The sequence below is a fragment of the Streptomyces flavidovirens DSM 40150 genome, assembly GCF_000429085.1.
GTDB classification, from domain to species: domain Bacteria; phylum Actinomycetota; class Actinomycetes; order Streptomycetales; family Streptomycetaceae; genus Streptomyces; species Streptomyces flavidovirens.
Genome location: NZ_AUBE01000022.1, coordinates 1 through 55280, shown reverse-complemented (window position 1 = coordinate 55280; position 55280 = coordinate 1). Strand labels below are relative to the sequence as shown.

Sequence of the window (55280 nt, the reverse complement as noted above, 5' to 3'; positions counted from 1 at the left end):
AGCCTCTTCGTCGTCGGCATCGGGTGGCTCTACCTGCTGCCGCAGCTCCAGGGCGCCGGCCTGACCCTGGAGATCCTCACCGGCGCGCCCGACTGGGTCGGCGGCCTCGTCGTGGCGCTCGTCGTGACCGGAGCGGTGGCGGCGGGCGGCATGCGCAGCATCACGTTCGTGCAGGCCTTCCAGTACTGGCTCAAGCTCACCGCACTGCTGGTCCCCGCCCTCTTCCTCGTCGTCGCCTGGCTGGGGGACGACGCGCCGCGCGCCCGGTTCGCCGAGCCCGCCACCTTCCGCGAGCACACGAGCGTACGGGTCGACGACACCGTACGCATCGATCTCGACCGCCCGCTGCGCGTCACCGTGACCGGGACCGTCGACGACCGCCGCCACGACCGGGAGCCGGTCGCCCTCGACGCGGGCGTCCACCGCATCGGGGCGGGTACGGAGCTGGGCTTTCCCGCGCACGCCCGGGTCCCGCAGAAGGCGGGCAGCGAGCGGACGGGGGCTTCGAGCTGGTCCCAGCCGCTGGCCAGCAGCCGCGAGGAGCACCCGCTGTACGCGACGTACGGGCTGATCCTCGCCACCTTCCTCGGCACCATGGGCCTGCCGCACGTCGCCGTGCGCTTCTACACCAGCCCCAACGGCACCGCCGCCCGCCGCACGACCCTCGTCGTGCTCGGCCTGGTCGGCGCGTTCTACCTGCTGCCCCCGGTGTACGGCGCGCTCGGCCGGATCTACGCCCCCGAGCTGTCCCTCACCGGGGAGGCGGACGCGGCCGTACTCGTCCTCCCGGACCGGATGATCGGCGGCGTCGGCGGCGACCTGCTCGGGGCGCTGCTCGCGGGCGGCGCGTTCGCGGCGTTCCTGTCCACCGCGTCGGGGCTGACCATGTCGGTCGCGGGCGTCCTCACCCAGGACGTCCTGCCGTCCCGAGGAGTACGGCACTTCAGGCTCGCCACCGTCATCGCCATGGCCGTGCCGCTCGGCTTGAGCATCGTGACGGTCGACGTGCCCGTCGCCGACGCCGTGGGTCTCGCCTTCGCCGTGTCCGCCTCCTCGTTCTGCCCGCTGCTGGTGCTCGGCATCTGGTGGCGCGGGCTCACCCCGCCGGGCGCGGTGGCGGGGCTCGTCGTGGGCGGCGGGGCCGCGCTGACCGCCGTCATGGCGACCAGGGCCGGGCTGCCCGCGGACGGCTGGTCGCACTCGCTGCTGGCCTGGCCCGCCGTCTGGTCGGTGCCGCTCGGGTTCCTGACGATGGTGCTGGTGTCACTGGCGACCCGAGACCGCATACCTGCCGGGACGGCCGCCACCCTGGCCCGGCTCCACCTCCCGGAGGACCTGATGGCGAACGACAGCACCGGCGTGAGCGGCGGAGCGCGGCAGCGATGACCGGGATCGAGATAGCGGCGCTGGCCGCCGCGGGCGCCGTACTCCTCGCCGCGGGCATCGTCCTGGGACGCGTCACCGCCCGGCACGGGCTCGGCGAGGATCTCGACCTCGGTACGCCCGTCGAGCGCGCCACCTTCCACACCCTGCACACCGCCTCGCTCGCCGCGCCCCCGCTGCGCGCCGGTCTCACCGAGGACACGGCCCGCAAGGCAGCCCGCCGGCTGCGTTCCCTGCTCGGCACGGAGGCGCTGTGCCTCACCGACCGCGAGCGGGTGCTCGCCTGGGACGGGCCGGGCGGCGCCCACCACGGGGAACTGGTGATGCGACGCGTACGGGAGATGCTCGACACCGGGCGCAGCCAGAGCGTACGCAGCGACTGCGACGACCTTCAGTGTCCGCTGCGGTGGGTGGTCATCGCGCCGCTGACCGGCGAGGAAGGGGTGCTGGGCGCACTCGTCGCGTACGGGTCACGGGAGTCGGCGGTGCTGGTCCGGGCGGCGGCCGAGGTGGCCCGCTGGGTGTCCGTACAACTGGAGCTGGCCGAGCTGGACCGCTCACGCACCCGGATCGTCGAGGCGGAGATCCGCGCCCTGCGCGCCCAGATATCCCCGCATTTCATCTTCAACTCGCTGGCCGCGATCGCCTCGTTCGTACGGACCGATCCCGAGCGTGCCCGCGAACTGCTCCTCGAATTCGCCGACTTCACCCGCTATTCCTTCCGCAGGCACGGCGACTTCACGAATCTCGCCGACGAACTGCGCTCCATCGAGCAGTACCTGGCGCTGGCCGGGGCCCGCTTCGGTGACCGCCTGAAGGTGACTCTCCAGGTCGCTCCCGAGGTGCTGCCCGTCGCGCTGCCGTTCCTCTGTCTTCAGCCGCTCGTGGAGAACGCCGTCAAGCACGGTCTTGAGGATTCCAGGGACGAGTTCAAGGTCACCATCGCGGCTCGGGACACCGGCTCCGAGGCCGTGGTCGTCATTGAGGACAACGGCGTGGGCATGGACCCACAGCGGCTGCGGCAGATCCTCGCCGGCGAGCACACCACGTCCTCCGGCATCGGCCTGTCGAACGTCGACGACCGGCTGCGGCAGGTGTACGGGGACGACTACGGCCTGGTGATCGAGACGGGCGTGGGCGCGGGCATGAAGATCACGCTGCGGTTCCCCAAGTACCGCGCCGGCGTGCATTCGGCGGCGCCCGCCGGGCCCGGCCGTGATCCAGGTCGCGATCCGGGTCAGAAGAGGTGGATGGCGAGATGACCGAGGGGCAGCCCGAGCTGCCAGGCCGGCGTCCACACCTTCTCGCTCTCGTCCACGCCGAGATCCGCCGCCCGGTGCGAGGGGATCGCGCCGCCGAGGTCGGCCGCGAGGAGTTCCGTGCGGCTGAGCCACCGCCATGATGCCAGGGCCAGTTCTAGATCGGGGCTGATCCCTTCCCGGCGGCGGTCGGCGGCGGTGCGCTCGGCGAGTCTTTCCCGTACCCAGGTCTCCCAGGGATGGCCGTACGTGGTGAGCGAGAGCCATTCGTCGAGGCGGGTGACGACCCGGATGCCGGACAGCTCGTCGGAGCTGTCGGACAGATAGATGGTGAGCGCCAGGGTCTCGCGGCCCGCCCGGAACTCGATCGTGCCGGGCGGGATCAGGTTGCCCGTACGGAGCAGCTCGTCGGCGATGTACTCGGCGTACAGCCAAGCCATCGGTACCGCGAGCCTGCCTCCGCTGGTGCCATTCGTACTCTCGGGCAGCACAGCACTCCACCTTCTCCCGGACTGGTCTGTTCTGTTTCTTCGGGGCACCGCCGAGCCTTCACTCTCAGAGACGCACAGCGTGCCGTCTTTACTCAACTTGACGCTGCGGTTTCGAAATCGGCCCGCTCTGCACGGGTACGGAGGGTGAAGACCTGCCCTGCGGGGCGGGTGGGACGAGAGTGCCTCAGGCGGCGTCGCGACCGTACCCGGGAAGCACCTTCCGCAGCGCGCGCAGAGCATAGTACGTACGGGACTTGACCGTGCCCGCCGGTATGCCGAGCGCTTCGGACGCCTCCGCCACGGACCGGCCGCGGAAGTAGACCTGGGTCAGCACCTCGCGGTGTTCGCCCCGCAGCGCCTTGACCGCTCGGCGCACGTCGAGCGCGGTCACTGAGCGTTCCTCGTGGTCGTCGGGGAGCGCGGACTGCTCCAGTACGCCGTCGCCGACCTCGTGCGGCCGGGCCCGGCGGGCACGCCCGGCGTCGATGGCGAGCCTGCGGCCCACCGTGAAGAGCCAGGGGCGCATCGAGTCGTGGTCGCTCGCCAGCGCCTCGGGATGCTGCCAGGCCCGTACCAGGGTCTCCTGGAGGAGATCCTCGGCGCGCTGCCTGTCCCCGTACGTCAGGCCCAGGAGGAAGCCGAAAAGCGCCTTGCCGTGCTCGCGCTGGAGGTCGGCGATGGCTCGTTCGTCGGTGTGCTGCTCGATGGAGGAAGTGGAGGAAGTCACCGTTGACGCCCCTTCGGGAGACCGGGTGGCCGATGGCCTGACGGCGGCGAAGATAACCGCCGCCCGCCCGGTGCGCGGCGGTGCGGGACGCGGCGGCCGAACGGGCGGCAGGGGCCGTGCGGTGAGCGGTCGAACGGTGCGACGAGTGGCACGACGAACGGTCGTCACCGCGCGTCTGTTCCAGTGACGGCAACGGCCGTGGTCCTTGACTTACCGACAACGCCCCTATGGATTCATTTCAGCAAAAGTCATACAAGCTGAAAGTCGGTTTGATGGTGAAGCGAAAACTGCACGGGGCGGCGGCCATGGCCGCGGTGCTGATCGGGAGCGTCACCGCATGCACCGGACCACCGACGCAGTCCCTGCCGCCGGGCTCAGAACGCCAGGCTCCGCTGGCTGCCGGCAGCGGTCACGACGAGCAGCGCGGCTTCACCCTCGTCGCATCGGGCGACGTACTGCCGCACGCGTCGATCATCCGGCAGGCCGCCGCCGACGCGGGCGGCAACGGCTACGACTTCGCGCCGATGCTGGCGGGCGTGAAGTCGGTCGTCTCCGAGGCCGACGTGGCGATCTGCCACATGGAGACGGTGTACGGCCCGGACGGCGGCCCGTACACCGGATACCCCAACTTCAAGTCGCCTCCCGAGGTGGCCAAAGGCCTGAGCTCCACCGGCTACGACTCGTGCTCCACCGCGTCCAACCACAGCCTGGACGACGGAGCCCAAGGGATCGACAGGACGCTCAACGCCCTCGACAAGGCCGGTGTCCGGCACGTGGGCTCGGCCCGTACGGAGGCCGAGTCGCGCGAGCCGGCCTGGCTGAAGGGCGGCAGCGCCAGGGTGGCCCAACTCGCTTACACCTACGGCACGAACGGCTACCCAATGCCGGAAGGCCGCCCGTGGGCGGTGAACCTGATCGACCAGGAGAAGATCGTCGCCGACGCCAGGGCGGCCAGAAAGGCGGGCGCCGACGTGGTCGTCGTCTCGATGCACTGGGGCACGGAGTGGCAGGACGACCCCGACGCGCAGCAACTGCGGCTGGGCAAGGCGCTCACCGCATCCAAGACGGGCGAGCGCCCCGACATCGACCTGATCATCGGCACCCACGCGCATGTCCCGCAGGCGTATGAGAAGGTCAACGGCACCTGGGTCATCTACGGCATGGGCGACCAGATCGCCGGTGAGATGGTCAACCACTCGGGCGCGTACGACCCTCGCGGCAACCAGGGCACGATCGGCCGCTTCACCTTCGCGCCGCCGGAGCAGGAGGGGCAGCGCTGGGAGGTCAGCAAGGCGGAGTTCATCCCGCAGTGGTTCGACACCAAGGCCGGGCGCGTGGTGAACCTCAACGCGGCGATCGCGGGGGGCGCGGACCATGTGGCTGTGCGGGACCGGATCCGGGACGTCGTGCTGAGCCGGGGGGCGGGGGAGCAAGGACTGGCGATGGGCCAGTAGCCCCGGCGACGGACCCCGGACGCCCTGCGGGCGTGGGGACCGGGGTCCGGGGCGGAGCCCCACGCTCGTCCGCTACTCCTCGCCCCGCTCCTCCGCCGACGGCCGTGGTGTCTTCGCCAGCGCCGACTTCCGGTACGAGTAGGCGAAGTAGATGATCAGGCCGAGCGCGAACCACGCCGCGAAGCGGAGCCACGTCTGCCACGCCAAGAACGTGATCAGCCAGATCGAGAACACCACCCCGATCGCCGGCACCAACGGCATGCCGGGGGTGCGGAAGCTGCGCGGCAGCTCCGGCCGCCGGTAGCGCAGCACGATCACCGCCGTGCACACCACGGCGAACGCCAGCAGGATCCCGATGTTGGTCAGTTCGGCCGCTTCCCCGATCGGCAGGAAGCCGGCGATCAGCGCCGAAGCGATCCCCACGATCCACGTCACCCGCACCGGCACGTGCCGCGTCGGATGCGTCTTGGCGAACCAGTGGGGCAGCAGCCCGTCGCGGCTCATCGAGAACCACACCCGCGTCACACCCAGCATGAACGTGAACATCACGGTGAGGATGCCGATGATGGCGCCCACCGCGATCACATCCGCGAGCGCGCCGAGGCCCACCGACTGGAAGGCCGTGGAGAAGCCGCTCTCCGGGTCGACCTCCTTGTAGTTCTGCATGCCGGTGAGCACCAGGGTGGCCAGCACGTACAGCACCATCGAGATCGCGAGCGAGTACATGATCGCCTTCGGCATGTGGCGCTGCGCGTCCTTGGACTCCTCGGCCGCCGTCGACATGGCGTCGTACCCGAAGACCGCGAAGAACACCGTCGCCGCGCCGGTGAACGCACCACCGACCCCGAAGGGGAAGAAGGGGCTGTAGTTGCTGGTGTTGATGTGGAAGACACCGACGCCGATCACGAGCAGCACGACCAGGACCTTCAGCACCACCACGACCGTCTCGAAACGCGCCGCGCTCTTGATGCCCAGAGTCAGCAGATAGGCGATGAACAGGCACAGCACCGCCGCGAACAGGTCCACCCGGTGGCCGTCGCCGGTTCCGGGCGCGCCGAGCATCCAGGTGGGCAGCTCGGCGCCCAGGTCCTTGATCAGGAAGTTGAAGTAGCCGGAGATCCCGATCGCGACCACCGCCACGATCGCCGTGTACTCCAGCAGCAGGTCCCAGCCGATGAACCAGCCCGCGAGCTCACCGAGGACCACATATCCGTAGGTGTACGCCGAACCGGCCTTCGGGATCATGCCCGCGAACTCGGCGTACGAGAAGGCCGCGGCCGCGCTCGCCACACCCGCGATCAGGAAGGAGATGAGGACGGCGGGGCCGGCCGTACCGTTGGCGACCGCACCGGCGAGGGTGAAGATGCCCGCGCCGATGATGCCGCCGACGCCGATCGCGGTGAGCTGCCAGAGCCCGAGTGTCCTGGTCAGCCGTTCGCTCGCGTCGCCTTCTTCGATCTGTTCGATGGGCTTGCGGCGCAGTACGCCCTGTCCCGTCCGCAGTCCGGCCATGAGTCACACCTCCGCAGAGACCAACGGCTGATGGCGGCTCATGATGGCCCAGGTGCGGGCGTGACGAAAGGTGACGTACGCCAAGTGGACTCCTCGGCGTACGGGCCCCGCAGCGGCGTCCGGGCCCCGCGGCCGCTACGGCACGACCGTGACCGGCCAGCGCCCCGCCTTCACCAGACGCACCGCCACCGAGCCGATGAACCGGTGGCCCGCCGACTCCGACGCCCCGACGACCACCGCGTCCGCCTTGAGCTCGTCCGCCGCCGTCACCAGGCCGTTGTACGGGTCGCCGCGGAACGTGTGGAACTCCCAGCGCACCTCGAAGGTGCCCTTCGTCCGCTCCGCCGCCGCACGGACCTCCGCCATCAGGTCCTCGGCGATCTCCGCGGTCGTACCCGCGACCGGCACGCCGAGCGAGGCTCCCGCCGGCATCAGCGGCTGTACGTACACGAGAGCCAGCAGCGCGTTCTGCCGCCGGGCCAGGCCCGCCGCGTACGCGGCCGCGCGCAGCGAGGAATCCGATCCGTCCAGGCCGGCGACGATCACCTTGGGGCCGTCGGTGCCGCGTTCGAATTGATGGCGTTGCTGCTCCGTCACGGGAACGAGGCTATCCGGCACCGACCGGCTCGTCCCATCGGGTACTTCGGCTCCCGCCGCCGGTGTGGGTGGGGCTCCGGCGGCTGCGGCCGTGCGAGCTATTAGTCATGAAAAAGGATCAGATGCTTCGGGAGCGCAGGGCGATACTGCGCCTCGCCGCCTGCCTCGGAGCGGCCACCGCCGCAGGGTTCCTCGGCCCGGACACCACCCAGACGCCGGGACGCCACGCCTCGGGCCCGCCGCCGCCGGCGGAGGGGCCGCAGGCCGGTGCGCCGGTCAGGGCCTCGGCGTACCGGCTGCGGCCCATGACGGCGTACACACCACCCCGGTTCAGCCCCGCCCGGCCGCCGGTGCGCCGCAAGCCCTTCCTGCGCATGGCCGGGATCGGCCGCGGCATGGTGCTGACCTTCGACGACGGGCCCGACCCGCGCTACACCCCCGACATCCTGCGCACGCTGCGGCGTTACGACGTGCGCGCGATGTTCTTCGTGTGCGGGGAGATGGCGGCCGAGAACCGTGACCTGTTGCGTGAGATGGCCGAGGAGGGCCATGTCGTCGGCAATCACACCTGGTCGCATCCGCTCGTCCCACGGCTGTCACCGGCGGGCATCCGCGCCGAGCTGGGGCGTACGAGCGACGTGGTCGAGCACACCATCGGGCACGCACCCGCCTGGTACCGCGCGCCGTACGGGGCCTGGAACCGCCGCTCGTTCGAGATCGGAGCGGAACTCGGCATGGAACCGCTCGGCTGGACCCTCGACACGCTCGACTGGCGCGAGCCGGGCACCGAGGCCATCGTCCGTAGGGTGCGCGGCGGCGCGGGCCCCGGTGTCGTGGTGCTCTCGCATGACGCGGGAGGAAACCGGCGGCAGAGCGTGGAGGCGCTGCGGACCTATCTGCCGGAGCTGCTCGACGCGGGGTACCGGATCACGGTGCCGAGCGCGACTCCTCGGGAGTGAGTTGAACACCTGGCGCGGTCGCCACTCGCTCAGCGGGTGGCGACCAGGTGGGCGAAGACGACGACATTGCCGGTGTAGCCGTCCGCCTTCGAATAGCCGCCGCCACAGGTGATCACGCGCAGCTCCGGCCTGCCCATGTCGCCGTACACCCGGACACCCGGAAACTCCTCCTTGGGGAAGACCTCGACGCCGTAGACCTCGAAGACGGCGGCGCGGCCGTCGTAGCGTGCCACCTCGATGCGCTGGCCCTTCTTGAGCGAACCCAGGTTGTAGAACACGGCGGGCCCGACGGCGTTGTCGACATGGCCGACGATCACCGAGGTGCCCCGCTGGCCGGGGGCGACGCCGTTCTGGTACCAGCCGGCGAGGTTGGGGTCCTGCGGTGACGGTGCGTCGATCCAGCCCTGGTCGTCGAGCCCCACGTCCACGATGGGCGCGTCGACGCGGATGTCGGGGAGCCGGATGCGGGAAGCCGGGGCGTACGGCAGGGGCTGGACCGGGGAGGTGTGCGAGGTCCGGGCGCCGTCGACCTCGGAGCGGCTGTTCAGGGCGGCGGCCGAAGCGGGCTGCGGGGGGCCGAGCGACGCGTCGGTGCCGTTGCGCATCAGCGCCAGGCCGGTGAGCATGACGAGGGCCAGGAGCCCCCACGGCGAGCGCTTTCTCGGCTCGGAGCCGGTGTACTCCTGGCCCATGGTGCTCCCTTCGACGCGTCTGTACGGACGCTAAGCGCGCGGGGTGGGGGCGGCGAGACGTGAAGGGCGAACGGGTGGCGCGGCGCCACCGCGGTGACCCATCCGGGGTAACTCGTCGTACAAGATATCTGACGGTCTGTGACCTGCGACTCCGTCAGGTCCGGGCCCGCCACCCCGGCGTGTCGCCTCACCGGGGTGGACCAGCCCGAAATGCGGTAATAGCGCGCGCCGGTGAGTGTTCGTCATGGGAGGCGTTCTCGTCGATCTTCCCGGAGCACCGCTCCGGGGCGCCGTCCCATGGAGGTTCTACGATGCGTGCTTCACGCGCCTGCCTGGTGACGGCGGCGGCCTGCGCCGCGGTCGGACTCGCCGCCCCGATCGCCACCGCCACCAATGGCCCGAGCAACGTCAACGTCAACCCGTACCGGGTGCACCAGGGTGCCGTGCTGACGATCAGCGCCTCCGGGTGCGGTCACGGCGGCACCGTCACGTCCCACGTCTTCCACCGGCCCGCCCATCTGCCGGCGAGCGACACCACGTCGTACGCCACCGCCAAGATCAGGCACAACGCCACTCCCGGCAACTACCACCTGGCCGTCAAGTGCAATGACAACCCGAGGATGAAGACCCACCAGTTCACCGTCGTCGCGGGTCGCGGCACGATGGGCGGTATCGGTGGATCGCTCGGTGCCTCGGACACGGAGATGAAGGTCGGGGCCGGTCTCGTCGCCGTGGCGGCGATCGGCGGCGGCCTCTTCATCGCGCGCAGGCGCCGCCTGAACCGCGCCGAGGTCTGAGCGCCCGGCCGCCCGGAGGCCCGTGCCCACGTGAACGCCCGTCGCCCCGCGTCCTTACGAGGACGCGGGGCAACGGGCGTACGGGGCGGTTCGGTCAGTGCTGGCGACTGCTGCTGCGCCGGCGCAGTACGAAGACGACACCACCGGTGGCCGCGACGACCAGCGCCGCACCGGCGGCGATCTCTCCGGCGTTCATTCCGCCCTGGCTGCCGCCCACACCACCCCTGGCGGGACCGGCGGGGGAGCGGGTGACGGTGGCGGTCGGGCGGGGGGTGAAGGTGCGGGTGGGCGGGGCGCCGGTGATGGTGAGCTGCGAGGTGGTCTGCCGGCCGTCGTTACAGGTGTACGTCACCCTGTACATGGCCCCACGTTTCGCGTCCCAGTCGACCGTGGCGGTCGCCATGCCGCCCGGAGGGATCTTGACGAGGCCGAACACGGCCGAAAACGCATCCGCTTCGCCGTCGCACCCCGAGAGGGACAGGGTGACCTGTCCGCCCGGGGCGATGGTGGATGGCGTGGCGGTGCCGACGAGCGCGGGCACTTTGTCGTCGACCGCCGAGGCGGCCGGGGCGGTGAGCGAAAGAGCGGCGAGGCCGAGCGCGGCGGCCGATGTCACACGTATCGCGCGCATGGACAATCCTCCGGGTCCTCGAGGAGCAGCGGCGGAATTTTTATCCACACATGGCAGGAAATGCGCCTCGATACCCCGAACGCTAGGAGCAGTGGCGGCGACGCGCGATCACAGTCGCGCAAATGGGGTAGGCGCGTGGCGCCACCCGGTGGACCACCGGAGAGCCCGGCTACCCGGTCGCGTTCGGGAACAGGTCCAGGAACGGGCCGGCGGTGGCTGAGAGGCCGCGGCCGAAGGGGGCGTCGAAGTCCCAGATGAGGAACAGCAGGAAGGCGATCAGGGCGCTGTAGAGACCGGCCAGCAACAGCTCGCGTCCCGTGCGGCGGATCTGGAGGGCGAAGATCAGGCCGACCGCGACCAGGGCTCCGATGATCAGGCCGAACCACACGACGCCGGGCATGGTGGCCTCCGCGCCCTGGCCCCGCGCGCCCCGGGCGTCGTCCGCGGCGGCCACCTGGTCGACCAGGGGCTGGTACGCCTGGCCCTCGTGGTCGGTCTTCGGCACGTAGTCGGTGACGTCGCGGCGTACCCGGTCGAGGAGTTCGGTACCGCGTTCGGTGAGACTGCCGTGGTCGGCCATGTGCCGCCATTCGGTGGTGACGACGTACGTGACGTACGCGTCGACATCGCCGCGGATACGGGCCCGGACCTCGGCGGGGTACACCGACGAGCGGGCGCTGACCTCGTGCAGCGCCTGGGCCTCCTGGCGTACGGATTCCTGGGCGGCGCTGCGGCCCTCCCAGACGCCGGCGATGGCGAGGCCGAGGACGATCGCGTAGACCACGCCGATCATCATCGTCATGTACTCGATGACGTCCGGGGTCTCGGACGGGTCGTCGTCATCGCCGACGCGGCGGTGGTTGATCACGGTGATGGTGAGGACGACCGCGCAGGCGGACGCCATCGCGATGCTCAGAACGAGCCATTCCGACATGGGATTCTCCGTCGGTTAGCGGGAGCGTGGGCGCAGTACGGCGGCGGCGAACACCGCGGGGGCCGTGACCAGGAGGGTGAGCGAAACCAGGGACGGGCCGCCGCGCGGCTCCTGACGGGTGGCCTTGCGGTACACGGGGACGGCGACCGGCTTGGGGGAGGGCGGCTTCGGCTTGGCGGACGGCGTGGGCTTGGGCTTGGGCTTGAGGGAGGGAGCGGGCGTGGGCTTGGGCGCGGGCTTGGGCGCGGGCGGCGGCGCCGGGGCGGGTGGTGGTGGCGGAGGGGGCGCCGGAAGCGCCGGTTCGGGTTCGACGGGCGGTGGCGGTGGCGGTGGCGGGGGAGGAGGCGGAGGAGGTGGCGGGGGAGGAGGCGGAGGAGGCGGTAGCGGGGGCGGTGGCGGTGGCACTGGGGTGGGGGTCGGCGGGGGCTTCGGTTTCGGGCCCGCCGTGCAGGTCGCGCTTCCGCCCACGGCGACCGCCGAGCCCGACGACAGCTCACCGCCGCGTGAGATGGAGGCGTACGAACAGTTGTCGGCCGCGGCCGGTACGGGACTCACCAGCAGCCAGATCAGGGTCACGACGCCCAACAGGCGCCCCAGGAGCGGAAGGTGCACGTCCGGGAGCATGGTCCGGGCGGGCCTCCGCTACGCGCCGTCCGGCCCAATTCCCCTGATGGCAGGACTTTCGCGGCTTTGCGTTTGAGATCGCCTTCCCCGTCGCGAAGGTCATTACGAAATTTCTGCGAAGGCTTTGAACACCCGGGCACATCCCGCCCGTACCTAGGGCCATGAGCGACGCACTGGAGCGTCGCAACACACCCTCGGTGCACAGGAGTCCACATGAAGACCTGGCGGAACGTCTCGCTCGCGGTGACGGCGGCGGCTGTGATGGCGCTGACGACGGCGTGCGGTCAGGACAAGGTGACCGAATCCCCCAATGGCCAGGCCGTGGGCAACGCCAACCCCGCGCAGCAGCCCGCCGACAGCGGTTACGGTTCCGACAAGGGCGGCTACGGTGACGACGCCGCCGGCGGCGCGGCCGCCGCGCCCAAGGCCGCGGGACAACTGTCCGTCTGGGACAGCAAGAAGCTCGGCAAGGTGCTCACCGACAGCGAGGGCTTCACGCTCTACCGGTTCGACAAGGACACCGCCGGCCCGCCGAAGTCGAATTGCGAGGGCGACTGTGCGAAGGCCTGGCCGGTCGTGCCGGCGAGTGACGCCACGGCCGCCCCCGGTACCGACGCCTCGATGCTCGGCGAGGTGGAGCGGGCCGACGGCACCAAGCAGCTCACCGTCGGCGGCTGGCCCATGTACCGCTTCGCCAAGGACACCAAGCCCGGCGACGCCAAGGGCCAGGGCGTCGGCGGAACCTGGTTCGCCTCCGCCCCCGACGGCAAGAAGGCCGCACCGGGCGCGGCGGGCGGCGACACCGGCGCCGGTGACGCGGGCGAGGCGGGGGCCGCGAACCCCGCCGACCTCGCGGGCATGTCCGTACGCAAGGACGCCAAGCTCGGTGACGTCGTGGTGGACTCCAAGGGCATGACGGTCTACCGGTTCAAGAAGGACTCGGCCTGGCCGATGAAGACCGCCTGCACCGGCGCCTGCCTCGACAAGTGGCCGGTCGTCCCGCCGGTCGACAAGAACGACACCGAAGGCATCCTCAAGAAGGGCTTCGTCACCTTCGACCGCCCCGACGGCATCAAGCAGCAGACAATCGACTGCTGGCCCCTCTACACCTTCTCGGGTGACGCGAAGCCGGGTGACACCAACGGTCAGGGTGTCGGCGGCACTTGGTACGCGGTCTCGCCCGAGGGCAAGCTGGTCGGCGCGCCCAAGTAGTTCCGGCAGCGTCCCCGCGCTGTGGCGCCCGGCCACCCCGGCCCGTCCCTCCGCCCCGTGCGGCAGGGGCGGGCCGGTCGTTTGTGCCGCACATGCCTGCGGCGTGTGACCGAGAACGGACCGCCAATTTCCGTTTTTGCTCGCTCTGATGCCTGCCGATCAGTAGCCTCGGCTCGAACACCGGTCTAGGTCATGACCGGATGTCCCCTGGCGATGAGTTGGAGAGATTGATGGAGCGACCCGCCTGGGCACCACAGGGCATCGACCTCACGGTGCCGAGCGTGTCCCGGATTTACGACTTCTACCTGGGCGGTTCGCACAACTTCGAGGTCGACAGGGAAGCGGCCCGCAAGGCAATGGAGTTCATGCCGGGCCTGCCCAAGATCATGCAGGCGAACAGGGCGTTCATGCGCCGCGCGGTGCGCTTCGCGGCTGACGAGGGCATCACCCAGTTCCTCGACATCGGATCCGGCATCCCGACCTTCGGCAACGTCCACGAGGTCGCCCAGGCGGCCAACCCCGAGGCCCGCGTGGCGTACGTCGACCACGATCCGGTCGCCGTCGCGCACAGCCGGGCCGTGCTCGCGGGCAACGACCGGGCCGGCATAGCCGCGGCCGACCTGCGCAAGCCACAGGACATCCTGAGCAGCCCCGTCGTCGGCGGACTCATCGATTTCGACCGCCCGGTGGCGCTGCTGCTGGTGGCCGTACTCCACTTCGTCGAGGACGCCGACGACCCGCAGTGCGCGGTGGACACCCTGCGCGACGCCCTCGCGCCCGGCAGCCTCGTCATCCTCACCCACGCCTCCTACGAGGGAGTCCCGCTCCCCGAGGAACAGGTGGGCGGCACGGTCGGGGTCTACAAGAGCATCAAGAACCCGCTGGTCATGCGCCCGCGCGAGGAGGTCGCGCGGTTCTTCGAGGGGTACGAGATGGTCGAGCCGGGACTGGTCCCGATGGCCGAGTGGCGGCCGGAGACCCCCCTCTCGCAGGAGGATCCGTTCGCCTTCTCGGGCTTCGCAGGAGTGGGACGCAAGGCGTGAGCGTGCCATCGCAGGCACCGGGGCCCGGCTCCGGACGGGAGGCGGGGCGAGCGGCCGCGCGCGGCCTCGACGACCGTGGTGACCGCGACGACCGGGACGACAGACTCGGGCGGTTCGCCACGATCTGGAGCCGGGCGATCTTCCCCGTCACCGCCACCTCCCTGACCCGCCCCGAGGTCGAAGAGCACCTGCTGCCGCTGGCACGGCAGTTGAGCGAGGCCCTGCACCGCCGGCCCTTCGACACCGCGCCCGCGCACGAGGTGGGCGCCGCCCTGGTCGCCGCCCACTGCACCGACCCGGACGCCCTCGTCCGTACGCTCGGAGTCGTCGACTCCTACCTGGTGCTGTATTGCGCCGGGGAGAACGACTCGCCCGCGGAGTCGGAGGAGCACCGGGCCCGCTGCGCCCGGCTCCAGCACGCCATCGCCGCCGGCTTCGCGCAGGCGCTGCGTGAGCGCACCCTCGCCGAGCAGGAGGCCCTCGCCAGGTCGTCCCTCCTGGCGAGCAGCGAGGCGCAGAAGGTACTGCACGCCACGGAGACCCGGTTGCGCGCGGTTTTCGAAGGCGCGGCGATCGGCATAGGCATCGCGGACCTCGAAGGCAACATCCTGGAGGTCAACGAGGCGCTCATGCGGATGTTCGGCGGGCTCGACCATTACATGCGCGGCCGGAAGGTGAGCGAGTGGGTCCACCCTGAGGACACGCCCCATGTCTGGAGGCTGTACGGCGAGCTGGTGCGCGGCGAGCGCGAGAACTACCGCGTGGAGAAGCCGTACTACCGCACCGACGGCACCGTCCTGTGGACGAACCTGACGGTCTCGCTGCTGCGTGACGCCGACGGCCGTCCGCAGTACCAGCTGGCGCTCATGGAGGACACCACCGAGCGGCGGCTGCTGAACCTGCGGCTGCGCTACGAGGCCACCCACGACGCCCTGACCGGACTGCCGAACCGTACGCTCTTCTTCGAGCGCCTGGAGAAGGCCCTGTCCGCGGGCGACGGCATGCGCTTCGGCCTGTGCTACCTGGACCTCGACGGTTTCAAGGCGGTCAACGACAGCCTGGGCCACTCGGCCGGCGACCGGCTGCTCGTGGAGGTCGCCGACCGCTTGCAGAGCTGCGCGACAGCGCCCGGCGAGATGGTGGCCAGGCTCGGCGGCGACGAGTTCGTGGCGCTGACCACGGGGCCCGACACCCGCCAGGAGGTAGACGAGCTCGCCGCCCGCATACTGAACGCGCTCGCCGCTCCGATCCGTATCGAGGGCCGGGACCTGACCGTGCGGGGCAGCATCGGCATCGTCGAAGGCCCGGCGGGCGAGCGTGGTCCTGCGGAGGTGCTGCGCAGCGCCGACATCACCATGTACCGCGCCAAGTCGGCGGGCGGCAACCGCTTCGAGACCGCCGACGCGGAGGCGGACGCCCGCGCCATCACCCGGCACGGCCTCACCAACGCGCTGCCCGCCGCGCTGGAGCGGAACGAGTTCTTCATCGAGTACCAGCCGCTCGTGCATCTCGGTGACGGCAGCGTGCACGGCGCGGAGGCGCTGGTGCGCTGGTGCCACCCGCAGCACGGTGTCCTCGGCCCGGACCGGTTCATTCCGCTCGCCGAGCACACCGGTCTCATCGTGCCGCTCGGCCGCTGGGTGCTCGAAGAGTCCGTACGCCAGGCCAGGTTCTGGCAGAAGCGGCACTCCGACGGCGGGCCGCTGCGGATCAACGTCAACCTCTCACCGATGCAGCTGCACCACCCCGGCCTGGTCTCCGACACCGTGGACGTGCTGGAACGGGCGGGCCTCGAACCGGGCGCCCTGTGCCTGGAGGTCACCGAGTCGGCGCTGATCGGCGCCGACGACGACCTGCTCAAGCCGCTGCGCCAGCTCGCCGAGATGGGCGTCGACATCGCGCTCGACGACTTCGGCACCGGCTACTCCAACCTCGCCAATCTGCGCAGGCTGCCGGTGAGCGTGCTCAAGCTGGACCGGTCCTTCACCCAGTCCATGCAGCAGCACCCGGCCGACGCCGTCGACCTGAAGATCGTCGAGGGGATCGTGTCACTGGCGCACAGCCTGAAGCTGGCCGTGACGGTGGAGGGCGTCGAGACGGGCGCGCAGGCCGCGCAGCTGCGCGAGCTGGGCTGCGACACCGCGCAGGGCTGGTACTACGCGCGGCCCGGCGCTCCCGACCGCATTCACACCTTGCTGCTGGCCGACGCCGTCTGACGGACGCGAGAAGCGAGGAGTACGTTCTGCAGCTCGCGCGCCGCGCGCGGCGGAGCCACGTCGCTGCGGTGCGCGAGCGCGATCGTACGGTGCAGGCCCGGCCGGGCCAGGGGCGTGACCCGCAGGTCGCGCCCCGCCCGCGCGGCCACCATGCGCGGCACGACCGCGAGGCCGAGCCCGGCCCGTACGAAGCCGAGCACGGCGTCCATCTCGCCGCCCTCGACCGTGAAGGACGGCTCAAATCCTTCGGCGCGGCAGGCGGCGACGGTCAGCTCCCGCAGGTCGTACCCGTGCCGGAACATCACCAGCGGCTCGCACTCCAGATCCGCGACGCGTACGGACCTGCCGCCCCTTCCGGGACGGGGCAGTGCGGCGGCGGACACCACGACCAGGTCCTCGTGCAGCAGCTCGACCGTGGTCAGGGCCGGTGACGGCGACGGCAGCGGCAGCACGACCAGGGCCAGGTCGAGCGCGCCGCGCGCCAGTTCCCGTACGAGATCGTGCGAGCCGCCCTCCTCGATCAGCAGCTGGATGCCGGGATGCAGATCGTGGAAGGTGCGCAGTACGTCCGGGAGCAGCCCCGTGCACAGGCTCGGCGTCGCACCGAGCCGCACCCGGCCGCGCCGCAGCTGGGCCAGCTCCTGGACCTCGTGGCGGGCGGTGTCGGCGTCGGCGAGGATGCGGCGGGCGAGCGGCAGCAGGGCCTCGCCGGCGTCGGTGAGGGAGATGTTGCCGCGGGCGCGGGTGAAGAGGTCGGCGCCCAGCTCCTTCTCCAGGGCGCGGATCTGCTGGGAGAGGGACGGCTGGGAGACGTGCACCTGCTCGGCGGCGTGCGTGAAGTGCAGGGTCTCCGCGACGGTCACGAAGTAGAGGAGCTGCTGGAACTGCATGAGCCCACGATATCGCCGATAGGACCAGCCTATGGACATGAGCCGGACCATGTCTTGGACCTCTGGGCCCGTCGGCCCTAGCGTCGGTGCCATGGCACTGGCTACGCGGACGGATCGACAACCGTCCCTCACGCGCTCGCTCTGGGGATCGACCGTCGGCAAGAAGACGGTGATGGCCGTGAGCGGCCTGATCATGCTCATGTACCTGGTCGCCCACATGCTCGGCAACCTCAAGATCTTCTTCGGTTCCGGCGAGTTCAACGCGTACGCGCACTGGCTGCGCACCATGGGGGAGCCCCTGCTCCACTACGAGTGGGCGCTGTGGATCGTACGCGTGGTGCTGCTCGCGGCGGTGGTGCTGCACGGCGTCGCGGCGTACCAGCTCAGCAGGCGGGACATCAGGGCGCGGCCGAGCAAGTACGTGCACAAGCGGCGGCGGGCCAGCTACGCGACGCGCACGATGCGGTGGGGCGGGATCATCCTCGCGCTGTTCATCGTGTGGCACCTGCTGGACCTGACGACGCTCACGGTGAACGAGAACGCCCAGCCGGGGCGCCCGTACGAGAACGTCGTCGCGACCTTCAGCACCTGGTACGGGAACGTCATCTACCTCGTGGCGATGACAGCCGTGGGGCTGCACATCCGGCACGGCTTCTGGAGCGCCGCGCAGACGCTGGGCGTGGGGAACGCGCGGCGCGACCGGATCCTCAAGACCGTGGCCAACGGTCTCGCGCTGGTGCTGACCGCCGGATTCGTCTCCGTACCGGTGGCCGTCATGACTGGAGTGGTGAGCTGACATGAGCGATTACACGGCCTACTCGACCGGCGCGCCGGTCATCGACACCAAAGCCCCCTCCGGTCCCATCGCCGAGCGCTGGGACACCCGCCGCTTCGAGGCCAAGCTGGTCAACCCGGCCAACCGCCGCAAGCACACCGTCATCGTCGTCGGCACGGGCCTCGCGGGCGGCGCGGCGGGCGCCACGCTCGCCGAACAGGGCTACCACGTCGTCCAGTTCTGCTACCAGGACTCGCCCCGCCGCGCCCACTCCATCGCCGCGCAGGGCGGCATCAACGCCGCCAAGAACTACCGCAACGACGGCGACTCCATCCACCGCCTCTTCTACGACACCGTCAAGGGCGGCGACTTCCGCGCCCGCGAGTCGAACGTCCACCGGCTCGCGCAGATCTCCGTCGAGATCATCGACCAGTGCGTGGCGCAGGGCGTGCCCTTCGCGCGCGAGTACGGCGGCCTGCTCGACACCCGCTCCTTCGGCGGCGTACAGGTCTCGAGGACCTTCTACGCCCGAGGCCAGACGGGGCAGCAGCTCCTGCTCGGCGCCTACCAGGCGCTGTCCCGGCAGATCGCCGCCGGCAACGTCGAGATGCACGCGCGCACCGAGATGCTGGACCTCATCGTCGTCGACGGGCGGGCGCGCGGCATCGTCGCCCGCGACCTGATCACCGGCCGCATCGACACGTACTTCGCGGACGCCGTGGTGCTCGCGAGCGGCGGCTACGGCAACGTCTTCTACCTCTCTACCAACGCCAAGAACTCCAACGCGACGGCGATCTGGCGCGCCCACCGGCGCGGCGCGTACTTCGCCAACCCGTGCTTCACCCAGATCCACCCCACCTGCATCCCGCGCTCCGGCGACCACCAGTCCAAGCTCACCCTGATGAGCGAGTCGCTGCGCAACGACGGCCGCATCTGGGTCCCCAAGGCGCAGGGCGACACGCGCCCGCCGGCCGACATCCCGGAGGACGAGCGCGACTACTACCTGGAGCGCATCTACCCGTCCTTCGGCAACCTGGTGCCGCGCGACATCGCCTCGCGCGCCGCGAAGAACGTCTGCGACGAGGGGCGCGGCGTCGGCCCCGGCGGGCAGGGCGTCTACCTCGACTTCGCCGACGCGATCCGGCGCCTCGGCCGCAAGGCGGTCGAGGACAAGTACGGCAACCTCTTCGAGATGTACGAGCGGATCACCGCCGAGAATCCGTACGAGGTGCCCATGCGCATCTACCCGGCGATCCACTACACGATGGGCGGCCTGTGGGTCGACTACGACCTCCAGACCACCGTCCCCGGTCTCTTCGCGATCGGCGAGGCGAACTTCTCCGACCACGGCGCCAACCGCCTCGGCGCCTCCGCGCTGATGCAGGGCCTGGCCGACGGTTACTTCGTCCTGCCGTCCACCATCAACGACTACCTCGCCCGCAACCCCCACCACGACGACGTCGACGCGAGCCACCCGGAGGCGGTCCGCGCGGTCGCGGAGACCAACGACCGCCTGGAACGGCTGCTGGCCGTCGACGGCGACCGGACCCCCGACTCCTTCCACAAGGAGATCGGGGAACTCCTGTGGGAGTACTGCGGGATGGCCCGCACCGAGGAGGGCCTGCGGAAGGCACTCGGCCGCATCCCGGAGATCCGCGAGGAGGTCTGGCGAAGGATCAAGGTGCCGGGTACGGGCGAGGAGCTCAACCAGTCGCTGGAGAAGGCGAACCGCATCGTCGACTACCTGGAGCTCGCCGAACTGCTGTGCCTCGACGCCCTGCACCGCACCGAGTCCTGCGGCGGCCACTTCCGCGAGGAGAGCCAGAGCGAGGGCGGTGAGGCGGAGCGGAGGGACGAGGAGTTCTCGTATGCCGCCGCCTGGGAGTTCGTGGGTACGGGCCGGGCTCCCGTACTGCACAAGGAAGCCCTCGAATTCGCCTACGTCCACCCCACCCAGCGGAGTTACGCATGAGGCTCACCCTGCGCGTCTGGCGCCAGCGCAATGCCGAGGAACCCGGCGCCATGGTCACGTACGACATCGACGACATCTCCGAGGACATGTCGTTCCTGGAGATGCTCGACACGCTCAACGAGACCCTCATCCTGCGCGGCGACGAGCCGGTCGCCTTCGACCACGACTGCCGCGAGGGCATCTGCGGCGCGTGCGGTGTCGTCATCAACGGCGACGCGCACGGCCCGGAGCGCACCACCACCTGCCAGCTGCACATGCGGCACTTCAAGGACGGCGACACGGTGGACGTCGAGCCGTGGCGGGCGGGCGCCTTCCCGGTGGTGAAGGACCTGGTGGTGGACCGGTCGGCGTTCGACCGGATCATCGGCGCGGGCGGCTACATCAGCGTCCCGACCGGCGCCGCCCCCGAGGCGCACGCCACGCCCGTGCCGAAGGCCGACGCCGACTTCGCGTTCGAGCACGCCGAGTGCATCGGCTGCGGCGCGTGCGTCGCCGCCTGCCCGAACGGCTCGGCGATGCTCTTCACCTCCGCGAAGGTCAACCACCTCAACGTGCTCCCGCAGGGCGCGCCCGAGCGCGAGACCCGCGTCCTCGACATGGTCTCGGCCATGGACGAGGAGGGCTTCGGCGGCTGCACCCTGACCGGCGAGTGCGCCACCGCGTGCCCGAAGGGCATTCCGCTGCCGTCCATCGCCGCGATGAACAAGGAGTGGCTGCGGGCGACGCGCAAGACGTCACGCCGCTGACCCGCATTCTTCGCTGTGGGCATGTCACCCCTGGCTGGTAATCTTCCCCCGCAAGATCAGAATCGGCTGGCAAGCGGGGGAAGATGGCCGGGCAGACGCAACAGGGTGGCTACCGCGTCCAGCAGGGCGGGATGGCCGCCGAGGCGGACAAGCTCGACCGGGCGGGCGACGACGCCGGTGACATCGGCGCCGCTCTCCAGGAGCAGCTCTGCTACCCGCCGGACGCCCTGGGCGGCTCGGACTCCGGACCGGCGTTCAACAACTTCTCCGAGGCGTGGCAGGCCGAGGCCAAGGTGCTGGAGAGCGCGCTGCACGAGCTGGCCGACAAGGTCCGTATTTCGAAGGCGAATTACCAGGGCGCCGACGTTCAGGCGATGAACGATCTCCAGGCGGGCGGTGGCGGCCTGACGACCATGCCGGCGCCCGCGCCGGCCGGGTCCGCACCCGGCATCGGCATGCGCACCATGCCGGCTCCCGGCCCGCCTCCCCCCGGTTCACCTCCCGTCGGCCTCGCCGACTTCGGCTGAGCGCTGCCTTCCCCCTCCCCCTGCTGACCTCTCCGCACCTCCCTTCCAACCTCTCTCCGAACCGATTGCCGGAGGCCCCAAAGCCATGCCCGACGCAGGCGAATCCACCACCGACCGCCGGGAGAAGCTGGCCGGTTACCACCGGTCCATCGCCGGTGCCGGCGACAAGAACACCCTCATCGAGGCCATCCAGAACGCCCTGAACGTCTCGGCGCCCGTCGGCTCGCCCAGCACCCTCGACGACATCGCGAAGCGGTACGAGAAGCAGGCCGAAGCGGCGCAGGACGTGTTCTACCGGGTCCAGGAGATCGCCGTCACCGGCCTGCCCGACGCCTGGGTGGGCAGCACGGGCGCCAAGGCCCAGGAGGTGGTCTCGGCGGCGGCGCGGTCGGCCGGGCAGATGGACGAGGCGATCCGCGGCGCGCGCAGAGCCCTGATCCTCCTCTCCGACGCGCTGACCATCGCGCAGTCGGAGGACAAGGGCGGCCGGGAGCAGCTACGCGAGGCGCTGGGCATGCTCGGGAGCGAGGACGGCTTCTTCGACGACATGGTCGAGAAGGACGCCGAGGAGGCGGAGCGGCTGCGGGCCCGCAACATCGCCTCCGCCGGGGCGAAGACCATGCACGCGGCGGCGGAGAAGGCCGACGACGCGGCCCGCGAGGCCGCCCGCGACCTGAACAAGCTCGCGGCCGAAGCGCGCGCGGGCAAGATGAAGACCGACAACATCTCCGCCGCCGACCGTCTCGTCCTCGCGGACATCGCGGGCCCCAACGGACCGGCCGAGATGAACGAGCTGCTCACCGCCAACGACCTGGAGCGCTCGGGCAAGGCGATGGAGCGCATGAACGCCGCCGATCAGGCGGAGTTCGAGCGGATGCTCGCCGAATCCAAGAGTCCCCAGGAGCGCGCGTACCTGGTGAAGGCCCTCGCCGCCGGACATGACCTGAACGAGGTCTCCGAGTTCCGGGACAAGATCCACGGCAAGGACCCTCAGTGGCTGCAGCGGCATCTGACGCCGGTGACCACGGCGGGCGACAGCATGAACAACGAGGGTCTCAACCCCGACGGTTCGAGCGTCAACAAGGACGACCAGGCCTTCAAGGGAGAGCGCTGGTCCCAGGACGGCAACACCTGCGTACCGTCCACCGTCGTCACCGGCCGTGCCATGGTCGACCCGGTGTACGCGCTCGAACTCACCGGCGGCCCGTCGGGCCAGGAGGACGACCCCGCCGCCTTCCGGGAGCGCCTGGGGAACGAACAGCTCCGGGTGCACGAGGAGGGCGACGGCGACAACGAGTACGACTTCCCGTTCGGCAGCACTCCCGACGGCATGGACAACGACGGCAAGACCACCATCGCCAACAAGGAGATCAGCCCGCACACCGGCAGCGAGTACGAGTTCCAGGAAACCAGGAGCGCCGATGCCCGCCGCGATGTGCTGCCCGACATCGAGAAGGCCGTCGCTGAGGGCAAGCCGGTCCCGATCGGCGTCGAGGGCACGGACGCCAAGGGCGATCGCGCCGGCCACTCGATGATGATCGTCGGCCAGGAGGGCGACATGCTCCAGATCTACAACCCCTGGGGCACGACCACCTGGGTCAGCGAGGACGACTTCGTCAACGGACGGATGGGCAAGGCCTCCGACAAGGACCTGCCCGACGCCTACGCCGTCCACCTTCCCGCCGAGTGAACAGGTTCCCGATGCGCAATCGACTCGCCACAGCGCTTGGCGTTCCGCTGTCCGCCCTGGCCCTGGCCGGATGCGGGCTCTTCGGCCCCGCGACCTACGAGGTCGACGAGAGGTCCGTCGAGGTGGACGCGGGCGACGAGTTCACGCTGTCCCTGCCGGCCAGTCCCTCCATGGGCGAGAACTGGTACATGGCCGACCCACGTCCCGACCGTGACGTCGTCCGGCTCCAGGGCCAGGACGAGGACCGGGAGGACGACGGCGGGAATGCCGGCGCAGGCAGCGGAACGCAGTCCTTCACCTTCCGGGCGATCGAGCCGGGCACCACGAAGATCAAGCTGCTGTACTGCCGGCTCGGCACGTGTGCGGCGGAGTTCGGCGACCCGGCGCCGTCGCCCTCGCCCTCCGAGTCACCGTTCCCCACCGCGAGCGCAACCCCCGGCGAGCACGACCGCGAGTACTTCATCTACACCGTCACCGTCCGATGACCGGATCCGAGGCACCCATGGACTCCACCCCGCCCCGCCCCACCAAGACCGACGACGACTGCGCCCGCCTCGACACGACCATGATGCTGCGCTACGGAATCCCCGCCGAAGGCCCGCACCGCACCGCCCTGTTCGGTGACGGTGCCATCGGAGCCGCGGTGGTCCTGGACCGGCTCGGCGTGCTGCCGCGGTCCGTCGCGTTCCTCGCCGAGGTCGTGCGCAGTGGCGGCGTGCGGTACGCGGCCCAGCTCCCCGAACTGCTCCCGGACCCGGCCGCCACGGACACCGTCCGCCCCTGGCTGGAGGCGGCCGGGACCGTCGCCCGTCCGGTCGTCGGCGACGAGACCACCGCCCGCTGGCTGGAGTCCGTGGCCGAGCTGATCGGGCTTCGCCGCAACAGCCGCGCCAGGGGCCGCTGACCGGCGCTCAGCCCGAAGGGCGGAACTCCCGCGCCAAGTAGGGCGCCGTACGACTCCCCGCCGCCCCTGCCACCTCGGCGGGCGGCCCCGCCGCGACGATCCTGCCGCCCTCGTCGCCGCCGCCGGGGCCGAGGTCGATCACCCAGTCGGCGCCCGCCACCACGGCCATGTCGTGCTCGACCACCACCACCGAATGCCCTTGGTCGACCAGGCCGTGCAACTGCGGCATCAGCACCTCGACATCGGCCGGATGCAGCCCGGTCGTCGGCTCGTCCAGTACGTACACGGTGTGGCCGCGGCGCGTGCGCTGAAGCTCGCTCGCGAGCTTGATGCGCTGCGCCTCGCCACCCGACAGCTCCGTCGCCGGCTGCCCGAGCCGCAGATAGCCGAGCCCGACATCGAGCAGCGCCTGGAGGCTGCGTACGGCGGCGGGAGTGCCCGCGAAGAACTCCGCCGCCGCCTCGACCGTCAGATCGAGCACCTCGGCGATGCTGAGGCCCTGGAACGTGACCTCCAGCGTCTGCGGGTTGTAGCGCGCGCCGCGACAGTCGGGGCACGGGGCGTACGTACTCGGCAGGAAGAGCAGCTCCACTGAGACGAACCCCTCGCCCTGGCAGGTCTCACACCGCCCACCGGCCACGTTGAACGAGAACCGCCCCGCCTTGTACCCGCGCGCCCGCGCCTCCTCCGTACCGGTGAAGAGCTTGCGTACGACGTCGAAGAGCCCGGTGTACGTCGCCAGATTCGAGCGGGGCGTGCGCCCGATGGGGCGCTGGTCCACCTGAACCAGCCGGTCAACGGCGTCCACCCCGTCGGCAGAGGCGCAACCCACCGCCGCGCCTGTCCCGCCCGCCAGAACGCCCGCGAGCACCTGCCCGACCAGAGTGGACTTCCCCGAACCCGACACACCCGTCACCGCTGTGAACACGCCGAGGGGGAATTCGGCGTCCACGCCGCGCACATTGTGCCGCTCGACACCGTTCAGCCTCAGCAGGCCGGACGGTTTGCGGACCTCGCGCGCGGGAGCGGGCCCGCGGTCGAAGAGGAAGTGTCGGGTCGCCGAATCGGCGACCTCGGCCAGCCCGGTCGGCGGCCCGCTGTGCAGCACCCTGCCGCCGTGCTCGCCCGCGTGCGGTCCGACATCGACGAGCCAGTCCGCGCTGCGCACCACATCCAGATGGTGCTCCACGACGAAGACCGAATTGCCCGCCGCCTTCAGCCGTCCGAGGACGACGAGCAGGGCCTCGGTGTCGGCCGGGTGCAGCCCCGCCGACGGCTCATCCAGTACGTACACGACACCGAAGAGCCCCGAGCGGAGCTGCGTCGCCAGCCGCAGCCGTTGCAGCTCACCGGAGGAGAGGGACGGCGTCGTACGGTCGAGACTCAGATAGCCGAGTCCCAGCTCGGTGACCACCGCGATCCGCGCCAGCAGGTCACCCGTCAGGACGCGCGCGGTCTCGCTCCCGTCCGCCGAGCCCGTGCCCGTGCCCGACCCCGAGCTCAGCACTCGCGCGAGCGCCGACAGGGGCAGCCCGGCCAGCTCGGCGATCGTACGGCCGCCGAACGTGACGGCCAGCGCCTCGGGGCGCAGCCTGCTGCCGCCGCACACCGGGCACGGCTCGGCGGTCAGGAAGCGCTCGGCCCGCGCCCGCAGGGTCTGGCTCTTGGAGTCCGCGAAGGTGTGCATGACGTAGCGCCGGGCGCTCATGTACGTGCCCTGGTACGGGCGTTGGATGCGCCCCGCGTCGCGCACCGGGTGCACGGTGACCACCGGCTGCTCGTCGGTGAACAGGATCCAGTCGCGGTCCCGCTGGTCCAGCTCTTGCCAGGGCCGGTCCACGTCGTACCCGAGCGCGTCCAGCACGTCGCGCAGGTTCTTGCCCTGCCAGGCACCCGGCCACGCCTCGATCGCGCCCTCGCGGATGGAAAGCGAGGGGTCCGGCACGAGGAGTTCCTCGCTGGTGCGGTGGACCCGGCCGAGGCCGTGGCATTCGGGGCAGGCGCCCGCCGCCGTGTTCGGCGAGAAGGCGTCCGAGTCGAGGCGCGGGGCGCCGGGCGGGTAGGTGCCCGCGCGGGAGAAGAGCATGCGAAGGGAGTTGGAGAGGGTGGTGACGGTCCCGACCGAGGACCGTGAGGTCGGCGCCGACCTGCGCTGCTCCAGCGACACGGCGGGCGGCAGGCCGCTGATCTCGCCGACCTTGGGCGCGCCGACCTGGTGGATCAGGCGGCGGGCGTACGGCGCGACGGACTCGAAGTAGCGGCGCTGAGCCTCGGCGTAGATCGTCCCGAAGGCGAGCGAGGACTTCCCGGAACCCGAGACGCCGGTGAAGACGACGAGCGCGTCACGCGGGATGTCGACGTCGACGTGCCGCAGGTTGTGCTCTTCGGCGCCGCGCACCCGCACGTACGGGTCGTGGGTATGGTGCATCGGCGGGGCTCCGTACGCGGGGATTGTTGTTGCGACAAACGGTTCCGATTCTAGGCGGCGTCCATGTCCGTGCCCGTGAGCCCCACCAGGCGGGCCAGCCGCCGGAACGAGTCCAGCAGAGCCCCGCGGTCGTACGTACTCGTCGCCACCAGGTACTCGTCGGCGCCGCTGCGGCCCAGCACCTTCTCCAGGGCGTCGGCGACCTCGTCCTCGGTGCCGTGGATGTGTCCGTGCCGGGCTTCGTCGAAGAGGCCACGCTCACGGTCGCTCATCGGCCGGGCCAGGATCTCGTCGACGGGTGCGAGCGGCGGGAACGAACCGTGGGTGCGGGAGTACGCCGATGCCCAGGCTTCGGGGACGAGGAGCCGCCCGGCCTCCTCGGAGGTGCCCGCCACGGCGACCGTGCCCGACAGGACGACGTACGGCCGCTCACCCCATGGGGAGGGCCGGAATGCCTCCCGGTAACCGTCGACCGCCCGCAGCATCTCGTCCTCGCCGCGCGCCGCCGCGATCACCAGCGGCAGCCCGGCGGCCGCGGCGACCCGGGCCCCGGCGCCGGTGGCCAGTACGAACGCGGGGATCCGCAGACCCTCGGCGGGGTGGGCGTGGACCTGCGGATGCGCGCTCTGGTCGCCGGTGAAATAGCCCAGCAGCTCGCCCAGCCGCGTGGCGAAGTCCCCGGCGTCCTTCTTGTCCCGGCCCAGGGCCCTGCGTATCCCGTCGGTGAACCCCACCGAGCGGCCGAGTCCCATGTCGATCCGGCCGGGGAAGAGCGACTCCAGCACCCCGAACTGCTCGGCGACGACCAGCGGCTGATGATTCGGCAGCATCACCCCGCCCGTGCCCACCCGGATCGTGGACGTCGCGGCGGCGACGGCGGCGGCCAGCACGGTCGGCGCGGAACCGGCGACGCCGGGCACGCTGTGGTGCTCCGACACCCAGAAGCGGTGATACCCGAGCGCCTCGATCCGCCGTGCGAGGTCCACGGTGTCCCGCAGCGCCTGCGGGGCGTCGTGCGCCTCGCGCGTACGGGAACGGTCGAGTACGGAGAACCGGGTCTGCGCGATCACTGAGCTCACACCCACTTCAACACCTCACCCACGCGGGGATTCCCGGCCGGCGCCGACGAATCCGCCGGACACGTCCTAAGGTGCCGGAATGACTTCCGGTTCGACGCACAGCAGCAGGCCACTGGCCGTATTCGACCTCGACGGAACCCTCGCGGACACGGCGCACCGCCAGCGCTTCCTGGAGCGTACGCCGCGCGACTGGGACGCGTTCTTCGGCGCGGCGCCCGACGATCCGCCGCTGCCCGAGGGGGTGCGGATGGTGCGGGAGAGCGAGGAGGAGTGCGACATCGTCTACCTCACCGGCCGCCCCGAGCGGTGCCGCCGGGACACGGTGGAGTGGCTCGCCGCGCAGGGGCTTCCCGAGGGGCGGATCTGGATGCGCCGGGACAACGACCGGCGGCCCGCCCGCCACACCAAGCTGGAGATCCTGAAGCGGCTGGCGGCGCGGGGCCGGAAGGTCCGGATGCTCGTGGACGACGACGAACTGGTGTGCGCCGCGGCTGAGCAGGCGGGATTCACGGTCGTGCGCGCCCGGTGGGCCGCCACGTCGGCGGCGCTCAAGGACGCGCAGGAGCGCGAGGGCCGTACCTGACGGCGCGTGCGGGTCAGGCGCCGGTGTCCTCAAGGCGGAAGCCGACCTTGAGGCCTACCTGGAAGTGCTCGATCCGGCCGTCGACGATGTGGCCGCGCACCTGTGTCATCTCGAACCAGTCGAGGCCGCGCAGCGTCTGGGAAGCGCGGTCGATGCCGTTGCGGATGGCCTGGTCGAGGCCCTCGGTCGAGGTGCCGACGATCTCGGTGACGCGGTACGTGTGGTCGGACATGCGGCGCTCCCTCTGCTCATGAGGCTCTTGCGACTGCTGCTGCGGCGCGCCGGGGTGCCCGTGGCGCGGTTTCTACCACCGTGCCCCACGGGTCGCCGCGGCGCACGTTCGGCTTCTGACCCCGTGCGTGTGCCCTGCGGGGCTTTCCCCAACCCGCCCCTTCCCGAACTGGGGCGGGCCCCAGACCCCGGACGCCCTGCGGGCGTGTCCTCAAACGCCGGACGGGCTGGATTCGGGGCCGCCCGCTACACCGCCGCCGCCAGCGACAGGGCGAAACGCTCGCCCTCGTCCGTCCACCACTCACGGAGGTTCAGCCCCGCCGCCGCGAGCTCGCGGCGTACCCCTTCCCGGCGGAACTTCGCCGAGACCTCCGTGCGGATCTCCTCACCCGCCTCGAACGACACCGCGATGTCCAGCTCCCGGATCTTCACCGTCAGCGCCGAACGCGCCCGCAGCCGCATCTCGATCCACTCGTGCCCGCGGTCCCACACCGCCACATGGTCGAAGTCGCCGGGATCGAAGTCCGCGCCCAGCTCGCGGTCGATGACGGACAGGACGTTCTTGTTGAACGCGGCGGTGACGCCCTGCGCGTCGTCGTACGCCGCGACCAGCGTCTCCTCGTCCTTCACCAGGTCCGTGCCGAGCAGCAGCGCGTCACCGGGTTCCAGCAGCGACCGTACGGACTTCAAGAACACCGCGCGCTCGTCGGGCAGCAGGTTCCCGATCGTGCCGCCCAGGAAAGCGACGAGGCGCGGCCCCGGCGTTCCGGGCAGGGCGAGTCCGCGCGTGAAGTCCGCGATCAGCGCGTGTACGGACAGGGCGGGCCGCTCGTTGAGGAGCGACGACGCGGCCGCGGTCAGCGCACTCTCGCTCACGTCCACCGGGACGTAACTGTCCAGCCCGGGCGCCAGCGCGTCCAGCAGATGGCGGGTCTTCTCCGAGGAGCCCGAGCCGAGTTCGACCAGCGTGCGCGCCCGCGTCGCGGCCGCGATCTCGGGGGCGCGGGCGATCAGGATCTCCCGCTCCGCCCGGGTGGGGTAGTACTCGGGCAGGCGGGTGATCTCCTCGAACAGCTCGCTGCCACGCGCGTCGTAGAACCACTTCGGCGGCAGCACCTTCGGCGTGCGGGTCAGTCCGTGCAGTACGTCGGTACGCAGATCGGCGTCCGTCGCGTCCTCGGGCAGAGTGCGGGTCAGCAGGAACGGGCTCACGCAGTGGGCTCCTTGAGCGGGGTCAGCAGGACATCGGTGCGGGTGGCGGCGAGCAGGGTGTGGTCCGGGACCTCGCGCCAGTGCGGATCGTCGTCGTACGGCTCGGAGGCGACGATCGTGCGACGGCCCGGCTCGGCGTGGTACCAGAGGGTGTCGCCCCAGGCGGTCGCGGCGACCGTCTCGCCGTCCGTGAGGAGCAGGTTCAGGCGCGAGCCCGGCGCGGCCTCGGCCAGCTCCAGGACCGTGTCGGCGAGCGCCTGCCCCAGCTCGTCGCCGTCGCGCAGCCGGTGCAGTACGAGCGCCCAGACCAGCGCCGAGTCGCACCGTGCCTCCAGGGCGAGCAGTTCCGCCGCCGGCAGCGCGCCGGCGAGCAGCGCGGCCGACCGGGGCCAGCCCCTGAGCGCGCCGTTGTGGCTGAACAGCCAGGGCCCGGCGGCGAACGGCGCCGCCGCCGCCTCCCCGTCCGCGCCCGCCCGGGTGGCGTCGCGGACCGCCGCGAGCACGGCCCCGGAGCGTACGACACGGGCCAGGTCGGCGAAGGAGGCGTCGGCCCACATCGGGCCCGCGCGCCGGTAGCGGGCCGGAACCGGGTCGCCCTCGGCGTACCAGCCGACGCCGAATCCGTCCGCGTTGACGGTCCCGTACCGCTGGAGGCGCGGCGCCCACGCCTGGCGGTACAAGGCGTGAACGGGCTTCACCAGGAGGTCGCCGAGGGGCACCGGCGGTCCGAGGCAGGCGAAGTGCCGGCACATCAGGAGACCACCGCGCCCGTGGGTACGTCCCGGACGTCCGGGGCGTCCCTTGCCGTGCGGAACCCCGCGAAGATCTGGCGGCGTACCGGCAGGTCCCAGTTGCGGAACGTGCCACGGCAGGCCACCGCGTCGACGGCGAACGAACCACCCCGCAGCACCTTGTGCTCGCCGCCGAAGAAGACCTCGGAGTACTCGCGGTACGGAAAGGCCGCGAAGCCCGGATAGGGCAGGAAGTCGCTCGCCGTCCACTCCCACACGTCGCCGATCAGCTGCCGTACGCCGAGCGGGGACTGTCCGGCGGCGTACGCCCCCACCGGAGCCGGCCGCAGATGCCGCTGGCCGAGGTTCGCCAGCTCCGGGGTGGGGTCGCAGTCGCCCCACGGATAGCGCAGGGAGCGGCCCGACGCCGGGTCGTGCCGGGCCGCCTTCTCCCACTCGGCCTCCGTGGGCAGCCGCCGGCCCGCCCACCGCGCGTAGGCGTCCGCCTCGTACCAGCTGACGTGCAGCACCGGCTCGTCCTCCGGTACGGGCTCGACGACCCCGAAGCGCGTCCGCAGCCACTGACCGCCCTCGCGGCGCCAGAACAGCGGCGCACCGAGGCCGTGCTTGCGTATCTGCGCCCAGCCCTCGGCCGCCCACCAGCGCTCGTCGGTGTAGCCGCCGTCCGCCATGAAGCGGAGGTACGCGCCGTTGCTCACCGGCACCGTGTCGATGAAGAAGGCCGGGACGAAACGGTGATGTGCGGGCCGCTCGTTGTCGAGTGCCCACGGCTCGGTGGACGTGCCCATGGTGAACGGGCCGCCGGGGACCATGACTTCGGGTGCCAGGTCCGCCGTCGTGGCGGACGTGGGGCGCGGTGGCGGGGGAGCGGTGAGCGCGACGGGACCGCGCCGGAGCTGATGGGTGATCAGCATGGTTTCATCGTGCTGCTGTTCGTGCTGGGCGACCATGCCGAACGCGAAGGCCGCGTCCAGCAGCGGGGTCCCGCGCAGCGGACTGCGCTCCAGTACGTCGAGGACCCGGCCGCGTACGTCGGCGGCGTACCCGCGGGCCTCGGCGGGGGCGAGCAGCGGGAGCGACGGGCGCTCGGCGCGCGGGTGCTCGAAGGCGTCGTACACCGAGTCGATCTCGGGGCGCATGGCGTCACGCCCGGCGACCGCCCGCAGCAGCCACAGCTCCTCCTGGTTACCGATGTGGGCCAGATCCCAGACCAGCGGAGACATCAACGGGGAGTGCTGTGCCGTCAGTTCACCGTCGTCCACGCAGTCCGTCAGCGCGGTGGTGCGCTCGCGCGCCCTCAGCAGCGCGTCGACGGCGAGGGTGCGGAGCGATTCGGGGTCGGTGGCGGGATCGGCGGGGCCGTTGAGACCGGCGGAGCCGGTGGGGGCGCTCATATGCGGATGTCCTTCCCGTGAGCGGGGTCGAGCAGATCGTCGGCGGGGCATCGCCCGTGCACGACGTACCGCTCGGTGAACGCGGCGACAGCGCACTGCACCGCTGTCGAAGCGCCGAGGCGGGGCAGCGCGTCGAGCGCCGCGTCGAAACAGGTCTCGGCGGCCGATCGCAGCTCGGCGTCGGCCAGCCCGTACCGCGCGGCGTTGATCCACAGCGGATTGCGCGGCGCGGGCAGCAGGCCCGCCGTCTCGGCGAGGGGCTTGACGGTCCGGTACGCGATCTCAGCGGCCGCCGGGTCGTCGAAGAGCGCGGTGGTGACGGCGAGCGGAACGATCCAGCCGTGGTCGCCCGGCTGGGCGTCGATCATGCGCAGTTCGAGGTGTCCGCGCGGCCGAACCGGTGGAAAGAGCGTGGTCAGGTGGTAGTCGAGGTCAGCGCGGGTCGGCGGCCGCGGCGCTCCGGAGCGTATCCAGGAACGGAACGACAGCCCTTCGGGTACGTCCCAGGGCGCGTCGGTCCCCCCTCTGACGCACATCACGGGGGCGTCCAGCACCCGCCCCGTCCACGCACCGCGCGGCTCGGCGTCGAGAGGCGGGGCGAAGGAGCGGCCGGGCTCGATCTCCGTCCACAGGGCCTGGCGCGTGGACCGCCAGCCGGTACGACGCCGTTGGTGGAAGGGGGAGTTGGCGAACGCGGCCGACAGTACGGCGCCGAGCAGATGGGCGAGCAGCCAGCGCCGCCCGTAACCGAGCGGGCCCGGCTCCTCATGGCCTGCGTCCAGACAGACCTGGACGGACGCCGACGAGCACATCATGGCCCGGCCTGCCGGACCGGCCCGGTCGAGATACGCCTCCATCGCGTCGTAACGGGGCTCGCGCAGGAGACGCTTCGGGGGGTGCCAGGGGTCCGTGCCGATGCCGGTGAGGCCGAGGTCCCGAGAGCGCAGAACGGCGCGTACGGCGTCCAGGTCCGCGGATACGGAGTCGACGCACTCGGTCAGGGACGGGGCCGGGAGGGAGCTGAGTTCGAGCTGGCCGCCTGGCTCGACGGTGAGGGCCGAGAGCAGGGGCAGGGCCCGCAGAGCGGCCATGGCCGCTTCGAGGCGGGCGGGTTCGACGGGGAGTTCGGGGAGGTGGAGCTCGTGGACGAACCATTCGAGTTCGACGCCGACGGTGCTCGGTGGCCCTGTCTTGAAACAGATGCCGCGCAGTAATGCTTCGGCACCGGCCTCGGTGACCGGCGCGCCTTCTTGCACGAAGTCGCCTGTGGGCATGGGCTGTTCCTCCTTCACGGTGGTAGGTGATCCGGTGATAGGTGATCCGGTCGTCGGGAATTGGGCCGCCGGGGATCCGGCCGGCGGGATCGTGCCTGAGCCCGCCCCGAAGACCGGGACGGGCATCGCACACCAGCTAAGCCACTGACTTGGAATCGCACAAGGGTGTCCTGGCGGCGCGGAAACTCCGTTGCGCCGGCGCACGGCGGTCGCCGACGATCTGACCTGTGAGCGCACGACTGCGGGGAATCGCGAAAGAGACCGAAGAGATCGTCCGGGCGGGCAGGTACGCCGCACCCGACGGCCGCGGCGTGCCGATCGGCGAGGAAGTGGCCGCCGCACTGGCGGGAACCAGGCTGTACGGCCCCGACCCGGTCGCCGTCACGCCGGACACGGACCGTACGACCACCTTCGAGGTCACGGACGAGAGCAGCCTGGCGGCCGCCCGCAGGCTGACCGGCGCGGGAACCGGCCCGGTCGCCGTGCTGAACTTCGCCTCCGCGCGCAACCCGGGCGGCGGCTACCTGAACGGCGCCCAGGCACAGGAGGAGGCGCTGTGCCGAGGCTCCGCGCTGTACGCGACCCTGCTGCGCGTCCCCGAGTTCTACGCCCACCACCGGGCCGACCGGAGCCCGTTCTACACCGACCGGGTCATCTACTCGCCCCGCGTCCCGGTCTTCCGCGACGACCGCGGCGCGCTGCTCGCCACGCCGTACACCGTGGGGTTCCTGACCTCGCCCGCGCCGAACGCGGGAGTGATCCGCAGCCGCGAGCCCGAGGAGGCGCACCGGATCCCGGCGGCGCTGGCGTCCCGCGCCGGGCGGGTCCTGGAGACGGCCGCCGCCTGCGGCTACCGGCGGCTGGTGCTGGGCGCCTGGGGCTGCGGTGTGTTCATGAACGATCCCGCCGCGGTGGCGGGCGCGTTCCACGCGCACCTCACCGGAGAGGGCCGCTTCTCCGGCCACTTCGACGAGGTGGTCTTCGGGGTGCTGGACCGCACGCGCGGAGCATCCGTGCTTGGCACCTTCCGCGCGGTGTTCGCCGCGCGGACGGAGTCCGCAGCGAAGGCCGCGTCCGGCGGCGCCGCGGCTCAGCTCCAGCCGTAGCGCACGCGCAGGCGCTGCACGACCCGGTCGAAGCGCGGCCGGTCCAGGGCACACGCCTGTCGCCGCATGCCGTTCTCGTGCACCCGAAGCACCCGAAGCGCCCGAAGCACCCGGTCGAGGTCGACCCACGACTCGCGCCGCGCCGCGTCCCACGGTCCGCAGCCGATCGCCGCCCACTCGCGGTCGCGCTCGTGCCGCTTGCCGGACAGCCGTACGGCGAGCAGCCGGTCCTTGCCCCGGCCGGGCAGTTCGGCGATGTCGTCGGAAGACGTTGTCACTCGGGTGAGGTCAGGGCCTGGACGGCCCAGTCCGCCGGGCGGGCCCGGCGGCCGGGCCACAGGCTCGCACCATGGCCACACGAACCCTGAGCGTCCTCGTCGCAGCGGGACTCATGAGCACGGCGGCGCAGTTCCCGGCCCCCGCCGGCCCGGACGCCGAGCCCCTGCGCACCGCCACGCCCCGTACCGTCTCCGCCTGGCTGCCCTACTGGGACCAGGACGGGGCGTACCGCGACGCCCTGAGCCACGCCGACCAGCTCCACACCGTCAGCCCTTTCTGGTACCACGCCGTCTCGGCGGGGCGGGTCGACGGGCATCCGGGCGCGGGGGAGCGGCGGGTCATCGACGGACTGCACGCCGCCGGCATCAAGGTCGTGCCGACCGTGAACGAGACGATGAAGCCCGGTGCGCTCGGCTCGATCCTCACGAGCCCCACGGGCCGCGCCACTCACATCCGTACACTCCTGAAAATCGCCGAGAGCCGCGACTACGACGGCCTCGACCTCGACTACGAGACCATCGCCGCGACCGGCGATGCCACGTACAGGCAGGTGCGCGCGGGGTACGCGAAGCTGGTCGAAGGTGTCTGCGCGGGCCTGCGGGCGGTGGACAAACAGTGCGTCGTCACTGTGTCGCCCAAAACGGCGACCACCGGTCGGATCTGGGACTACACCGCCATCGGGCGCGCGGCGGACCGGATGCGCGTCATGGCGTACGACCACCACTGGAAGGGCGGCAAGCCGGGCCCGCTGTGCACCCCGCAGTGGTACGACGAAATCCTGCGCGTCGCCACCGCGGAGGTCCCGGCAGACAAGATCGAGGTCGGGCTCCCGGCGTACGGCTGGGACTGGCCCGCCGACGGCAAGTCCTGGGCGAAGCACGTCACCTGGAAGGAGGCCGAAGCGCTGCGCCTCGCGAAGGGCGCGCCCTACACGCTCGATCCGGTGTCCCGTACACCGCACTTCAGCTATCTGGACGGTCAGCAGCGGCGCGAGGTCTGGTACCAGGACGCACGCGGCGTCGCCGAACACCTGCCGGTGCTACGCAAGTACGGCGTCGCCAACACCGCCTTGTGGGCGCTCAATTTCGAGGACCCGGAGCTGTGGCCGGTGCTGGCGCGCGGCTGAAGCGGCGTGTGTGTACGGGCGCCCTGGGTGGGTCGGCCCGTACACACGCGCCGCAGGGGTCAGATCCAGCCGTCCAGCGACTCCATGAACGCGTCGAAGTCGTCACGGTGGATGGTGTGGCCCGCGCCCTTGACCGTACGGACTTCAAAACCGCGTTCCCTCAGCACGGCCGCCTTCGCCGCGTCGATGAGGAAGCTCGGGTCGGCGAGCTGCACCAGCGAGGGTACGACGGGCCCGGCAGGCAGCAGATCGACGCCGGACACCGCGCCGAGGCTGTACGCCGACGCCTCGTCCCAGACCTGGAGGGTCTCCAGCTCGATGTCGATGTCCGCCGCCTCCCAGCGCGGATTCATCGCCGCTATCCACTCCCGTGGCGCCGCCTTGGACTGGGCGAACAGCGCGGGATCGAAGCCCTCGTCCGCCGTGCCGAGGTGCCACGCCGGGTCGGAGTAGACGGCACGCGCCGGCCGCAGGCGGTCCACGGCGAGCGACAGGGTGAGGCCACCGAGGGAGTGGCCGATGGCGAGTTCGGCGCCGGCCGGGAGGGTCTCGACCACGTCGTCGGCGAAGATCTCGGGTGTGTACTCTCCCCGTGCGCTGGCACCGTGGCCGCGCAGGTCGACGGCGATGACCCGGTAGCCCTTCTCGGCGAGTGCCGGGCCGACCCGGCGCCAGGTGCGGTGGTCGGCCATGATGCCGTGGAGGAGAAGCGCGAGGCGGTCGCCTTCGCCCCAGGTCTGGGTGTGGAGATGCACGGTAATGCCTTTCTGCTGGTCGGTCGTCAACTCGCGTACGGCACACTGCCGCACGGGCGCGGCCACCACCATCAGGAGGGGAACCCTGCGGGGCTTTTGCCCACCCCGCCCCTCCCCGCTGTGACATTGTGCGGCTCCGCCGCGTGAGGGGCTCCGCCCCAGACCCTTGCCGCAACCATCCAGCCCCTCCGGCGTTTGAGGAGCGGGGTCTGGGGCGGAGCCCCAGTCGGGAAGGGGCGGGGTGGGGAAAAGCCCCGCAGGGCCACGGCCGCCCGCTTCCTCCGGGTCACAGCGACCGCCGCCGACCCGGCGTGCCCAGTGCCCGCAGGTCCGCCTCGATCAGCGCCGCCGCCTCCCGCAGCGCCGGCAACAACGCCTCCCGCATCTCGTCCGGCGCACCGTCCCCCGCGTGCCGGGCCACATTCACCGCCGCCACCACACGGCCGTACCCGTCCCGCACCGGCACGGCCAGCGAGCGCAGGCCCTCCTCCAGCTCCTCGTCCACCAGGGCGTATCCCTCGGCCGCGGCCCGCTCGACGATCCGCTCCAGCTCGGCCGGGGAGGTCACGGTACGGCGGGTCAGCGCGGGCAACGCCTCCGGCAGCGGCGGCCGCTCGTCCCGCGTCAGGCCCGCGAGCAGCACCCGGCCCATCGACGTGGCGTACGCCGGAAAGCGCGTACCCACCGTGATGTTGACGCTCATGATGCGCACCGTGGGGACGCGCGCCACGTACCGGATGTCGGCGCCGTCGAGCACCGCCAGCGACGCCGACTCGTGCACGCGCCGTACCAGCGCCATCAGATGCGGCTGAGCGATCTCCGCGAGCCCCAGCTCGGACAGCCGCGCACAGCCCAGTTCGAGCACGCGCGGCAGCAGCCGCCACCGGCGCCTTTCCGAGGCGACGTACCCCAGCTCCTCCAGTGTGAGCAGCGAGCGCCGTGCCGTCGCCCTGGCCAGCCCGGTCGCATCGGCGACCGCCGTGAGCGCCATCCCGTCGCCCCGGTCGGCGCCGAGCGAGCCGAGGACGGCCAGCCCGCGCGCCAGGGACTGCAGAAAGTCCGGCCCCAGCTCGCGCTTGGCCTCCAGCGAGGTGTCCCGTACGGGCGCGGCCTCCGGCGCGGGGCGTGGCGCCGTCAGCGCCGCCTCCAACTCGCCCTGTACGGCGAGCAGCCGGGGCAGTACGGTCTCCCGCAGCGACTCCAGGGTGTGCCTGCTGGTGTGGCTGACCACGCTCACCGCGCACACCGTCCGGCCCGCCCCGTCGCGTACGGGCACGGCGACCGCCACAAGGCCCGGCTCGATCAGTTGGTCGTCGCCCGCCCAGCCGTCCACGCCCGCCCGGGCCGCCCGCTGTTCGAAGGCGTCCGCGTCGAGCGGGCGGCTCAGCGGCGGCACCGCCGCGAACCCCGCGTCCAGCGGATCCGCGTCGCGCCGCCCACGCCACGCCCGCCACCCGTCCGCGTCCCACTCCGCCGCGAACAGCGCCCCGGGTGCGCACCGCTCGGCGGGCAGCAGGTCGCCGATCCGGAAGGCCAGTGACATGGTCCGCTGCCGCGTCGTCTGGAGTACGAACCGCACTCCCGCGACGCCGTCGTCCGGCACCGCCACCGACACCGACTCGTCGAACTCGTCCGCGAGCCGCTCGGCCGCCGGCCCGAGCGCCGCTGGAATCCCGCACGCCGTCAGGTACGCGCCGGGCAGCTCCATCAGCCGGGGCGCGAGCGCGACCTCGCGCCCGTCGCTGCGCGCCAGGCCGAGCCGGTCGAGCGTGGACACCACCCGGTCGACCGTGGAGCGGGCCAGGCCCGTCGACCGTACGAGATCACTGTTGCGCATCCGGTCGTCGGCGCCGGGCGCGGACAGGGCACGCAGCACGGTGAGGCCGCGCTCCAGGGGCCCGACAGATTCGGCGCTGGACATGGGATTCCTCCTGGCAGGCCGTTGACACCGGACGGCGCTCGGCAGAGACTCAGGGCGAGTCAGATGTGAACGATAGTTCATTCTGCGAACACCGACCAGGCAGCAACGACCAGGCAACAACGACCAGGCAACAGCCACCAGCCAGCACCGCGCACCGCACCGCCGCACCGCCCCACCGCACCCCGCGCACGCTACGACTCCGGGAGAGACCCGATGAGCATCCGCGACGTCTACATCGTCGACGCCGTCCGCACCCCGATCGGCAAGTTCGGAGGTGCCCTCTCCTCCGTACGCCCGGACGACCTCGCCGCCCACGTCGTCAAGTCGCTCGTCGCCCGCGCCCCCGGCCTCGACCCGGCCAGGATCGACGACGTCTACTTCGGCGACGCCAACGGCGCCGGCGAGGACAACAGGGACGTCGCCCGCATGGCCGTGCTGCTCGCCGGGCTCCCCGTCTCCGTCCCCGGCGTCACCGTCAACCGCCTGTGCGGTTCAGGCCTGGAGGCCGTCATCCAGGCGGCCCGCGCCGTCGCCCTCGGGGACGCCTCCGTCGCCATCGCCGGCGGCGTGGAATCCATGTCCCGCGCCCCCTGGGTGCTCCAGAAGCCCGAGCGTGCCTTCCCCGCCGGGCACCAGGAGCTGCACTCGACCACGCTCGGCTGGCGCATGACCAACCCGCGGATGCCCGACGAGTGGACCGTACCGCTCGGCGAGGGCGCGGAGCTCATCGCGGACAAGCACGGCATCACCCGTGAGCAGCAGGACGCCTTCGCCCTCGCCAGCCACCAGAAAGCAGCGAAGGCGTGGTCGGACGGCCTGTATGCCGACGAGGTCGTCCCGTACGACGGCGTGGACCTGACCCGTGACGAGTGCATCCGCGAGGGTTCCACCATGGCGGCCCTCGCCAAGCTGAAGCCCGTCTTCCGCACGACCGGCAGTGTCACGGCGGGCAACGCCTCGCCGCTCAACGACGGCGCCGCCGCACTCCTGATCGTCGACGAGGAGGGCCTGCGCGCCACCGGCCGCGAGCCGCTCGCCCGTATCCGCACCTCCGCCGTCACCGGCATCGAACCGCAGCTCTTCGGCCTCGGCCCGGTCGAGGCGGTCCAGCGTGCGCTCGCCAAGGCCGGCAGGTCCTTCGCCGACCTCACCACCTTCGAACTGAACGAGGCGTTCGCCGCCCAGTCGCTCGGCTGCCTCGCCGAATGGCCGGACCTCGACCCCGCCGTCGTCAACCCGCGCGGCGGCGCCATCGCCATCGGCCACCCGCTCGGTGCCTCCGGCGCCCGCCTCGCCGGATCCGTCGCCCACCAGCTCGCCGCCGCCGGCTCGGGCACGGGCCTGGCCGCGCTGTGCATCGGTGTCGGCCAGGGCCTCGCACTCGTACTGGAGCGCTGACCGGATGCGCACCACTGTGGGAATCATCGGAGCGGGCCCCGCCGGTCTCCTCCTCGCCCGGCTGCTGCACCACGCGGGCATCGACTGCGTCGTCCTGGAGAACAGGACCCGCGCGTACGTCGAACAGCGCCAGCGCGCCGGAATCCTCGAACAGGGCACGGTCGACGCGCTGCGCGCCTGCGGCGCCGGCGACCGCATGGACGCCGAAGGGCTCGTGCACCACGGCATCGAGCTGCGCTTCGACCGGCAGAGCCACCGCATCGGCTTCCCCGAGCTGGCCGACGGCCGGTCGGTGACGGTGTACGCCCAGACCGAGGTCGTCAAGGACCTCGTCGCACTCCAGCTCGCCCAAGGCCCGCCCCTCCTCTTCGAGGCGCAGGCGCTCGCCGTCGAGAAGCCGGAGTCCGACCACCCCGTCGTCCGCTTCACCCACGAAGGCCGCGAACAGACCCTCGACTGCGACTACGTCGTCGGCTGCGACGGCTTCCACGGCATCACGCGCGCCGCGGTCCCGGACGAGGTCCGGCGTACGTACGAGCGCACGTACCCCTACTCCTGGCTGGGCATCCTCGCCGATGTCCCGCCGTCCTGCGACGAGTTGATCTACGCGCGCGGCGAGGGCGGCTTCGCGCTGCACAGCATGCGCTCGCCCACCGTCTCGCGCCTCTACCTCCAGGCCCCCAACGGCACCGACCCCGCCGACTGGTCCGACGACCGGATCTGGGACGAACTCGACCGGCGCTTCGCGGTCGACGGCGACTGGAGCCTGGCGCGCGGTCCGGTCACCTCGAAATCGGTTACCCCGATGCGCAGTTACGTCACCGAGCCGATGCGCTACGGTCGCGTCTTCCTGGCTGGGGACGCGGCGCACATCGTGCCGCCCACCGGGGCCAAGGGGCTCAACCTGGCGGTGTCGGACGTACGTATCCTCGCCCGCGCCTTCGAGCACCACCACCGCACCGGTTCCGGCGAACTCCTCGACTCCTATTCGGACTTGTGTCTGCGGCGTGTGTGGCAAGCCACCCGTTTCTCGTACGACATGACTACGATGTTGCACAGTCAACCAAGCGAGAGCGCGTTCGACAGTCGAGTGCATCTCGCAAGGCTGCACCGCCTCGCTGCCTCCCGGCCCGCCGCCGCGGAACTGGCCGCGAACTACACGGGACTTCCTCTCTGACTGGAGCATCCGCATGCCCCTGCTCGACATGCCCCTGCTCGACCCCAAGACCTGGCAGCCCGTCCGGCTCACGGGCGGTGAGTCGGACGTCGTCGAGCCGGCTACGGGGGAAACGCTCGGCCGCGTCACGCTCGCCACCGCGGACGACGTCGGCACGGCCGCGCGGACGGCCGGGGCCGTGCAGGCGGCATGGGCTTGCACACCCCACTTCGTGCGGGCCGCTGTGCTCCGCCGTGCCGGTGACCTGTTCGCCACGCACGCCGACGAGCTGCGGGAATGGCTCGTACGGGAATCGGGGTCCATACCCGGCAAGGCCGACTTCGAGCTGCACGTCGCCGCCCAGGAGTGCTACGAGGCCGCCGCGCTCGCTTCCCGCCCCGAGGGACAGGTGCTGCCCAGCGAAGCGCCACGGCTCTCGTACACGCGGCGGGTGCCGGCCGGGGTGGTCGGCGTCATCGCACCGTTCAACGCCCCGCTGATCCTGTCCATACGCTCGGTCGCCCCCGCTCTCGCGCTCGGCAACGGCGTCGTGCTGAAGCCCGACCCCCGTACCGCGGTCTGCGGCGGCCTCGCACTGGCCGCCGTATTCGCCGAGGCGGGACTGCCGGAGGGGCTGCTGCACGTCCTGCCGGGCGGCCCGGAAGCCGGGCAGGCGCTCGTCCGCGACCCGGCCGTCCCGGTCGTCTCCTTCACGGGTTCCACGGCGGCCGGCCGCGCGGTGGGCGAGGCCGCGGGGCGCGCGCTGAAGCGCGCCCACCTCGAACTGGGCGGCAACTCCGCCCTCGTCGTGCTGGAGGACGCCGACCTCGAAGGCGCCGTCGCCCAGGCGTCCTGGGGATCCTTCTTCCACCAGGGCCAGATCTGCATGACCACGGGCCGTCACCTCGTGCACGCCTCGCTCTACGACGAGTACGTCGAACGGCTCGCCGCCAAGGCCGAATCCCTGGCCGTCGGCGACCCGCACCGCGAGCAGGTGCAACTCGGTCCGATCATCGACGCTTCCCAACTGGCCAAGATCCACGGCCTGGTGGAGGCCAGCACGGCGAGCGGCGCGAAGCTCGCGGCGGGCGGCACGCACCGCGGCCTCTTCTACCGGCCGACCGTGCTCGCGGGCGTCGACGACGACACTCCGGCGTACGCCGAGGAGGTGTTCGGCCCGGTCGCGCCGGTCCGTTCCTTCACCACCCTGGAGGAGGCCGTGGCCCTGGCCTCGGCGAGCCCGTACGGTCTCTCCCTGGGCATCGTCACCCGCGACACCGCACTCGGAGTGCAGCTCGCGGACCGTATCCCCACCGGCATCGTCCACATCAACGACCAGACGGTGAACGACGAGGCGGTCGCGCCCTTCGGCGGAGTCGCGGCCTCCGGCACGGGTGCGCGCTTCGGCGGCGAGGCGAACCTGGAGGCCTTCACCGAAACGCGCTGGACGACGGTACGCCGCGAACCGGCGGGTCACCCCTTCTAGAAACACGCCGCGGGTACGCGAAAGGGCCCGGCCGCACCGCACACGGCCGCCGGGCCCTCGCTCCCCGCTCTGCCTGCTGCTCCGCCTAACCCGCTTCCCGCGCGTCCTGCGTGCCCTGCGTGTCCTGTGTGCCCTGAGCGGCCTTCGCCTCCTCGACGGACCTGCGGACCTCGTCCATGTCGAGCTGACGGGCCTGCCCGATGACATCCTCCAGCGCCGCCTCGGGCAGCGCGCCGGGCTGGGCGAACACCGCCACGTTCTCGCGCACGATCATCAGCGTCGGAATCGAGCGGATCTCGAAGGCGGCGGCCAGCTCCTGCTGAGCCTCGGTGTCGACCTTGGCGAAGACCAGATCGTCGTGACGTTCGGACGCGCTCTCGAAGACGGGTGCGAACTGCCGGCAGGGACCGCACCAGGAAGCCCAAAAATCAATCACGATGAAGTCGTTGTCGGACACGACCTGATCGAAATTTTCCTTGGTGAGCTCGACGGTGGACATGGTGTGCTCCTCTTCCTGGCATAACGGGCGAAGCCGTCCCGCACAACGGCATGCGGGCTCGCGATATTCCGCCTGCCCGGCTGGCCACGGCGCACACCCCCGACCAGACTGCCCGTATGACGAATGCAGTGGACACGGCAGACACGGCAGACACGGCGGACGCGGCGGCGGAGTACGACGTTGTAGTGGTCGGGGCCGGGCCGGTCGGCGAGAACGTGGCGGACCGGGCCCGCGCGGCCGGACTGACGGCGGCGGTGGTGGAGAACGAACTGATCGGCGGCGAGTGTTCCTACTGGGCCTGCATGCCGAGCAAGGCGCTGCTGCGCCCGGTGACAGCCCGCGCCGACGCGCGCCGCGTGCCGGGACTGCGCGAGTCGGTGCGGGGCCCGCTGGACGTGGCCGAGGTGTTCGCGCACCGCGACTACTACGCGTCGAACTGGAAGGACGACGGCCAGGTGAGCTGGCTGGAGTCCATCGGAGTGGACATCCACCGGGGCAGGGGCCGGCTCGCGGGCCCCAGAACGGTCGCCGTCGAGGCCCCGTCGGGCGAGCCGTACACCCTCACGGCGCGGCACGCGGTGGCGGTGTGCACCGGCAGCCGCGCCGTCGTGCCCGACCTGCCGGGGGCGGCCGGGGCGAACCCCTGGACCAGCCGTGAGGCGACCAGCTCCGGAAAGGTGCCCGGCCGGCTCGTGGTCGTCGGTGGGGGAGTGGTCGCCGTGGAGATGGCCACGGCCTGGCAGGCACTCGGCTCACGGGTCACCGTGCTCGTACGCGGACAGGGCCTGCTGGCCAAGATGGAGCCCTTCGCGGGCGAGCTGGTCGCCGAGGCCCTCACGGAAGCCGGTGCCACCGTACGCACCGGAATCTCCGTCGCCGCTGTGGAGCGACGCGAGGGCGGCAGCGGCCCGGTCACCGTCGTCCTCGAAGGCGGGGAACGCATCGAGGCCGACGAGATCCTCTTCGCCACCGGCCGCGCCCCGCGCACCGACGACATCGGCCTCGACACGGTCGGCCTGAAGCCCGGCTCCTGGCTGAAGGTCGACGAAACCTGCCGCGTCGAGGGCAACGACTGGCTGTACGCCGTGGGCGACGTCAACCACCGGGCGCTGATGACCCACGAGGGCAAGTACCAGGCACGCGTCGCGGGCGCCGCCATCGCCGCGAGGGCCCAGGGCGAGCCCCTGGACACCGCCCGCTGGGGCGTCCACTCCGCCACCGCCGACCACGCCGCCGTGCCCCAGGTGGTCTTCACCGACCCCGAGGCGGCGGCGGTCGGCCTCACCCTCGCGCAGGCCGAGGCGGCGGGGCACCGGGTGCGGGCGGTCGACTACGACATGGCGTCGGTCTCGGGTTCCGGCCTGTACGCCGACGGCTACCGGGGCCGCGCCCGCATGGTCGTGGACCTGGACCGCGAGACCGTACTCGGCGCCACCTTCGTCGGCCCGGGCGTCGCCGAACTGCTGCACTCGGCGACGGTGGCGGTGGCGGGCGAGGTCCCGATCCCCCGCCTGTGGCACGCGGTCCCGGCGTACCCGACGATCAGCGAGGTGTGGCTGCGGCTCCTGGAGACGTACCGCGGCTGAGTGCGCGGTGCGAGGGAGCGGCGTCCGGGACGACGCGACCGTCTGATTTTCGCCGGGCCGCCCGGCGAGTCGGGCGGAGTTCCACCGACACGGAAAACAGGACGATTGGGAAGCCGGGTCGGGATGGCAAGGTGCAGGAGCCGCAGTTGCGACATGACTGCGGCCGGCGCGGCGATGGCCGGGCCGTGGCACGGAACAACGGAACAAAGGAACGAACTGATGGCAACAGGCACTGTGAAGTGGTTCAACGCGGACAAGGGCTTCGGGTTCATCGAGCAGGACGGGGGCGGCCCTGACGTGTTCGTCCACTTCTCCGCCATCCAGTCCACGGGCTTCAAGGAGCTCCAGGAGGGCGACAAGGTGGAATTCGACGTCACGCAGGGACCCAAGGGGCCGCAGGCGGAGAACGTCAGCGTCAGGTAGCGCACCCTCGGGGTGCCCGGTCCCGCGGAAACGACCGCCGGGACCGGGCACCCCGTTCTCCGTGCGGCGGGTCGCGGCCGGCGCCGTGCCCGGTGCCCGGCCCACGGCGATCCCACGTTTCGGGCGCCAGGCCGGGTCGGGCTGAGCCAGGCCGGGTCAGGCTGAGTCAGGCCGGGTCAGGCCGGCGGCGCGGGCTTGAGGACGGCGAAGGTCGCGCCGAAGGAGTCCGCGAGCCAGGCGATCCTGCCGACGTCGGGGATGTCCGCGGCGGGCATGACGACCGATCCGCCGTTCCCCTGCGCCTTGGCAGCGATCCCGTCCACGTCCCGCACCGCGAAGTACGGAATCCAGCGCGACTCCTCCGAGGCGCTCCGGAGCGGAGTGACACCGCCGAACGAGGCGTCCTGCTGGTCGCCTTCGGCGGTGGAAAGCACGGTGTACGTCATGCCCGGCGTCTCCATCTCCTGTGACCGCCACCCGAACAGCGAGCCGTAGAAGCGCAGGGCGGCCGCCGAATCGCCGATGTGCAGCTCGGCCCAGCACAGGGAGTTGTCGTCGGAGGTCATCTCCAGCCCCTTGACCGCGGTCGGCTGCCATACGGCGAACTCCGCGCCGCCCGGGTCGGTGAGACAGGCCATCCGGCCGGCGTTCATGACATCGAACGCCTCGACGCGGACGGCGCCGCCGTTCTGTTCGGTCGCCTTCACCGTGGCATCCGCGTCGGGCGTCTGGAAGTACACCGTCCAGGCGGAACTGGCCCCCTCCTCGGTGAGCGGCCCCAGGGCGGCGACCGTCTTGCCGTCCCGCTGGAAGAAGCCGTACCCGCCCGCCTCGGGGCCTGCCGACAGGAAGTCCCAGTCGAAGACACTGCCGTAGAAGGCGGCGGCGGCCGCCGTGTCGGGACTGCCGAGGTCCAGCCAGTTGGGGGACCCGGTGACGAAGTCGGTGCTGAGCATGGTGGTACGCCCTGCCTCTCTGGAGGTTTCCCGCGGGGGTGGCCGACGGAGCACCTGCCACCCTTGCCGATCGCCTCCGTGCAGGCGTCAGCCATCGCAGCGCAAGGGGCCCGGTTTCATCCTCATGGAGCAGGAGCAGGAGCAGGAGCAGGAGCAAGGACCCGCGCGGGCGGCAAGCCTGAAGGGCACAGCCCCGCCGACTCACCCGCCCCGGCCCTGGTCCCTGTCCGGTTCGCGGCCGGGCCGCGCGTGCGGTACCAGTGCCGGGGCGACGTTTCCCAGCACGGTCTCGCGGTCGACGACGACGCGGGCCACGTCGTCCCGGCTCGGCACCTCGTACATCACATTGAGCAGGAGCTCTTCGAGGATCGTGCGCGCCGCCCGGGCGCCGGTACGGCGCAGCAGCGCCTGGTCGGCGATCGCGCCGAGGGCGTCCTCGGTGAACTCCAGCTCCACGCCGTCCATTTCGAACAGCCGCTGGTACTGCTGGATCAGCGCGTTGCGCGGCTCGGTGAGGATCCGTACCAACGAGGCCCGGCCGAGCGGCCGCACGGCCGTCATGACCGGGAGCCGGCCGACGATCTCCGGGATCAAACCGAACTTCAGCAGGTCCTGAGGCGTGACCCGGGCGAAGGAGTCCTGTTCCTCCCGGTCCTCATCGGCGGCCGCGACCGCCGCGCCGAACCCGATGCCCCGCGCGCCGGCCCGCTGCTCGATGATCCGCTCCAGACCGGCGAAGGCCCCGCCGACGATGAAGAGCACGTTGCTCGTGTCGAAGGGGACGAACTCCTGCTGCGGGTGCTTGCGGCCGCCCTGAGGCGGCACGCTCGCGGTCGTGCCTTCGAGGATCTTCAGGAGTGCCTGCTGTACGCCCTCGCCGCTGACGTCGCGCGTGATCGACGGGTTCTCGCTCTTCCGGGCGATCTTGTCGATCTCGTCGATGTAGACGATTCCGGTCTCGGCCTTCCTCACGTCGAAGTCGGCGGCCTGGATCAGCTTGAGCAGGATGTTCTCGACGTCCTCGCCGACGTACCCGGCCTCCGTCAGTGCCGTCGCGTCGGCGGTCGCGAACGGGACGTCGAGCATCCGGGCGAGGGTCTGGACGAGGTACGTCTTGCCGCATCCGGTGGGGCCGAGCAATAGGACGTTGGACTTGCCCAGCTCGACCGCCTCCTGTCCGCCCTGCCCGCCCGGTCCGCCGCCCTGCCTGCCCTGCCCGCCGCGTCCGCCGGCCGCCGCGGCAGCGCCGACGCGCTTGTAGTGGTTGTGGACCGCGACCGCGAGCGCCTTCTTGGCGCCGTCCTGCCCGACGACGTACTGGTCGAGGAAGGCGTGGATCTCCCGCGGCGTCGGCAGCTCCTTGGGCCCGCCCCCGCCGGGACCGTCCGCTTCCTCCGTGATGAGTTCGTTGCACAGGCCCACACATTCGTCGCAGATGCAGATCCCGCCGGGGCCCGCGATTAGTTTCCCGACCTGCTTCTGGCTCTTCCCGCAGAACGTGCACTTCAGCAGGTCACCGCTGTCACCGATACGCGCCACTCGGAAACGCCCTCACTCATCCGCATTCGAATGTTCAAACCATATGACGTGAGCATTTGAATGCCCGACGGTATCTTGAACCGACACGGACGGCAACGCGCAGGCAAGTGAGGACCATGGGCCGGCTCAGCAGGGCGGAGCTGCAGGAGCACAACCGCGCCAGGGTGCTCGACGCGGCCAGGAACGAGTTCACCGAACGCGGTTTCCCCGGAGCGAAGGTGGACGCCATCGCCGAGCGCGCCGGACTGACCCGCGGTGCGGTGTACTCCAACTTCCCCGGCAAGCGGGCGCTGTACTTCGCCGTACTGGCCGACCTCGCCGAGCGCGACCACGAGCCGTGGCACCCCGAGCCCGGCCGCACCGCCCCCGAGGCACTCGGCGCGCTCGCCCGCGCCTGGGCCGGTGAGCTGCCGCTCGTCGACGCCGACACCGGTGACCGGCACGGGTCGCCCCGCCTGGGCAGACACCTGATGTCCGAAGTGCTTTCCGAGGAGCGGATCCGGCGGCCGTTCGCGCAGTTGATGAAGCTGGACGCGATCCTGCTCGGCCTGGCCCTGGAGGAGCTGCGGCCGTCCGGTGCGCCGCCCGCCCGCCTGGTGCGTACGGCGGAGGCCGTCCTCACGACGCTGCACGGCGCGAGTCAGATGGCCGACGCCGCGCCGGGCTTCCTCGAACCCTTCAACGTCGTCAGCGCCTGCGAGCGGCTGGCGGGCCTCGACCTGCGCGACGCCTGGCCCCCGCCGCACCTGCCCTACATCCCGCGCGCACGCCCGGCCGACGAGCCCTGGTCCCCGCCGCCCGCGACGGACGCCGTACGCGGGACACCGGCGCGCCTGGCGGATGACGGCGTGGTGGCGATCCTCGGGCTGCACCGGCTCGAAGCGGCAGAGGAAGCGGTACGGGCAGCGCCCGCCGGGGCCACGGTCACCGCCGTTCTGGTCACCGGCGAACCGGCCGAGCTGCTGCCGCTGGCCCGGCTGGCCGTCGCCGGCCTCTGCGGCTGCCTGCGCCGGGCGTTCCCGCCGTCGGCGTGGCCGCGACTCCAAGTGGTGTACGACGCGTCCGGAGTCCTCGCGCGGTCGGCCGGCGTACCGGCCGTGAGCGACGGCACCGAGGCGGCCGTCCGTATCGAAGGGGGCCGGATCGTCGCCCGCGCCGACGGCCGCGGCGCGTGCCACGCCGCGGCTGCGGCCGTGACCGGGGGCGCCACCCCGGCCGGCCACGCCCGCCGAGAGGGGAGCCGCCCTTCATGACGGCGGGCGGCGAGAAGAGCGCGCCCGTGGTCGAAACCGCCCGGCAGAATCTCCGCCACGCGCATGGTGTGCCGTCGAGCGGCGGTACGCCGGAAGCACGGGCGTCAGCCCAGTTCGGGGCTCGTGATCCCGAACAGGCCTGAGCGGTCGATCGGCGGGACGGGGCCCGTGTACATCCGTGCGGTCTCGAACGAAGGCGTCAGGCCGAGCTGTTCCACGAGGCGCCCGGCTTCGGGGTGGGTCTCCGGTACGTCGATCGCCACCGGCTCGCCCGGGGTCGTGACCCCGAGTGCGCTGACCAGTGCGGCGGCCACCTCGGGCGACTCGGCGTAGAGCGGGCCGATGCGCGAGGCCGCGCGGCAGGCGCGCAGGACGGCGAAGCCCCGCAGTTCCCCGTCGCGGACCGCCGCCAGCGCGGTGCGTTGGGGGGCGGTGATCCAGGACGCCAGGAAGTGGTCGCGGGCCGCCGGGAAGAACCGGCGGTCGTACGCGGCCAGTCGCGTGAACGGCAGGGCCCGGGCGTCCACGAGGGTGACGCCGGCGGGCGCCGGGGCGTCGCCGGTCGGGATCCCTTCGTACCGGATGTTGTTCCAGGCGGACCGGAAGCCGGACTTGCGGTAGTTGTCCTGCTGTTCCACCACGCCGTCGAGCCCGACATTGCGCCCGTCGAGGCGCGCCATCCCGGCCCGCCAAAGCTGGATGCCGTAGCCCTGGCCGCGCAGCGGCGGGCGGGTGATGTAGAGGCCCAGGAAGCCGAAATCGGGGCCGTAACGCACGACCGAGACGCAGGCCGCGGGCACGCCGTCGAGCCGGCCCATCAGGAAGCCCTGCGGGTCGGTGGCGAAGAAGGCGCAGCCGTCGCCGAGGCCCGGATTCCAGCCTTCGGCGTCGGCCCAGTCGCCCAGCAGGGCGATGTCGTCGGCGCTCGCCACGCCGATTTCGAATGCGGCCACGTCTCGCTCCCGGAACGTCGTCGGCCCGGACGGACAGTCCGGGACCCTCGGAAACTGTTCTCTTGACCCCAAGCGCGGTTGAGGTTCAACCGTGATCCCTGACCCCGGCAACTCCGCGCCGGAGAACCAGTTCAGGAGCGTATGACATGCACGCGATACGGCTGCACGCTTTCGGCCCCGCCGGGAACCTGACCTACGAAGAGGTCCCGGAGCCGGTCCCGGCCGAAGGAGAGGTGCGAATCGACGTACAGCCCGGCGGAGTTCACCTGATCGAGACCACTCTGCGCCGCGGCCTCGCCGTCGGCCCCCATGAGCCGCCGGCCCTCCCCGTCACGCCCGGCGGACTGGACGCCGAAGCCGCCGTAGCGGTGATCACGACCGGCGCCACGGCCCAGGGCGTGCTCGCGGTAGCACAACTCACCTCCCACGACGTGGGGTTGGTGATGTCGGCGGCAGGCGGCCTCGGCAGCCTGTTCATGCAGGCGGCACGCCACGCCGGCGCCGTCGTCGTGGGAGCGGCCGGAGGCCCCGCGAAGGTGGGACGCGTCCGTACGCTCGGCGCCGGCATCGCCATCGACTACCGCGACGCCGACTGGCCCGCCCACGTCCGTGAGGCGCTGGACGGCCGTGAGGTGAGCGTGGTTCTCGACGGCGTGGGCGGTCGGCTCGGCCGCCAGGCCCTGGAACTGCTGGGCCCCGGTGGGCGGTTCCTGCTGCACGGGTGGGCCGCGGGGGAGCCGACCGCGATCACGACGCGCGACCTGGTCGAGCGGCAGCTTACGGCGACCTGGGCGATCGGGCCGAATATGGTCCCGGCCGGCGGTCGGCGCGAACTGGCTGCCCGGGCCCTGGACGAGGCGGCGGCGGGCCGCCTCGTCCCGCTGATCACCCGGTTTCCGCTGGAGCGGGCCGCTGACGCGCACGCCGCGCTGGAAGCGCGCGAGACCGAGGGCAAAGTGGTGTTGACGGCGTAACGCCAGGTGATGCGGTAGCCGGCAACCCGGCTACCCGGCCCGCGCCGCCCCCGCCCCCAGATGCGTGACGAACCAGTCCCGAGCGAGGTCGGCGACCTCCTCCAGGGCCCCCGGTTCCTCGAACAAGTGCGTGGCACCCGCGACGACTTCGAGGCGGTTCTCACAGCGCAGCTCCGCCTGGGCCTGCCGGTTGAGGTCGAGCACCAGCGTGTCGTGCCCGCCCACGATGAGCAGCGTGGGCGCGCGTACGTCGCCCAGTCGCGGCCGCGCCAGGTCGGGCCGGCCGCCGCGCGACACGACGGCGCCGACGCCCGTACCCGTGGACGCGTCCGGCTGCGTACCGGCGGACGCGGCGGACGCGGCGGCCCACAGCGCTGCCGCCGCTCCGGTGCTCGCCCCGAAGTAGCCGATCGGGACGGACTCGCGCCGCCGCAGCCAGCGGGTGGCGTCCCCGAGCCGCCCGGCCAGGGTTTCGATGTCGAAGACGTTCGCCCGGCGGGCTTCCTCCGCGGTCGTGAGCAGGTCGAAGAGCAGAGTGCCGAGTCCCGCGCGGTTCAAGGCGGTGGCCACCGACCGGTTGCGCGGGCTGTGGCGGCTGCTGCCCGAGCCGTGGGCGAACATCACGACCGCGTCAGCGCCCTCGGGCATGGTGAGATCGCCGGCGAGCCGGACCCCGCCGGCGTCCACCTCGACCTCCTCCGTGGCCGGGTGCCCCGCCCGCCCGGCGGCCTGTGCCAGCAGCGCGACGACTTCCTCGTCGGAGGTCTGCGTGAAGTTCTCGTACCACTCGCCGACCGCGCGGAACATGGGCGGCACGGACAGACACACGACGTCGTCCACCTGACTGCTCAGCCGGGCGACGGCATCGGGCGCCGCCACCGGAACGGCCAGTACCACGCGGGCCGCGCCCTGCGCCCGTACGACCTCGCACGCGGCCGCCGCCGTGGCCCCGGTCGCGATCCCGTCGTCGACCACGACGACCGTCCGCCCGTCGAGCGGCAGCCGCGGCCGGTCGCGGCGGAACCGCAGCGCCCGCCGTTCGAGCTCCGCCTCCTCGGCGCGTTCGACCGCCGCGACCTCGTCGGGCCCGACCCCGCTGCGGCGGACGATGTCGTCGCTGATGACCCGTGCCCCGCCCTCGCCGATGGCGCCGAAGCCCAGCTCCCGGTGGTACGGGACACCGAGTTTGCGTACGACGACCACATCCAGGGGGGCGCCGAGCGCCCGCGCCACTTCGAAGGCCACCGGAATTCCGCCCCGTGGCAGGCCCAGCACGACGGGCTTTTCCCCCTCAAGGTGCCGCAGGGCCACCGCGAGCCGCTGTCCCGCGTCGGCGCGGTCGGTGAACAGCACAGTGGTTCACCCCCAAACCAGGGGAGACAGAAACCACGTCCGCACTTTCTTCGAAACAACCCCATTTGTCGCTGTCGCGCAAGTCGGCGGAGCCCGGCAGTCGGAGTAACCGCTGTACGGCATACGGATTCAGCCGCGCCGCCCCGGCCTTGAGCCGCACCGGTTGCGGTTCGCGCTTCCGGGAGCCAAGATGGCCATGACCCAATGGTGACTATCGCTCACTCTTCGTGTTCGGGGGTCGTTGCTGCAACGAGGTGAAGCATGTGGGCCTCGCGGTAAGGAGCCACGGCCATGACACTTCCCAGCGGCCGGTATTACGCGGTCGAACTGCACGTATCGGCGGAGCGCGTCTCGCAGATCCGGCGCATTGTGGCCGCACACCTGCGGCACTGGAATCTCGAGCTGCACATCCAGCCGGTGTGCAGGGGTGTCGAGGAACTTCTGACCAATGTCCACCGGCATGTCGGCGACGACAACCGGTGCGTGGTCGAACTGCGCTGGACCGGCAGACATCTCACGGCTTCGGTGGCCGACAACGGCCCTCCGATGCCGCGCCTCGTCTCCGCGGGCGGGGGCGGCCTCGCCGTTGTCGCCCGGCTGTGCGACAGCTGGGGAACCTGCGGCACTGCCGACGGCAAGGTCGTGTGGTTCACGCGGCGCGTGGCCGACGCGCGCAACAGCCCGCTGGTGCCGTGCCCGCCCGTTCCGGGCGTGGGCGACGCCAAGGGCCAGCCGGCCCCCGCACCGGAGCCCGCCACGGCTCCGTCCCCCGCACCGGCCCACGCACCCACCCCCACCCTCACCCCTACTCCCACCCCCGCACCCACTCCTGTCCCCGTCGGCGTCCCCGCGCTCGCCTAGTCGGGGAAGTCTCCGGACAGCGCGGCGGCCAAGCGCAGATGCGCCGCCGCCTCGCTGCCGCGGCCCTGCCGCTCCAATGTGCGGCCCAGCATCAGCCGCGCGTAGTGCTCGACCGGGTTGCGCTCCACGATGGAGCGCAGCTCGGTCTCCGCTTTGCCCAGCTGGGCGGAGTGGTAGTACGAGCGGGCGAGCAGCAGGCGCGGCGCGAGCTGCTCGGGGACCTCGTCGACCAGGCCGGTCAGGACGCGGGCGGCCTTGTCGTACTCCTTGGCGTCGAAGAAAAGGTGCGCCCGTGCCCAGCGGTCGGCGGCGGTGCCGTGGCTGTAGTAGGTGTCGTTCACGTTCGCCTGCCCGGTCATCGGACCCTCCTGTCGGCGGCTCCAAGGGCGGGCCCGCACACCACCTCAACGCACCCAAGTAATTGAACATTCCACCATTTGTCTACCTCACCGGCCCGGAGCACTGACGGCCCAACCGCGCACAGGAATAGGTTGGGCGCCATGAGCAATCTCGAGCGCCAGGCCGTTCCCTCTGTATGCGGCGGCCGAGGCTTCGTCGTGGCGGAGCCGGTACGTGAACTCCTCACCGCCCGCAAGGTTCAGCTCGGCGAGTCGACACGGGTCCGCAGGCTGCTGCCGAACCTGGGCCGCCGCATGATTGGCGCGTGGTGTTTCGTCGACCACTACGGCCCCGACGACATCGCCGACGAGCCCGGCATGCAGGTCGCGCCGCACCCCCACTTCGGTCTGCAGACCGTCAGCTGGCTCCATGAGGGCGAAGTCCTGCACCGCGACAGCCTGGGCAGCCTCCAGACCATCCGGCCGCGCGAATTGGGCCTCATGACCTCGGGCCGGGCGATCAGCCACTCCGAGGAGAGCCCGGAACCGCACGCGCGCTTTCTGCACGGCGCTCAACTGTGGGTAGCCCTGCCCGAGGGCCACCGCGACACCGAGCCGCACTTCCAGCACCACGCGGACCTCCCGGCCGTCACCGCGCCCGGTCTCACCGCCACCGTCATCCTCGGGTCACTCGACGGCGCCGCGTCGCCCGGTACGACGTACACGCCGATCGTCGGCGCGGACCTCGCGCTGGCCCGTGGCGCCGAGACCCGCCTGCCGCTCGACCCCGACTTCGAGTACGCCGTCCTCTCCATGTCCGGCGAGGCGCACGTCGACGGCGTGCCCGTACTCCCCGGCTCGATGCTCTACCTCGGCTGCGGCCGAACCGAACTCCCCCTGCGCGCCGACTCCGACGCGGGCCTGATGCTCCTGGGAGGTGAACCCTTCGAGGAGGAACTCGTCATGTGGTGGAACTTCATCGGGCGGTCCCACGAGGATATCGCAGAGGCCCGCGAGGACTGGGTGAAGGGCTCCCGCTTCGGGGAAGTGGAGGGTTATGCGGGGGTCCGCCTACCAGCTCCTGAACTCCCGCCCGTGGCGCTGAAACCGAGGGGAAGGGTGCGCTGACCTGTGGTGTTGCGAAACGCCGGGTGTCTGACCGGTGGGGCGGTGCATATCCTCGTGATCGATAAGCGGAATCGGTTGACTGCCTCCGGGCAGGGGCTCCGTCACAGACGGGCGACGGTCCACAGTGTGGTCGTCTGTAAGCGGGTTTGGCAGACCTAATGCTGACCCAATGCTGACTTTGCTGATGGATCGTCAGGGAGGACAGGGCTGCCTTCTAGCAATCAGGGGGACGCGGGGAGTGGTCCGGGACTGTTGTAGCCCGACGCTTCCTGAGGCCCCATGCCGTCTCGGTGGCCCAGCGCTTGCCGTCCTCCGGCATTGGCGGGCGAGCCGTGTGAAGGGTTGTGGGGATCCGACATGCGCAAGCTGGTCGTCGGCCTGGCCGCGGGCAAGGTGCGCGGCAATGTGACCTCCAGGCCACCGCAACACCGACCGCTGGGACACCACCCACTACGGCCGCCTGTCCCCGCGATATCGGCCGGTGGAGGCGTTGCCGAGCCTCTGCACGGAACAAGGTGGCGTGGGCGGCCACGCTAACCCGTTCTTCGTCCGTGACGATGCGGCGAATTGCCAAAGGGCTAAGCCCGTCGAGGGGACGGCCCAGGAGCTGATCGAGCGGTTCGCCTTCAGGCACGTCAGAATGCACGAGAGACGTCCGGACCGTCATCGGGGGCCTCCGCGCCATGACCGGATCGATACCGCCGGGGTGATGGCCGTAGACCACCAGGTGACCGCCGCCACGTAGAGGCGAGACGGATCCCCCGCGCGGCGCCAGCTTCGGTCTGCGCCATTTCCCCGAGCGGGCCCTCGGAGGATGACACCGTTGCCCTTAATCGATTCGCCCCCCGTCTCGGCGCCACTCCGTGGCGCTGCCGTGCCTTAGAGGTCGTTTCATCCTGTTGTTTCATCCTGGGATGCGGCTTTGATGTGCTGGTGTCGGGTCGCGCCAGGAGATGGTGTTCTCGCCGGTGAGGCGGCGGGCCATGAGGTCGGTCATGGCGAGGTGGATCATGGCTTCGGAGCGGTGTGGGTGGGTTTCGTAGTCGCGGGCCAGGCGGCGGTGGAGCATGAGCCAGCCGTAGGTCCGCTCGACCGCCCACCGCTTCGGGATGGGGGTGAAACCCCTGGTCCCGGGGGTGCGGGTGGTGATTTCCATGTCGATGCCGAGGGCGGCGGCATGTTCGACGAGGTGCTGGCGGTAG

General features: G+C 71.5%; 53 protein-coding genes (1 of these 53 running past the window's edge). 27 read left to right on the top strand and 26 right to left on the bottom strand.

The genetic code is table 11. The features are described from left to right. A protein-coding gene (locus G412_RS0124375; protein WP_028814377.1) for a sodium/solute symporter crosses the window boundary here: on the top strand, positions 1-1386 show its 3' portion. The gene continues 363 nt to the left of window position 1, outside the view; only the last 1386 of its 1749 coding nucleotides appear in the window; its start codon lies beyond the left edge, outside the window; the stop codon is at positions 1384-1386. Beyond that, on the top strand, positions 1383-2645 hold the full coding sequence (locus G412_RS35785; RefSeq protein WP_051338583.1) for a sensor histidine kinase: 1263 nt from the start codon (positions 1383-1385) through the stop codon (positions 2643-2645). The genes G412_RS0124375 and G412_RS35785 overlap by 4 nt, the downstream gene beginning before the upstream one ends. Here G412_RS35785 and G412_RS0124365 read toward each other — a convergent pair. After that, positions 2621-3082, bottom strand: coding sequence for a hypothetical protein (locus G412_RS0124365; RefSeq protein WP_051338589.1), 462 nt, complete (start codon positions 3080-3082; stop codon positions 2621-2623). The two genes, G412_RS35785 and G412_RS0124365, sit on opposite strands and share 25 nt — an antisense overlap. A gap of 235 nt (positions 3083-3317) precedes the next feature. After that, complete coding sequence (locus G412_RS0124360; RefSeq protein ID WP_028814375.1) at positions 3318-3860, bottom strand: sigma-70 family RNA polymerase sigma factor; 543 nt, start codon at positions 3858-3860, stop codon at positions 3318-3320. 272 nt (positions 3861-4132) lie between these two features. On the opposite strand from G412_RS0124360, the gene G412_RS0124355 reads away from it, so the two are divergent. Beyond that, positions 4133-5314: a CapA family protein gene (locus tag G412_RS0124355; protein WP_028814374.1), complete on the top strand. Its 1182-nt coding sequence runs from the start codon at positions 4133-4135 to the stop codon at positions 5312-5314. 72 nt (positions 5315-5386) lie between these two features. On the opposite strand, the gene G412_RS0124350 is transcribed toward G412_RS0124355, so the two are convergent. Together G412_RS0124350 and G412_RS0124345 are read right to left on the bottom strand one after the other, a co-directional pair. Next, positions 5387-6826 (bottom strand): amino acid permease, encoded by a 1440-nt coding sequence (locus G412_RS0124350; protein ID WP_028814373.1) that lies wholly within the window; start codon positions 6824-6826, stop codon positions 5387-5389. A gap of 135 nt (positions 6827-6961) precedes the next feature. Beyond that, positions 6962-7423, bottom strand: a complete 462-nt coding sequence (locus G412_RS0124345) for a universal stress protein (RefSeq protein ID WP_028814372.1) — start codon at positions 7421-7423, stop codon at positions 6962-6964. A 107-nt stretch (positions 7424-7530) separates the two neighbouring features. On the opposite strand from G412_RS0124345, the gene G412_RS0124340 reads away from it, so the two are divergent. Beyond that, positions 7531-8382 carry a polysaccharide deacetylase family protein gene (locus tag G412_RS0124340; protein ID WP_028814371.1) on the top strand — a complete coding sequence of 284 codons (852 nt, stop codon included), beginning with the start codon at positions 7531-7533 and terminating at the stop codon, positions 8380-8382. A 29-nt stretch (positions 8383-8411) separates the two neighbouring features. Here the strand turns inward: G412_RS0124340 and G412_RS0124335 are convergent, their stop codons facing one another. Further along, a complete protein-coding gene (locus G412_RS0124335) occupies positions 8412-9074 on the bottom strand; it encodes a class F sortase (RefSeq protein WP_028814370.1) in 663 nt (220 codons plus the stop codon). 311 nt (positions 9075-9385) lie between these two features. On the opposite strand from G412_RS0124335, the gene G412_RS0124330 reads away from it, so the two are divergent. Beyond that, positions 9386-9871 carry a hypothetical protein gene (locus tag G412_RS0124330; RefSeq protein ID WP_028814369.1) on the top strand — a complete coding sequence of 162 codons (486 nt, stop codon included), beginning with the start codon at positions 9386-9388 and terminating at the stop codon, positions 9869-9871. 94 nt (positions 9872-9965) lie between these two features. Here the strand turns inward: G412_RS0124330 and G412_RS0124325 are convergent, their stop codons facing one another. The 3 genes from G412_RS0124325 to G412_RS39800 all read right to left on the bottom strand — a co-directional run bounded on the left by G412_RS0124325 (position 9966) and on the right by G412_RS39800 (position 12048). Continuing rightward, positions 9966-10502: a hypothetical protein gene (locus G412_RS0124325; RefSeq protein ID WP_028814368.1), complete on the bottom strand. Its 537-nt coding sequence runs from the start codon at positions 10500-10502 to the stop codon at positions 9966-9968. Between the two features lie 169 nt (positions 10503-10671). Further along, entirely contained in the window at positions 10672-11436 is a 765-nt protein-coding gene (locus G412_RS0124320; RefSeq protein ID WP_028814367.1) for a bestrophin-like domain, read from the bottom strand. A gap of 15 nt (positions 11437-11451) precedes the next feature. Beyond that, entirely contained in the window at positions 11452-12048 is a 597-nt protein-coding gene (locus G412_RS39800; protein ID WP_208857927.1) for a hypothetical protein, read from the bottom strand. Between the two features lie 225 nt (positions 12049-12273). On the opposite strand from G412_RS39800, the gene G412_RS0124305 reads away from it, so the two are divergent. From G412_RS0124305 to G412_RS0124295, 3 genes are all read left to right on the top strand, one after another. After that, positions 12274-13272, top strand: a complete 999-nt coding sequence (locus G412_RS0124305; RefSeq protein ID WP_028814365.1) for an SCO0930 family lipoprotein — start codon at positions 12274-12276, stop codon at positions 13270-13272. A 230-nt stretch (positions 13273-13502) separates the two neighbouring features. After that, positions 13503-14315, top strand: coding sequence for an SAM-dependent methyltransferase (locus tag G412_RS0124300; RefSeq protein WP_028814364.1), 813 nt, complete (start codon positions 13503-13505; stop codon positions 14313-14315). A gap of 122 nt (positions 14316-14437) precedes the next feature. Continuing rightward, positions 14438-16531: a putative bifunctional diguanylate cyclase/phosphodiesterase gene (locus G412_RS0124295; RefSeq protein ID WP_028814363.1), complete on the top strand. Its 2094-nt coding sequence runs from the start codon at positions 14438-14440 to the stop codon at positions 16529-16531. On the opposite strand, the gene G412_RS0124290 is transcribed toward G412_RS0124295, so the two are convergent. Continuing rightward, a complete protein-coding gene (locus G412_RS0124290) occupies positions 16501-17421 on the bottom strand; it encodes a LysR family transcriptional regulator (RefSeq protein WP_028814362.1) in 921 nt (306 codons plus the stop codon). The genes G412_RS0124295 and G412_RS0124290 overlap by 31 nt on opposite strands. A 91-nt stretch (positions 17422-17512) precedes the next feature. On the opposite strand from G412_RS0124290, the gene G412_RS0124285 reads away from it, so the two are divergent. The 7 genes from G412_RS0124285 (at position 17513) to G412_RS0124255 (ending at position 24035) form a co-directional block, all read left to right on the top strand. Then, the gene (locus tag G412_RS0124285) at positions 17513-18217 is read left to right on the top strand and encodes a succinate dehydrogenase cytochrome b subunit (protein ID WP_078607322.1); all 705 of its coding nucleotides are present in this window, start codon (positions 17513-17515) and stop codon (positions 18215-18217) included. Position 18218: 1 nt separating this feature from the next. Further along, positions 18219-20168, top strand: a complete 1950-nt coding sequence (locus G412_RS0124280; protein ID WP_028814360.1) for a fumarate reductase/succinate dehydrogenase flavoprotein subunit — start codon at positions 18219-18221, stop codon at positions 20166-20168. Then, a complete protein-coding gene (locus G412_RS0124275; protein WP_028814359.1) occupies positions 20165-20914 on the top strand; it encodes a succinate dehydrogenase/fumarate reductase iron-sulfur subunit in 750 nt (249 codons plus the stop codon). Before G412_RS0124280 ends, G412_RS0124275 begins: the two co-directional genes overlap by 4 nt. Before the next feature lie 83 nt (positions 20915-20997). After that, complete coding sequence (locus tag G412_RS35775) at positions 20998-21441, top strand: type VII secretion target (RefSeq protein WP_051338582.1); 444 nt, start codon at positions 20998-21000, stop codon at positions 21439-21441. Between the two features lie 85 nt (positions 21442-21526). Next, positions 21527-23131 (top strand): peptidoglycan-binding protein, encoded by a 1605-nt coding sequence (locus G412_RS0124265; RefSeq protein ID WP_028814358.1) that lies wholly within the window; start codon positions 21527-21529, stop codon positions 23129-23131. Positions 23132-23142: 11 nt separating this feature from the next. Beyond that, the gene (locus G412_RS35770; protein ID WP_037649729.1) at positions 23143-23616 is read left to right on the top strand and encodes a protease inhibitor I42 family protein; all 474 of its coding nucleotides are present in this window, start codon (positions 23143-23145) and stop codon (positions 23614-23616) included. Beyond that, positions 23613-24035 carry a hypothetical protein gene (locus tag G412_RS0124255; RefSeq protein WP_244283202.1) on the top strand — a complete coding sequence of 141 codons (423 nt, stop codon included), beginning with the start codon at positions 23613-23615 and terminating at the stop codon, positions 24033-24035. Before G412_RS35770 ends, G412_RS0124255 begins: the two co-directional genes overlap by 4 nt. A gap of 7 nt (positions 24036-24042) precedes the next feature. On the opposite strand, the gene G412_RS0124250 is transcribed toward G412_RS0124255, so the two are convergent. Further along, complete coding sequence (locus G412_RS0124250) at positions 24043-26463, bottom strand: excinuclease ABC subunit UvrA (protein WP_028814356.1); 2421 nt, start codon at positions 26461-26463, stop codon at positions 24043-24045. 50 nt (positions 26464-26513) lie between these two features. Then, positions 26514-27533 (bottom strand): MsnO8 family LLM class oxidoreductase, encoded by a 1020-nt coding sequence (locus G412_RS0124245; protein WP_037649753.1) that lies wholly within the window; start codon positions 27531-27533, stop codon positions 26514-26516. 88 nt (positions 27534-27621) lie between these two features. On the opposite strand from G412_RS0124245, the gene G412_RS0124240 reads away from it, so the two are divergent. Beyond that, positions 27622-28125: a phosphatase domain-containing protein gene (locus G412_RS0124240; RefSeq protein ID WP_028814354.1), complete on the top strand. Its 504-nt coding sequence runs from the start codon at positions 27622-27624 to the stop codon at positions 28123-28125. A 13-nt stretch (positions 28126-28138) separates the two neighbouring features. Here the strand turns inward: G412_RS0124240 and G412_RS0124235 are convergent, their stop codons facing one another. The 5 genes from G412_RS0124235 to egtA all read right to left on the bottom strand — a co-directional run bounded on the left by G412_RS0124235 (position 28139) and on the right by egtA (position 32988). Continuing rightward, positions 28139-28357 carry a dodecin gene (locus tag G412_RS0124235; protein ID WP_028814353.1) on the bottom strand — a complete coding sequence of 73 codons (219 nt, stop codon included), beginning with the start codon at positions 28355-28357 and terminating at the stop codon, positions 28139-28141. A gap of 245 nt (positions 28358-28602) precedes the next feature. Further along, entirely contained in the window at positions 28603-29568 is a 966-nt protein-coding gene (gene egtD, locus G412_RS0124230; RefSeq protein ID WP_028814352.1) for an L-histidine N(alpha)-methyltransferase, read from the bottom strand. Beyond that, on the bottom strand, positions 29565-30320 hold the full coding sequence (egtC, locus tag G412_RS0124225; protein WP_028814351.1) for an ergothioneine biosynthesis protein EgtC: 756 nt from the start codon (positions 30318-30320) through the stop codon (positions 29565-29567). Before egtC ends, egtD begins: the two co-directional genes overlap by 4 nt. Next, positions 30320-31714 (bottom strand): ergothioneine biosynthesis protein EgtB, encoded by a 1395-nt coding sequence (gene egtB / locus G412_RS35765; protein ID WP_051338581.1) that lies wholly within the window; start codon positions 31712-31714, stop codon positions 30320-30322. Before egtB ends, egtC begins: the two co-directional genes overlap by 1 nt. Further along, the gene (gene egtA, locus G412_RS0124215) at positions 31711-32988 is read right to left on the bottom strand and encodes an ergothioneine biosynthesis glutamate--cysteine ligase EgtA (protein WP_037649726.1); all 1278 of its coding nucleotides are present in this window, start codon (positions 32986-32988) and stop codon (positions 31711-31713) included. The genes egtB and egtA overlap by 4 nt, the downstream gene beginning before the upstream one ends. 227 nt (positions 32989-33215) lie before the next feature. On the opposite strand from egtA, the gene G412_RS35760 reads away from it, so the two are divergent. Further along, positions 33216-34094: a TIGR02452 family protein gene (locus G412_RS35760; protein ID WP_051338580.1), complete on the top strand. Its 879-nt coding sequence runs from the start codon at positions 33216-33218 to the stop codon at positions 34092-34094. On the opposite strand, the gene G412_RS35755 is transcribed toward G412_RS35760, so the two are convergent. Next, complete coding sequence (locus tag G412_RS35755) at positions 34079-34432, bottom strand: hypothetical protein (protein WP_425274506.1); 354 nt, start codon at positions 34430-34432, stop codon at positions 34079-34081. The genes G412_RS35760 and G412_RS35755 overlap by 16 nt on opposite strands. Before the next feature lie 11 nt (positions 34433-34443). On the opposite strand from G412_RS35755, the gene G412_RS0124200 reads away from it, so the two are divergent. Beyond that, complete coding sequence (locus G412_RS0124200) at positions 34444-35499, top strand: glycosyl hydrolase family 18 protein (protein ID WP_037649724.1); 1056 nt, start codon at positions 34444-34446, stop codon at positions 35497-35499. A gap of 59 nt (positions 35500-35558) precedes the next feature. Here the strand turns inward: G412_RS0124200 and G412_RS0124195 are convergent, their stop codons facing one another. Next, the gene (locus G412_RS0124195) at positions 35559-36254 is read right to left on the bottom strand and encodes an alpha/beta fold hydrolase (RefSeq protein WP_028814348.1); all 696 of its coding nucleotides are present in this window, start codon (positions 36252-36254) and stop codon (positions 35559-35561) included. 286 nt (positions 36255-36540) lie between these two features. Next, positions 36541-38175 carry an IclR family transcriptional regulator domain-containing protein gene (locus tag G412_RS35750; protein ID WP_037649720.1) on the bottom strand — a complete coding sequence of 545 codons (1635 nt, stop codon included), beginning with the start codon at positions 38173-38175 and terminating at the stop codon, positions 36541-36543. Between the two features lie 213 nt (positions 38176-38388). Between G412_RS35750 and G412_RS0124185 the strand changes: the two genes are divergently transcribed. The 3 genes from G412_RS0124185 to G412_RS0124175 are packed head-to-tail and all read left to right on the top strand — an operon-like array spanning position 38389 to position 42215. After that, entirely contained in the window at positions 38389-39573 is a 1185-nt protein-coding gene (locus G412_RS0124185; protein ID WP_028814347.1) for a thiolase family protein, read from the top strand. A gap of 4 nt (positions 39574-39577) precedes the next feature. Beyond that, complete coding sequence (locus tag G412_RS0124180; RefSeq protein WP_028814346.1) at positions 39578-40750, top strand: 4-hydroxybenzoate 3-monooxygenase; 1173 nt, start codon at positions 39578-39580, stop codon at positions 40748-40750. Between the two features lie 28 nt (positions 40751-40778). After that, positions 40779-42215, top strand: a complete 1437-nt coding sequence (locus G412_RS0124175) for a benzaldehyde dehydrogenase (protein WP_028814345.1) — start codon at positions 40779-40781, stop codon at positions 42213-42215. Between the two features lie 85 nt (positions 42216-42300). On the opposite strand, the gene trxA is transcribed toward G412_RS0124175, so the two are convergent. After that, positions 42301-42714, bottom strand: a complete 414-nt coding sequence (gene trxA, locus G412_RS0124170; RefSeq protein ID WP_028814344.1) for a thioredoxin — start codon at positions 42712-42714, stop codon at positions 42301-42303. A gap of 116 nt (positions 42715-42830) precedes the next feature. Between trxA and G412_RS0124165 the strand changes: the two genes are divergently transcribed. Together G412_RS0124165 and G412_RS0124160 are read left to right on the top strand one after the other, a co-directional pair. Next, complete coding sequence (locus tag G412_RS0124165; protein ID WP_078607318.1) at positions 42831-44300, top strand: dihydrolipoyl dehydrogenase family protein; 1470 nt, start codon at positions 42831-42833, stop codon at positions 44298-44300. 219 nt (positions 44301-44519) lie between these two features. Beyond that, entirely contained in the window at positions 44520-44723 is a 204-nt protein-coding gene (locus G412_RS0124160) for a cold-shock protein (RefSeq protein WP_028814342.1), read from the top strand. Positions 44724-44899: 176 nt separating this feature from the next. Here G412_RS0124160 and G412_RS0124155 read toward each other — a convergent pair whose 3' ends face one another. Together G412_RS0124155 and clpX are read right to left on the bottom strand one after the other, a co-directional pair. Further along, entirely contained in the window at positions 44900-45679 is a 780-nt protein-coding gene (locus G412_RS0124155) for a VOC family protein (protein ID WP_028814341.1), read from the bottom strand. Between the two features lie 201 nt (positions 45680-45880). Then, positions 45881-47218 (bottom strand): ATP-dependent Clp protease ATP-binding subunit ClpX, encoded by a 1338-nt coding sequence (clpX, locus tag G412_RS0124150; RefSeq protein WP_028814340.1) that lies wholly within the window; start codon positions 47216-47218, stop codon positions 45881-45883. A gap of 116 nt (positions 47219-47334) precedes the next feature. On the opposite strand from clpX, the gene G412_RS35745 reads away from it, so the two are divergent. Further along, positions 47335-48471 carry a TetR/AcrR family transcriptional regulator gene (locus G412_RS35745; RefSeq protein ID WP_051338578.1) on the top strand — a complete coding sequence of 379 codons (1137 nt, stop codon included), beginning with the start codon at positions 47335-47337 and terminating at the stop codon, positions 48469-48471. 104 nt (positions 48472-48575) lie between these two features. Here the strand turns inward: G412_RS35745 and G412_RS0124140 are convergent, their stop codons facing one another. Further along, the gene (locus G412_RS0124140) at positions 48576-49424 is read right to left on the bottom strand and encodes a GNAT family N-acetyltransferase (protein WP_028814339.1); all 849 of its coding nucleotides are present in this window, start codon (positions 49422-49424) and stop codon (positions 48576-48578) included. 146 nt (positions 49425-49570) lie between these two features. On the opposite strand from G412_RS0124140, the gene G412_RS0124135 reads away from it, so the two are divergent. Then, positions 49571-50398: a zinc-binding dehydrogenase gene (locus tag G412_RS0124135; RefSeq protein ID WP_028814338.1), complete on the top strand. Its 828-nt coding sequence runs from the start codon at positions 49571-49573 to the stop codon at positions 50396-50398. A 30-nt stretch (positions 50399-50428) separates the two neighbouring features. Here G412_RS0124135 and G412_RS0124130 read toward each other — a convergent pair whose 3' ends face one another. Then, complete coding sequence (locus tag G412_RS0124130; protein ID WP_028814337.1) at positions 50429-51751, bottom strand: phosphoribosyltransferase family protein; 1323 nt, start codon at positions 51749-51751, stop codon at positions 50429-50431. Positions 51752-52042: 291 nt separating this feature from the next. Between G412_RS0124130 and G412_RS35740 the strand changes: the two genes are divergently transcribed. Continuing rightward, positions 52043-52612: an ATP-binding protein gene (locus tag G412_RS35740; protein ID WP_051338577.1), complete on the top strand. Its 570-nt coding sequence runs from the start codon at positions 52043-52045 to the stop codon at positions 52610-52612. Here G412_RS35740 and G412_RS0124120 read toward each other — a convergent pair. Then, on the bottom strand, positions 52609-52953 hold the full coding sequence (locus G412_RS0124120) for a tetratricopeptide repeat protein (RefSeq protein WP_028814336.1): 345 nt from the start codon (positions 52951-52953) through the stop codon (positions 52609-52611). The genes G412_RS35740 and G412_RS0124120 overlap by 4 nt on opposite strands. 159 nt (positions 52954-53112) lie before the next feature. Between G412_RS0124120 and G412_RS0124115 the strand changes: the two genes are divergently transcribed. Further along, positions 53113-54078: a pirin family protein gene (locus G412_RS0124115; protein WP_028814335.1), complete on the top strand. Its 966-nt coding sequence runs from the start codon at positions 53113-53115 to the stop codon at positions 54076-54078. Positions 54079-54982: 904 nt separating this feature from the next. On the opposite strand, the gene G412_RS0124105 is transcribed toward G412_RS0124115, so the two are convergent. After that, positions 54983-55280, bottom strand: a 298-nt coding sequence (locus G412_RS0124105) for an IS5/IS1182 family transposase (protein ID WP_028814333.1), incomplete at its 5' end; no start/stop codon positions are given.

What these genes read in the sequence shown, in the direction of transcription:
- G412_RS35785 (WP_051338583.1), top strand. Translation starts at nt 1,383, where the DNA reads ATGACCGGGATCGAGATAGCGGCGCTGGCCGCCGCGGGCGCCGTACTC.
- G412_RS0124365 (WP_051338589.1), bottom strand. Translation starts at nt 3,082, where the DNA reads ATGGCTTGGCTGTACGCCGAGTACATCGCCGACGAGCTGCTCCGTACG.
- G412_RS0124355 (WP_028814374.1), top strand. Translation starts at nt 4,133, where the DNA reads ATGGTGAAGCGAAAACTGCACGGGGCGGCGGCCATGGCCGCGGTGCTG.
- G412_RS0124350 (WP_028814373.1), bottom strand. Translation starts at nt 6,826, where the DNA reads ATGGCCGGACTGCGGACGGGACAGGGCGTACTGCGCCGCAAGCCCATC.
- G412_RS0124340 (WP_028814371.1), top strand. Translation starts at nt 7,531, where the DNA reads ATGAAAAAGGATCAGATGCTTCGGGAGCGCAGGGCGATACTGCGCCTC.
- G412_RS0124335 (WP_028814370.1), bottom strand. Translation starts at nt 9,074, where the DNA reads ATGGGCCAGGAGTACACCGGCTCCGAGCCGAGAAAGCGCTCGCCGTGG.
- G412_RS0124330 (WP_028814369.1), top strand. Translation starts at nt 9,386, where the DNA reads ATGCGTGCTTCACGCGCCTGCCTGGTGACGGCGGCGGCCTGCGCCGCG.
- G412_RS0124325 (WP_028814368.1), bottom strand. Translation starts at nt 10,502, where the DNA reads ATGCGCGCGATACGTGTGACATCGGCCGCCGCGCTCGGCCTCGCCGCT.
- G412_RS0124320 (WP_028814367.1), bottom strand. Translation starts at nt 11,436, where the DNA reads ATGTCGGAATGGCTCGTTCTGAGCATCGCGATGGCGTCCGCCTGCGCG.
- G412_RS0124305 (WP_028814365.1), top strand. Translation starts at nt 12,274, where the DNA reads ATGAAGACCTGGCGGAACGTCTCGCTCGCGGTGACGGCGGCGGCTGTG.
- G412_RS0124300 (WP_028814364.1), top strand. Translation starts at nt 13,503, where the DNA reads ATGGAGCGACCCGCCTGGGCACCACAGGGCATCGACCTCACGGTGCCG.
- G412_RS0124290 (WP_028814362.1), bottom strand. Translation starts at nt 17,421, where the DNA reads ATGCAGTTCCAGCAGCTCCTCTACTTCGTGACCGTCGCGGAGACCCTG.
- G412_RS0124285 (WP_078607322.1), top strand. Translation starts at nt 17,513, where the DNA reads ATGGCACTGGCTACGCGGACGGATCGACAACCGTCCCTCACGCGCTCG.
- G412_RS0124280 (WP_028814360.1), top strand. Translation starts at nt 18,219, where the DNA reads ATGAGCGATTACACGGCCTACTCGACCGGCGCGCCGGTCATCGACACC.
- G412_RS0124275 (WP_028814359.1), top strand. Translation starts at nt 20,165, where the DNA reads ATGAGGCTCACCCTGCGCGTCTGGCGCCAGCGCAATGCCGAGGAACCC.
- G412_RS35775 (WP_051338582.1), top strand. Translation starts at nt 20,998, where the DNA reads ATGGCCGGGCAGACGCAACAGGGTGGCTACCGCGTCCAGCAGGGCGGG.
- G412_RS0124265 (WP_028814358.1), top strand. Translation starts at nt 21,527, where the DNA reads ATGCCCGACGCAGGCGAATCCACCACCGACCGCCGGGAGAAGCTGGCC.
- G412_RS35770 (WP_037649729.1), top strand. Translation starts at nt 23,143, where the DNA reads ATGCGCAATCGACTCGCCACAGCGCTTGGCGTTCCGCTGTCCGCCCTG.
- G412_RS0124255 (WP_244283202.1), top strand. Translation starts at nt 23,613, where the DNA reads ATGACCGGATCCGAGGCACCCATGGACTCCACCCCGCCCCGCCCCACC.
- G412_RS0124250 (WP_028814356.1), bottom strand. Translation starts at nt 26,463, where the DNA reads ATGCACCATACCCACGACCCGTACGTGCGGGTGCGCGGCGCCGAAGAG.
- G412_RS0124240 (WP_028814354.1), top strand. Translation starts at nt 27,622, where the DNA reads ATGACTTCCGGTTCGACGCACAGCAGCAGGCCACTGGCCGTATTCGAC.
- G412_RS0124235 (WP_028814353.1), bottom strand. Translation starts at nt 28,357, where the DNA reads ATGTCCGACCACACGTACCGCGTCACCGAGATCGTCGGCACCTCGACC.
- egtC (WP_028814351.1), bottom strand. Translation starts at nt 30,320, where the DNA reads ATGTGCCGGCACTTCGCCTGCCTCGGACCGCCGGTGCCCCTCGGCGAC.
- egtB (WP_051338581.1), bottom strand. Translation starts at nt 31,714, where the DNA reads ATGAGCGCCCCCACCGGCTCCGCCGGTCTCAACGGCCCCGCCGATCCC.
- egtA (WP_037649726.1), bottom strand. Translation starts at nt 32,988, where the DNA reads ATGCCCACAGGCGACTTCGTGCAAGAAGGCGCGCCGGTCACCGAGGCC.
- G412_RS0124200 (WP_037649724.1), top strand. Translation starts at nt 34,444, where the DNA reads ATGGCCACACGAACCCTGAGCGTCCTCGTCGCAGCGGGACTCATGAGC.
- G412_RS35750 (WP_037649720.1), bottom strand. Translation starts at nt 38,175, where the DNA reads ATGTCCAGCGCCGAATCTGTCGGGCCCCTGGAGCGCGGCCTCACCGTG.
- G412_RS0124185 (WP_028814347.1), top strand. Translation starts at nt 38,389, where the DNA reads ATGAGCATCCGCGACGTCTACATCGTCGACGCCGTCCGCACCCCGATC.
- G412_RS0124180 (WP_028814346.1), top strand. Translation starts at nt 39,578, where the DNA reads ATGCGCACCACTGTGGGAATCATCGGAGCGGGCCCCGCCGGTCTCCTC.
- G412_RS0124175 (WP_028814345.1), top strand. Translation starts at nt 40,779, where the DNA reads ATGCCCCTGCTCGACCCCAAGACCTGGCAGCCCGTCCGGCTCACGGGC.
- trxA (WP_028814344.1), bottom strand. Translation starts at nt 42,714, where the DNA reads ATGTCCACCGTCGAGCTCACCAAGGAAAATTTCGATCAGGTCGTGTCC.
- G412_RS0124165 (WP_078607318.1), top strand. Translation starts at nt 42,831, where the DNA reads ATGACGAATGCAGTGGACACGGCAGACACGGCAGACACGGCGGACGCG.
- G412_RS0124160 (WP_028814342.1), top strand. Translation starts at nt 44,520, where the DNA reads ATGGCAACAGGCACTGTGAAGTGGTTCAACGCGGACAAGGGCTTCGGG.
- G412_RS0124155 (WP_028814341.1), bottom strand. Translation starts at nt 45,679, where the DNA reads ATGCTCAGCACCGACTTCGTCACCGGGTCCCCCAACTGGCTGGACCTC.
- G412_RS35745 (WP_051338578.1), top strand. Translation starts at nt 47,335, where the DNA reads ATGGGCCGGCTCAGCAGGGCGGAGCTGCAGGAGCACAACCGCGCCAGG.
- G412_RS0124135 (WP_028814338.1), top strand. Translation starts at nt 49,571, where the DNA reads ATGCACGCGATACGGCTGCACGCTTTCGGCCCCGCCGGGAACCTGACC.
- G412_RS35740 (WP_051338577.1), top strand. Translation starts at nt 52,043, where the DNA reads ATGACACTTCCCAGCGGCCGGTATTACGCGGTCGAACTGCACGTATCG.
- G412_RS0124115 (WP_028814335.1), top strand. Translation starts at nt 53,113, where the DNA reads ATGAGCAATCTCGAGCGCCAGGCCGTTCCCTCTGTATGCGGCGGCCGA.